The following is a 44,879-nucleotide window of genomic DNA, read 5'->3' as shown; positions in this document are numbered from 1 at the left end:
TGGTTTGCCGTTGCAGTTGGTAGCTGGTGGCACCGGTGGTGCTGTTCCAGCTGACGCTGTAGGCGCCATCCGGATCACCGGAAGGCGCATTGGGGGTTCCCGGTGTCGCCGGGGTGGTGACGGTGAAGGTATTGCTAAAGCGATTGCCCGAACAACTGGTGTAACTGCCGGTGGTACGGCAGGCACGCACCGCGTAACGATAAGTACCCACCACCAATCCGGTATCGGTGCGACTGGTTGCCCCATTGCTTTGAATCGTGGCCCAGCTGCCACTGTTAAATTGACGCTGCAGTTGGTAGTAACTCACCGAGCCACTGGCCGCCCCCCAGCTGAGGGAGACGGTACCACTGTAGTTGGTACCAGGGGTGGTGATGGAACTCGGGACGCCAGGAGTGATCGCCACCTGGGTGGTATCCACAGAGCTGTAGGCGGAACAACCCACGGAACTGCAGGCGCGCACCCGATAGCCATAGACCGCATTGCCCAAACCCGACTCGGAGCGGCTGGTAGCGCTGGTGTTTTGGATGGTGCTCCAGCTGCCGCCGTTGGTTTGCCGTTGCAACTGGTAACTGGTGGCACCGGTGGAGTTGTTCCAGCTTACTGAGTAGGTGCCGTCGTTGTCGTTGGTCGGCGCATTGGGTTGGCTGACCGCCGCCGGGGCGGTGACGGTGGCGTTGGACGAGTAACGCCAGCCGGAACAGTTGGTGTAGCTGCCGGTGGTGCGGCAGGCTCGGATCGCATACTGATGAGTGCCGGTGGCCAGGCCGCTGAAGGCTCGGCTGGTGGCAGTACCATCATAGGCATTACTCCAGCTGCCGCCGTTAAAGCGTTTGTCCACGTCATATTTGGTGACCGAGCCGGAGGACGCGCCCCAAGTCAGAGTGTGGCTGCCGTTGTAGCTGGTGCCGGGGCTGATGCTGGCGGTGCCGGGTACACCGGGGGCGATGGCCACCTGGGTGCTGTCGGTACCGCTGTAACCGGAACAGCTGCCGGCACTGTTGCAGGCACGCACGCGGTATTCCCACACGCCGTTACCCAGGCCCGACTCGGAACGACTGGTGGAACTGCTGTTGTGTACTGTGCTCCAGCTGCCACCGGCGGGGCGGCGTTGCAGTTGGTAGCTGGTGGCGTGGGTCATGGAGGACCAGGTAACGGTGTAAGCGCCGTTGCCGTCGTTAGTGGGAGCACTTAGGCTAGAGGGTGTAGAGGGGACAGGGTTATGAACGGTAACAGTGACGGTGCCTAAGTTTTCTTCCCACTCCTCCCAAGACTCATCATCATCAAAAGTTTCTTCAAAGTATCCAATAACCGTGTATGTGTAGGTGCCTGGGGCTTTGTTTGAGAAACTCCTTGAACCAGACACAAAACTCCCACAGCAATCGCCGATTGCTACGCCATTTTCACGTAACTCAAAATTGTTGAGTGAATCATCTGAGCCCGAGTAGCTCCAATTAACGGTGTATGAGCCCGTACTGGGGTTGGGTGTAGCACTGATGGCAGCCAGCGCCTGAGAACCAAATACCGACAAACTCAACAGCAAAAGCGCGTTTACTGCGAAGCGATTAAAACGGCAAAACCCCTTCAACGTGTTCATAACAACCTTCCCCGTGGTCATTAGCAAACCGCCCGCACAGAAGTAACTGAGCGGGCGGTCATCAAATTGGAATTAATCGGTGTGGTGCGAGAAACAGAAATCAAAAAGTCAGCCCGCGCCCACTGAGGGTACGGTGCGAAACACACAACAACGCGGCCACCATCCATGATGTACTGGCGGCTTAGCGCGCGGTGGTGTCGGTGTTGGTTAAGTGGCTAGTACCTTTAAACAAGGCACAAAAGACAAATTCAGTGTGACCTGACATCCCTACTACCCCCAATTCTTTTTGATCTTTGGTGGGTTAAACCTCAGTAACTGGTCGAACCCCGCATCCATACGCCTCGGTATCCGTTTGATCCGTGAGACGATATTTAAAAATGTAGGAGACGGAGAACCACTTTGCCAAATGTAAAAGTGGAGAAAAAATGAAGGTATGACTTTGACTCACACTAGCTGCTGGCTAATCAAAGCTGAACATAGTTACTCAACCGATTGTATGAATACTTATAAAAAGAAAATATATCGCTAACACAAGATTTTATTCTTCATTAGCCACCCCATGCGGCACATGCCCCGTAGCCACATACTCACTGGCAGAGTCGCAATGCTTCTGCTGATCATCAAAAAACACGTCGGCGCCGTAGGCCTTCAGAAAAGCACCTTTGTCCATACCACCGAGAAACAGGGATTCGTCCAGGCGGATGTTCCAGTGGCGCAAGGTGCGCACTACTCTTTCGTGGGCCGGAGCGGAGCGGGCTGTTACAAGTGCGGTGCGAATGGGGCTGTCGTCGCCGCTGAATTCGCTTTGCAGTTTTTGTAACGCTTGCAGAAAGTTCTTGAAGGGGCCGCCAGTCAGTGGGGTTTTTGCCAGCGCTCGCTCGCTGTCTGTAAATGCCGGCAGTCCTTGCTGTTTGTAAATTTTTTCCGCTTCGTCGGAGAAAATTACCGCATCACCATCAAAGGCAAAACGCAGTTCGTCATCGTTGTCATTGGCGCTGTTGGCAGACAGCAAGGTAGCTGCCGCTACACCATTTTTTAAGGCGTTGCGAACATCGTCGCCGTGTGTGGAGAGAAACAGGTGGCAACCGAATGCCGAGACGTAACGGTAAGGGCTTTCGCCTCCGCAGAAAGCGGCGCGGCTGATGTTAAGCCCATGGTGTTCTATAGAGTTAAAAATACGCAGTCCGGTGTCTGCAGAGTTGCGTGACAACAGGATAATTTCTACCCGTGGCTCACCACCGAGTTTTTCATTGATGCGCAGTAATTTTTTAACCAGGGGAAATGCCTCCCCCGGTTGCAGGATGTCGTCTTCGTGATCGATTTGGTAGCTAGAATAGGCTTTCAGCCCTTCGGCTTCATACACATGATGGCTGTCGGACAGGTCGAAAAGTACCCGCGTTGACAGGGCTATAACCAGCTTGTCGTCATTTTTATCTGCCATATCAATTACTCAAAAATCGCAAATACTGTATATAAATACAGATTAAATTTCAACCTCGCGTCTCACGATACCAACAAGCAATGACTACCAGCCCAAGCAGGGATACCAGCGCGGCCAGATTAAAAGTAAATTCTGCCCCCAGGTGCCACACCTGCCCCGCCACAATGGAACCCACCGCACCTCCCATTCCAAAACTGACGGCGGTGTACAACGCTTGCGCTTTACTTTGGTGTTCACTGCCAAACAGGCGGCGAACGCCCTCTACGGCGGCGGCATGAAAGACACCAAAGGTAAAGGCATGAAGTACCTGAGACAGTAACAACCAGGCCATTTGATCCGCCAGATGGCCGATCAACAGCCAGCGGATGGCAGCCAGTAACAGGCTGACCAACAACAACCCCTTGACGCCAAAGCGGGGTAACAGCCTGTGCATCAACAAAAACAGCAAAACCTCGGCAATAACCCCCAATGCCCACAGCCAACCAATGGTAAATTCGCTGTAGTTAAGCCCCTGTAGGTGAATACTGAAAAACCCATAGTAAGCACCGTGTCCCAGCTGCATCAGCAAACCACCCAGCAGAAACGCCACCGGGGATTTCTTAAGCACCAGCGGCCAAAACCCTTTGCTGACTGTTTTTGTTCGGGGTTTTTCGCTTGACGGAATGACCAGGCTGCTCGCCATTGTCAGTAGCAGTAACGCCATGGTGATGGCAGGCAGGTAAACAATATTTTCGTCGCCCAGCAACGCTCCGGCAAGCAACACCAGAACGATAAAGCCCACAGAACCCCACAATCTAATCAGGCTGTAGCGCTCCGGCTGACCACCGAGAAAACTCAGGGTGATCGCTTCCTGTTGCGGCAAAATGGCGTTCCAGAAAAAGCTGTAGGCAAACAGGATGGCCATTAATGGGAAAAAGCCCAGCTCCAGAAAATGGCCGGCAAAAAACAACGAGGCCAGCAGGCACCCCAGGCGCATCACCAACAAGCGTTTGCCGGAACGATCCGCCAACCAGGCCCACAGATTAGGCGCCACCACTTTGCAGGCGGTTACCGTGCCCAGCAACCAGCCGATTTGTTCAGGGCCAAAGCCCAACCACTGGAAATAGAGCGGCCAGTACGGTGCCAATACGCCCAGAATGGCGAAATAGAAAAAGTAAAACGAAGAAAGCCGCCAGTAAGGAACCGGCGGCTTTCGCAGTTGAGCATCCTGCATGTATGAGCCTACGGCTTGGCTGGAATCGGTGCTGTATTGACGTTAACACCTGTGTTCTGAGCACGATGGCGCAGCAGTTGATCCATCAATACCAGCGCCAACATGGCCTCACAAATGGGGGCTGCGCGAATACCCACGCAAGGGTCGTGGCGGCCAGTGGTCACCACTTCAATGGGGTTGCCATTGACGTCCACACTGCGGCCAGGAATACGCAAACTGGAAGTGGGCTTAAAGGCCACCTGCACGTTTATATCCTGACCAGAGGAGATACCGCCGAGAATGCCGCCAGCGTGGTTGGACAGAAATCCCTCTGGGGTTATTTCATCCCGATGCTCGGTGCCCTTTTGCGCCACCGACGCAAACCCGGCGCCAATCTCCACGCCTTTGGCAGCGTTAATGCTCATCATGGCGTGGGCGATATCTGCATCCAGACGATCGAACACAGGCTCCCCTAACCCCACGGGCACGTTGGTCGCTACCACGCCAATACGAGCACCCACAGAATTACCCTCTTTGATCAGCTGTTGCATGTAGTCTTCCAGCTCCGAGACCTTATTGGCGTCGGCACAGAAGAACGGGTTGTTATCCACTTCTGCCAAATCGACCGTATCAATCTCAATGGGGCCCAGCTGCGACAGGTAACCGCGAATGTTAATGCCACACTCTTGTTGCAAATATTTGCGAGCAATGGCGCCGGCAGCCACGCGCATGGCAGTTTCCCGTGCGGAAGATCGGCCACCGCCGCGATAGTCACGATGACCGTATTTGTGGTGGTACGTGTAATCCGCGTGGGCCGGGCGAAACTGGTCTTTGATTTTGCTGTAGTCCTTGGAACGCTGGTCCATATTCTCAATCAGCAAACCGATTGGCGTTCCCGTGGTTACCCCTTCAAATACGCCGGAAAGTATTTTTACCTGGTCGGTTTCCCGACGCTGGGTGGTATAACGAGACTGCCCCGGTTTGCGGCGCTCCAATTCCCCTTGAATATCCGCTTCGCTGAGTTCAAGCCCCGGAGGGCAACCATCTACAATACAGCCCAGTGCCGGGCCGTGGCTTTCGCCAAAGGTGGTGACGGTAAATAATTTGCCGTAGGTATTTCCGGACATTAGTTATTCCCAATAATTGTTAGTTGCTCTCGGTTGAGTACACAAACCCCATGGCCACCGCGCTCGAACTCGACCCATTCAAAACCCAGCTGCGGATAGGCGGCCTCCAACGCTGGCCAGGAGTTACCCACTTCCAACACCAGGTGACCACCATCGTTTAAATGATCAGCGGCCTGCGCTAACAGGCGGCGAGTAAAATCCAGGCCATCTTCACCAGAGGCCAGCGCCAGCGAGGGCTCGTGGTGAAACTCGCTGGGCATACTGCCAAAATCCACTTCATCCACATAGGGCGGATTACAAACGATCAGGTCGTAGCGCTCATCCGCCAAGCCCTGAAACAAATCCGACTGCAGCGCCCTTACCTGCCCGTCCATATGATGCAGGTGGATATTCTGCTGGGCCACATCCAGAGCATCGGCGGAAATATCACTGACATCCACCTGCGCATATTCAAAAGCATAAGCGCAGGCGATACCGATACAGCCGCTACCACAACACAAATCCAGAATTCGCTCTGGCGACTTTTGCAGCCAGGGGACGAACTGCGCTTCGATCAATTCAGCAATCGGAGAGCGCGGTATCAGCACCCGCTCATCCACCATAAACTCCAGGCCGCAAAACCAGGCCGAGCCGGTAATGTAAGGCGCCGGAATACGCTTGCTAATACGGCGCTCCAACAGCGCCAATACTCGCTGCTTTTCAGCACTTGTCAGGCGCGCATCCAATACCTGAGGACCACTATCGTTGGGCAGATACAGTCCGTGGAGCACCAGCGCAACGGATTCGTCCCAGGCATTGTCTGTGCCGTGCCCAAAAAACAGCGCCTCTTCGCCAAAGCGGCTCGCTCCCCAGCGGATAAAATCCCGCACGGTGTGCAGTTGCTCAGCGATGTGTGAGTGATCGTCCAACGGTGGTTCCAGGGGCTTTTTGCAAAGGCGCCATTCTACCTATATGACAGTAAAAATGCTTTAGGGACAATCCTAAAAATGCGCTATTTCCGCGATAGCAGCGTTGGCAGCGTACTCGAGTCCTCATGTATGTCTTATACACTCCGGGTCTGCGTGCGCTGCCGCCTTGCTCTCACGAAACTATCACTATTTTTAGAAGTGCCCCTTTACCTCAATTGCGCTTTCACGTACCTTAGCCGCCCCGTTTAACCATCTCGACATTGCCATGAAAGACGCATTTGCCAAGATTATCGAAAGCATTGGTGAAGACCTGAGCCGCCCCGGCTTGCAGGATACTCCCAAGCGGGCCGCCAAGGCGTTTGAATTCCTCACCCACGGTTACGAGCAAAGCCTGGAGGAAGTGGTCAACGACGCGCTTTTCCCCTGTGAAAGCCGTGAGATGGTGATCGTTAAGGATATCGAGCTGTACTCCTTATGCGAGCACCACCTGCTGCCCTTTATCGGCAAGTGCCACGTGGCTTACATTCCCGACGGCAAAGTGCTGGGCCTGTCCAAAGTAGCCCGCATTGTGGACATGTTTTCTCGTCGTCTGCAGATTCAGGAGAACCTCGCCACCCAGATTGCCAAGACCATCGAAGAAGTCACTGGCGCCCTGGGCGTGGGGGTTATTATCGAAGCACAACACATGTGCATGATGATGCGCGGCGTAGAGAAGCAGAACTCCCTGATGAAAACCTCGACAATGCTGGGAATTTTCCGGGACAATCAGATGACCCGCTCCGAATTCCTGTCGTTGCTGCGGTAGGCTCAGAACTGCAATTCCAGACCAACCCGCCAAAAGCGCTGCTGCGCAAGGGTTTGCAAACCTGTGCTACTGACGGCGGAAACCACTTCGCGGTCAAACAGGTTTTCCACCGCCAACGACAGAGTTAGCTTGTCGGCTAGCTCATATCCCGCCGCCACATTGGTGGTGAACACACCCGACAGTTTGCGCTGGTTCAGGTCGTCATCAAACTGACTGCCGCTGTAGCGCCCCTGTAAGGCCAGCCAACCCCAGGGGAAACTGTGCCGAACGGAACCAAAAGCAGAGTGCTGCGGTGTTTGCACTGGACGGAGACCAATCAATAAGGGGTTGGCGGCAAAACGACTAATACGACTGTCGGTATACAAGTACCTCACCACCACTTCACTGCTATCGCTCAGTTGGAATTCACCTTCCAGCTCGACGCCATCAATATCTATTCGATCAATATTGGCCCGCTGCCGCAGTACGCCACCAGTGGGCACAAATCCCCCCAGTGGAAAAAAGCCGGGGCCAAATCCGATGGTGATATTGCCAACACCATCGTCAAAGCGATTGCGGTAGTAAGTAGCCTTGCCGCGTACCCCATTGCCAAAGCTGGCAGAAACACCAAGTTCGGCGCCGTAAAGAGCCTCTGGCCGTAAATTGGGGTTGGCTTCGGTAATGTCGTTGACCACCCGAAACGGGCGATAGAACTCGTTAATGGTGGGCAAACGCCAGCTGCGATAAGCAGCGGCATTCAACGTCACCGCAGCCGTTAACGGGTATTGCAGACCTGCCCGGCCAGAAAACTCGCTGCCACTGCGGTTGGCAATACCGTCTTGCCGCAACACAGCGCCATCAGCCAAATCCAATTCCCTGCGCTGACCATTAAACGTGCGGTAACGATCCAGCCGGGTAGAGATACTAAAGGCGCCCCACTCCCCTTCGCTGTGAAAATCCGCAAATACACCGACGATGCGCTGTTCGCCACCGGCGATTCGCTGGCGGGTAAAGCCTTGCCCCAGGTTGCGAAAGCGCTCATTGGTTTCCCCTTGGCCGTAGCGCCCCTCAATGCCCACTTCAAAACCATCGAGCTGAACCCTGGCCAACAGACCACCGCCGGTACCCGGCACATCAAATTGATCGAGAACTGGGCGCTCAGTGGTTCTGCCATCCCGTGCACTGGCAAACACATTGGCGAAATCTGTGCTGCGGTAGTAACCCAGCAGCTCCCAATTGAGCTTATCTGGCGTTTGATGCAATACACGAAAAGAGCCTTCCAGGCTTTCCGTGGAGTTATTGGCGGTACTCAAACCATTCACACGCTGTTCATCGAAATAACGCACAGACCCAGCAACTCGGGTGGCATCGGATAACTGCAACCCTCCTCGCGCAGTGGCGCTTTGCACGTCACTGGCGGCGCGAATATCAATGGGCCCCCGTTGCTCCGGGGACAACAAGAAGGGCCCATCACTGTCAAAATGTCTGCCAGACAAGCTCAGGTAACCGTTTTGCCCAACTCGATCAATACCCGCAGACAATGAATAGCTGTCGAACGCCCCGTATTCAGTCGCCAGATGACCGCCGTTTTCCACCGGAACCGTTGAACTCAGGGCGACGGTACCGGCAAGCCCTTGAGGGCCAAAGGCACTGGCACTTCCACCCTTGAAAATATCTACCTGGGCGATGTTCCGCTGATTGAGGGACGACCAATAGACCCAACCGCCAAAAGGATTGTTAAGAGGCACACCGTCCAGAGTGACCAGCACCCTGCCCGCACCGTTTGCGCCCACGCCTCTGGCAGAAAGCCCTTGCGTAGTAGGATGTGCCGTCAGGCTGTTGGCGCGGCGAAACAACCCTATGCCAGGAACTTGCTTTAGCTGTTCATCCAACCGCAGAGAGGCGTTATGAGTGACATCGAGCGTCGTTTTCGCCTGCCCCACTGCACTGACAGGCAGGCGGTTGCCAGAAACCCTGATTTCTTCGATAACATCGCTTTTGCTTACTGCATCAGCAGCAGTTAACGCGGGGCAGCCGCTGACAAGCAGTGCCCCCAGACATAAACGGAAAAGGCTGGCCATTATTTTTTCGGTTTGACCCTCAACACTTTGCCGGACGAGCTGTCTGTTAGCAGATAGAGGTAGCCATCCGGGCCGGTGCGTACATCGCGAATGCGAGCGCCTAACTCCTTAAACAGTATTTCCTGATCAACCACCTTACCCTTATCCAGGGTCAAGCGGCGCACAGATTGTTCTTTCAGCGCTGCCACAAACAGATTGTTTTGCCACTGGGGAAACGCCGAACCTTTATATTGCGTCATGCCCGCTGGCGCAATGGAGGGCACCCAGTAAACCAGCGGCTGTTCCATATTGGGCAGTTCCGTGTGGGGAGAAATGATTGAGCCGTTGTAATCAATACCGTAGGTAATCGCCGGCCAACCGTAATTTTTGCCAGGCTTAACCAGGTTGAGTTCATCCCCACCTTTGGGGCCATGTTCGTGCATGTACACGGAATCCGAATCCGCGTCGTAGACAATGGCCTGGGGGTTGCGATGACCGTAGCTCCATATCTCCGGGCGCACGTCGGGCTTGCCAACATACGGATTGTCTTTGGGCACAGAGCCGTCGGGATTCAGGCGAATTGATTTGCCGTAGTGGTTATCCAGCTTTTGCGCCTGCTCGCGGTGATTACCGCCGTCGCCATTAGCTGCCAGCAAGGTGCCATCGGGCAGCCAGACCATACGGCCACCGTAGTGAATGGCCCTGTCGCGCCAGGGTTCAGCGCTAAAAATCACTTCCACATCCGTGAGCTTCATGCCAACCAGTTTGCCTTTGGCAATGCGCAAGGTTTTGCGTTTCCTGTCGCCGTGAGCATAGGAGAGATATACAACCCCGCTTTGCTCAAAATCCTCCGCAAGCAGTACATCCAGCATGCCACCCTGCCCCTGCACATGGGCTTTGGGTACACCGCTGATTGACTGGGACAGCAGCCTGCCATCGCGAATCATGCGCAACTGACCACCCCGCTCCGTGACCAACATATCGCCACCGGGCAAGAAGGCGATGGACCAGGGGTAGTTCAATTCTTCAGCGACCGTTTCCACCTGATACTGTGCCCAGGCAGCACTGGAAAAAAGCAGACAAAGTACAAACCTCACCAACAAAGTCATCTGTTTACCCTCTTTTTTAACTGGGGCCTGCTCACACTAATTGAATCATCACTGCTGGGAGCCATTTTTTTGCCCAGCAAGGCAGAAGGAGTGCCGTGTAGTCATTCTACATAAGCGACTGATAACGCAGCTGGGCGGAAAAATGGCCCCAGCCCTTCGGGTTGCGGCTAAAAAAGCGCCACTCGGTGTTGCTCGTCGATCATTTGGAATGACCAAACCACACTCCTCGCGCCTTGATTGGCGCTTTTTTAGTCACAACAGTGGCGATTCAATTAGTGTGAGCAGGCCCTAATAACCGATAGCACCAGCCACCGAAAGTTCCCGCAACAATCAAACCCAGTACACCCCAACCCCGAAAACCGGCAATCAGGGAAACCCCAAGCAGGTTGTTAAGCAAAGTATTTACTAGCCACAGCAGAATGCCACAACAAAGGGCAAACAACAGTGTACAAATACTATCGTTAAAGTGCTTTTTAATACTGCGAAAGACCAGCATGGACAGTAACAACGAAGGAACAATCAAAAGCCAATAAAGTGGCGCACTGCGCCAGATATCCGTAGCCGTTACTTGCAACCGTGTCGCCAATGGCACTGGCACGCCCATATCAACCAACCCGGCCAGTATAAATTGCGATGCAATAATACTGGCAACTATCTGTGTAACTGCCACAGCAGCCAAAAATGCCAGAAATGCCTTTACCCGGAAGGTCATCAGCAGAAATCCTTAGGTAGCATACAAACTCAACCTTTAGCGTGATTTGCCGGCAACGGCACTATTTAGTGTCTATGCTTGCTGGTGTTTCAACTAGAGGATTAAAACATGAAAATCTTTATAAAAAGAAAATATCTGTTCTGGCCATTAGTTGCTTTATTTCTGACGCCACTGGCTTTGCAAGCAGAAGATAAAAAACCGCCATCACTGGCAGAAAGCTGGGTAGTTACCGTTAAAGACGGTATGCAGGACGAATTTGAAAAAGCCTTTACTGACCATATGAAGGCACGCAAAAAAGCCGGCGACCCACGGGCCTGGCAAATATACGTGCCACACACTGGGGAATCATTGAACCACTATATAATTCGCTACTGCTGTTTTAACTGGGCAGATCGTGACGCCTACAGTGCCTGGGGTGAGAAAAGCAAAATTTCCGAGCACTGGAACAAAAATGTCGACCCTTACGTGGCTAACTATCAACACCAATACAGCCGCATCGACCACGAAAATGGCAACTGGAAAAACAGCGAAACAGGCTACAAGTTTGTCGGGGTGCAGAAGTTCAAACTGAAAGCCGACTCCAGAGCCAGCAAATCCGTAGCGGCCATCAGCAAAATGGCAAAAGACATGAAATGGGACAGAAGCTGGGGTTGGTCTTACTCAGTAACCGGGCCAGAAGTGTTGATGCTGGTATTCCCCTACGAAAACTTTGCCGCCATGGAACCGCCCAAAGTCAGCTTCCGCGAGGCAGCCATCAAGCACATGAAGTCGGAAGAAAAAGTCGACAAAATGTTTGATGATTTCGACAGTAACTTCAAGAGCAGCAGCTACACCATCTACATGCATCTGCCAGAGCTATCCATGGAACAGGAGAAAAAATAACTGGCTTCTTCATGATCACGGGGTGGATTACGTTGCTTTGCAACTAATCCACCCTACTCTCTGGCCAGCAACTTTATATCCAAAACTCCCACCAGCGTCTGTTCGCCTTTCTTATGCGTTGCTGTTCTTTATAGCGACGAATATTTTCGCTGATTTTTAATTCCTCTTCTGTCAGGCTTACTTGCTGTTTAATAATCTGGACTCGGCCAACCTCACTGGGTGGAGTTGAGGTTTCAATAATTATCTTATGTTTGTGAAAACCGAGCCCCCAATACAGCAAAACCCATACGCCCGCGCTTCTAACACCCTCAATAAAGCCATTCTTATATCCCTGAGGCTGAATTTTTTCACACAGGTATTCGAATAGAAAAATAAGAGCTACCGCAAAAACAAGTGATAACGGAAACCGCACCCAAAAAGTTAAACCATTGTTTTCCTGTATTGCTTTCTTGCTCATTTTTATTTCCTCCCTGAAAAGGTCTAATTCTTACTTCACCCCAATTGCCGCACCGCCGGGCCAGCGAGGATCGCAGTAGCCGTACCAACGGCCATTTTCAAACACGATAGTACTGGTACGCCCCGGCATCCAGCGGCCGGAGTTAAGGTGGTGGCCCTGACGCACCAACAGAAGCTGGGTATCGGGGCTGATGCCCTTTTCCAGGCGCAGACGATCCGGCAACCACTGATGGTGAATACGCGGTGCAATTGCCGCTTCCGCCACGCTCATATCAAAATCCACCGTATTGAGAATGGTCTGCAACACCACATTGATAATAGCGCTACCTCCGGGGCTGCCGGTAGCCATCCAGGGTTTGCCATCCTTGAACACCATGGTGGGTGTCATGGATGACAGCGGGCGCTTGCGCGGCTCGATGGCATTGGCCTCTCCACCCACCAAGCCATAGGCATTGGGTTGCCCCGGCTTGGCAGAGAAATCATCCATCTCGTTGTTGAGCAAAAAGCCTGTTCCCGGCACGGCGATGCCGCTGCCGTAGGAAAAGTTCAGGGTGTAGGTATTGCTCACCACATTGCCCTGCTTGTCCCACACGGTGTAATGGGTGGTTTGCGGGCTTTCCTCCACCTGCGGCAGGGACGGCGATACTTCCAGCGAAGGAGTCGCCCGTACCGGGTCGATGGTTTTGCGCAATTGCTCCGCGTAGTTTTTGTCGATCAGCTGATCCACCGGCACCTGGAAAAAATCCGGGTCGCCCAGGTATTTGCTGCGATCCGCATAAGCCCGACGCATGACTTCCGTCAGGGTGTGGATGTAATAGGCGCTGTTGTGGCCCATCTGCTGTACATCAAAGCCTTCCAGCATATTGAGCATCTGGATAAGGTGTACGCCGCCGGATGATGGCGGTGGCATGGATACCACCTGGTAGCCTCGATAGGTGCCGGTGACTGGCTGGCGTTCTACCACCTGGTACTGGGCCAGATCGTCCAAGGTAATCAGGCCATTTCCCCGCTCCATTTCCGCCACAATACGCTTGGCTACTTCGCCTTTGTAGAAGCCGTCAGCGCCTTTCTCAGCGATTTGCGTCAACGTCCAGGCAAGGTCTTTCTGCACTAACTTGTCGCCAGGCTGATAACCGCTGCCATCGGGTTTGAAGTAATAACTCGCCGCTGCCGGGTTTTCTTTCAGGCGCGCACCCCGGCGCTGCAGGGAAAACGCCAATGGGTAGCCGACGGTAAAACCTTTGTCAGCCAATTCAATGGCTGGCGCCAGCACCTTCTTCAGTGGCAGCGAACCGTATTTTTGCTGGGCATGAACCAGCCCTGCAACGGTGCCAGGCACTCCGGCGGACTGATGGCTGCCGCGAGCCCGCTCACCGTCTACACCACCCTCCTGATTCCAGAACATCTCCCGATGGGCCGCTGCCGGAGACAACTCCCGGTAATCCAGAGCAATGGTGCGGTTTTCTTCTGCCAAATGCAGCAACATAAAACCGCCGCCACCGATATTACCCGCCTGAGGAAAAGTAACCGCAAGCGCAAAGCCAGTGGCCACTGCCGCATCCACCGCGTTACCACCCTGGGCGAGGATGTCCGCTCCCACCTGGCTGGCGACCGCATCCCGCGCGATGACCATGCCCGCCTCACCAATTTCCGGATGCACTCTGGCACCGAGATCAAGAATTGGGGCTTCAGGTTCCGTTTCTGCCGCTTGCAAATGACAGCTGGCGATCAGTACGGCAAAAACACGAGCCAAATAGCGGCGCAACATGGGCGTAATCTCCTCTGATTGCGGGCATCATAGCAATAGTGAGCTGTACTGGGGAGTGCATTAGGGCCTGTTCACACTAATTGAATCGCCACTGTTGTGACTAAAAAAGCGCCAATCTAGGCGCGAGGAGAGTGGTTTGGTCATTCCCCTCTCCATAATGGGGAGTAGCGACGAGCAACACCGAGTGGCGCTTTTTTAGCGCAACCCAAAGGGCTGGGGCCATTTTCCCGCCCAGCTGCGTTATCAGTCGCTTATGTGGAATAACCACACGGCACTCCTTCTGCCTTGCTGGGCAAAAAAATGGCTCCCAGCAGTGATGTTTCAATCAGTGTGAACAGGCCCTAGCAACAACCGTTCAGCGGAAACTCGGCAGCTCATGGAAAAAGGCGCTAGCCTTTATAGTGCTCCTTTAAATGACATGCCTACCCCAGGCCACCGCCCTGGTGGCCGTAAATGCCCCATTCGACAGAGTGCGAGTGGGGCTTTTTTCAACCACTGGGCCGAAAGCCTACTCGCCAACTACTATGAACCAATCAGCATTTTCATAAGCTCCTCCGCGCCCACCGTCGCCTGGGCGCGAATAAGCTGTCGACTGGTATTGTCACCAAATTCATAGGTAACTGCCGGTGCACCATGGTGTTTGTAGATGTAGTTTTTGGAAACGTAGGTTTTGGGGTTGTATCCTGGCCTGCGGCGCAGCTTGTAATCGGGCATGCGGCCCTGAATATTGTCGAGCCATGTATTAATAAACTCGGCAGGGTTGCCCGGCAGATCGTCTGGCAACGTGTAAAAGATATCCCTTGTTGTGGAGTGAAAGTCCACAAAAAAACGGATGCGCTCTTTGTCAGTATTCTTGAAACGGGCAAGTTGTTTACCAATAGCGCTGGTTTCTGCCTGTTTAAACGGCCCCCAGTCACGATTAAGGTCTATGCCGTTGGTGTTTTTTCGCCAGTGACCCAAGGCAACCCCGTCTGGATTGAGATTAAACACAATCAGCAGGTTTATCTTTTCCCTGAACTGCTTCGCCACAGGAGTATCTGCCAGCAGTGTATTGACAAAGAACATCATGCCCAGTGCACCTGTTACCTCAGCTGGGTGCTGACGACCGACGATGACCAGATAATCACTGCTCTTTGATGTGTTACTTTCCAGCTTGTAAATGGGCCTGCCCTGCTCAGATTTACCTATCTCAGTTTTTGTAAGATAAGGTTTTTTCGCCAATACATTTTCCACGTGGGTATGGAAGTTGTTATCTAAAATTTCCTGACCAGCGACGTAGGTGGGCTCAGGGCCAACAGCCAGCCTCATACGAATCTGTTTGCCATCCTTCAATTCTTTGACAGACTTTTTAGGCAAGGGAGTCCACTGCCTTTTATCCGTACTGGTTTTTGGGTGATAGCGATGTGATTTTTCCGTGTAGGTGAGGCGCACGGTTATTCTTTGTTTTGTTTCAGAAACAACCCGAAACGCATACCACGGGCTGTTGTGGGCAGGCAGGGATTCTGGCTTGATAATGAGCTCGTAGTTTTTTTTGCCCAGTTTGCGGCAGCCATTCAGGCGCCCTGTTTCGAAGTTAGCGTCGAAGCTGACGCCATCAAACTCGCATGCCACATTAACTGATGTTGCCCGCTCATTGTTACTTTGCGCAAAACCAGCTATAGGTAATAGAAAAATAACAAATACAAGAAACCTGCCTGGATGCAGCATATAACCCTCCATCAAAGACAATAAAACTCGGGATAAAAACAGGGGGAGCAAAGCTCCCCCTACTTAAGTACAAGGCGAATTAGTTGAAACGCTTGCTAAGATCGAGATACAGGTAACGACCGCGGTTTGAATGCAGCGAGCTAAAATAACCAAACGCGTTATCCGCCAGAGGCGGCTCACGATCAGCGATATTACGCACGCCCAGCCTGACGCGAGTGCCATCCAAAGCGCCATCCTGGAAGCGGTAATCCAGGTTAACGTTGGTTCGCAGGAAGCTACCCACAGGGAACAGAGTGCCGTCGCTAAGGGTTGCAGAGGTATCTACAACATCATCGACATAACTTGTGAATATGCCGGCACCCCACTCATCTTTACGCCATCTCAAAGACACACTGCCACGCCAATCCGGGCGGCCATTTTCGCGACGCAAATCTCCCGCATTACCAACATTCAGCGTTACTGGCACGGCGGCCTCACCGGTAACAGGGCTGATAAGGCCAGACTCTTGAGCGGCAAGCAGTTGTGCAGAAATAGCATCGGGTTCTTGGGTGAACTCAATCAATCGTGCAGCGTTCAGCTTGAACGTAAAGTCACCCAGGTCTGTATCCAAAGAGTACTCCAGAGATACATCCGCACCTTCGATGCTTCTTGGTGAAAGGTTGGAGTACGAATCCAGAACTCGAATCACTTCACCGGGAGTACCGTCGGCTTCATCAGGCTGTCGAATCACATTGGGGTTAAAAGACCCCTGTGCGCGCAGAAGTGAGTCAAACAACAACTGATTTTGCCCGCCAAGGATACCGACGACACCTTCCTGTTCAATTTTCCACCAGTCCAAGGTAAATGTCAGATCATTGAGCGGGGTAAAAACGAAACCAACAGCGATGTTTTCATCATCTTCTGGTTGCAAGCTGGTACTGCCTGAACGAACCTCTTCTGTGCCTTGTCGTTCATCACGTACAACATCGGTACGAGTATTCACCCGAGAAACCCCCTGCTCTACAATCTGAGGAATGTTGGGGGCACGGAATCCTTCCGAATACGCAGTGCGAATTTTGAACCAATCAACCAGCTGCCAAGAAAGGGCAAATTTTGGCTTGGTTGTAGAGCCCACGTCGTCAAAGTCCTCGTAGCGAACCGCAATCTGTGCATCCAGACGCTGAATCAGCGGCAGGTCTGCCAGAATAGGCACCAGAAATTCTGCATAGGCAGAAATGACCCGGCGATCACCGCTGCTGTCAGGAGTACCACTGGAACCCACCACATCAGTGCCGATTTCAGTGCTGGCATCACCTTCTGTACGCTCAAAGGTAATGGTTCCATCGAGGCGATCATCACGATCATCGCGGTACGTCTCACGACGTACTTCCACACCTGTCGCCAGGCCTACATCGCCGGCAGGCAACGAAAACAAACTGGCGTTAGACAGTTTATAGTCCCACAAAGCCAGTGTTGTTCTGCTTTTACGCGTTACATCAATACGTATTGCATCAAGGGCTGCCTGCGAATTGACGTTTGAACCGGGGTTAATGGGGTTGGAGGGATCGGATAAGTCCCCGCCCAGGAAAGGGTTGTAGGCATCAGGGGTTGTTAAATTAATTTGATCGCGAAGCAGTGTCAGGCTGATGCGGTTTTTAGCCACATCTTCCACTTCAAACTCTGAGTAAACAATCGCAGATTCCCAGTCCCAATCGCCTCGCGAACCACGTATACCACCCAGCAGTCGATAACTGTCATTTTCCACTTCGATATTGCGCAAGCCTGTATCGATTGCCCGGAAGTCCCGAACCCGCAAACCAAGGCCTTCAGCAGGCGCATCGATACCTGCCAATCGATTTGGATTAGGGGTTACACCGTCGGCCAACGTTGTCGGCCCCAGCGGATTCCAGTATGCATTGGCATTAATATCAAATTCCTGGCTGCCCAATACCCCGGCCTGCTCACGAATACGCAACGTCTCGGCCTGGTAGTAAGAGGCTTCACCAAAAAATTCGTGGCCGCTTTCAAATTCATGATTCACAAAAGCGAAGATGTTGAGGCGTTCGACATCAGAGGTTAATGAACGAACTCTGTTGCGATCTGAGCGCAAATTCTCATCGCTACTGGTAGTAGACAGAATACCATTGTCAAGACACACGCCAGGGTTTTCGGGATTAAAGCCTTCCGTACCGGCGATACAACCGGAATTACCAAGAGGCTGCGTGTGGAAGCGACGAGATGATGTCGTCAAACTGCGGTTTACACCGTCTGGGCCAACAATATCTACATCAATTGGCGCCTGAAACTCACCAAACGGGGAATCTGTACTGGTCCCCCTGAAGTCTGTATCACCCTCAAATGGACTGCCCGTGCCTTCTAGCAGTGGCCGCAAGTCGCTGGAAGCAGAATACGGTCTTTCACTGGCTTGCAAGCCCTTACGGTCAAAGTAGCTGCCAGACAGAGTGACTTTTGTTCTGCCGTCGTTAAACTCAAGGCCCGTAATGCCGTTTAGAGATACCTCGTTAAGACCCGTCCCCTGGGAAGTGCCATAACGTACACTCAGTTGAGAACCATCGTAATCATCATCAAGCAAGTAGTTAATCACACCGGCTACGGCATCTGTACCGTAAATAGCCGCAGCACCATCACGCAACACTTCAACTCGCTGCAAACCACGAACCGGCAGTGTATTTGAGTTCACAGTGGTAACCGGCACAAAGTTTTCTGTTTGTGTACCTGGGTGCAATACCAAGCGACGACCATTGAGCAGTGTCAACGTATTACCTGTGCCCAAACCACGAAGGTTAATGGAGCCCACATCGCCACGAGCATCGTTTACACCACCCACTGAACGCTCGCTACTGAAGGCCACTTCACCTATCTGAGGAATGGAGCGCAGTAGTTCATCACCAGTGGATGCACCTGTCAGGGTTATATCTTCCTGACCGAGAACGGTAACCGGCAGTGCGCCTTCAATGTTGGCGCCCTTAATCTGGGAACCAACTGCCACAATTTCTTCATCAATGCCTGAGTCTTCAGACTTATCTTCTTCAGCATTCGCTGAAACAGCAAACAGTGAGCTGATTGCTGCGAGAACACCTAAACTCAACTTTTTCTTTTTAGGCATTTCTTTTCTCCCCTCTACGGTTTGATTCTGAGTAGCCAGTGAAATAGTCACTGTACCGTTTTCAGAGAGATTGCCCTTCAGCCCGGAGCCTTTGAGCAATACATCGAGCCCTTGCCCCAAGGTAAATCGACCCCTGACCTTGTTCGCTTGACACTGCTTGGCTTTTTCATAGGGAAAAAGTAATACAATGTCCGTTTGCTCGGCAAAAATATTCAGCGCTTCTGCCGCATTAAGTTCAGGAATATCGATCTCATAAAGTTTTTGGCCATCTGAATGACTGGCTGCATGGGCACAGGCACTCAACAGCAGGCACACCGCGCTTAAATATCTGACGCAGTGGTGCCAACGATTGCGTAAGGTTAGAAACCCGCAACCATTGCACAAAAACGTTAGCCAAAACTGCATGGCAACCCCTCGGGGATATAACAAATCAAGTTCAAAAAGCCGTAAAAATTCTTTTCAAATATTTCAATTACTCCTTGATGGAAGAGAGTTGAACCTTGTTCTCGCTAACTCGATGGACATTAACGCCAAAGCCTTGCTCCAGAATGTCGAACATTTTTTCCATCTCGTTAAACTTGAAGCGCCCACCGATGGGAATGCTGGCCACTTCCGGTTCACTGATTTCGATCGACATGGTGGTATAGCGGCTTACCTCCTGCATGGCTTCTTCCAAACTCTCCCCTGAGAATGTCAAGTAACCATTGCGCCAGGAATGCTTGCGAAACAGTTCGCTTGAAGGGATAGTCTTTTTGGTCACTTTAGCTTCACTATTGGGCTGCTGTGACGGCAACGCTATTGTTCCAGACTCCCCAGCACTGAGAACATTACCGCTGCCCACAACAGTCGGTTCGCGATCACCCGTCTTTCTTTTGGCGTCGCCTTTAACATCATCAGCGTCAGCCAGAGCCTGTTGCAATGGTGCAAATGCCACACTGCCTTCAGAAACCATCACACTCACATCGCTTTTCTGAACGTGAACCGAAAAAGCCGTGCCAATCGCTTGGATACGTCCGCCCCCTGCGTAGACACGAAACGGTCTGGCAGGATTCTTGGCTACGTCAAAGTAGGCTTCGCCTGTCAGCAAGTAGATATTGCGGTGACTTTCTGCATAGCTAACCTCAAGCTTGCTGTTGGTATTCAGCAGTATCGTTGAGCCATCTGGCAATGAGAGTGTTTTTTGCTCACCAATGCTTGTGCTGTAGATGCCATTGCCATCACCTAATTCCTTGTTGGGTAAAAAGTTCAGAAATAGCAATGCACAAATGCACAAAGCACAGGCTGCCATCGCCCCCCAGCGCACAGAGGGCCGCTTAAAAAAACCTTTTTCCTCGGCAGCAGGCTCTTCAGCAGAGGCATCGTATTGGCTAAGGGGCAACATCAGCTCGGTTAGTACATTGTCACTCCACAGTGCACACAAGCTTTCCAGCTCACTGCGATGTATCGGGCTGCGATGTAACCATTCCCCAAGCTCCTTCATCTCCTTTTTACTTAAAGGCTTGTCACCATCCATTTTTATCAACCACGCCGCCGCTTGCTCAGAAACGGCAGAATGGGCTTTTAAAGGCGATTTACTCATTTGCCCACCTCCTTGGTTGCAGCCAGGTGATGGCCGGAAGAATCTGTTTTCGTGTCAATCTGCATCTGTCTTGAATCTATGTGGTCTCTGCAACTTAGTACGCCTGATCTAAGGTGTTTTTCTACCGAGCTCAATGATATCGCCAGCCGCCGGGCAATCTCCTTATGGGGCAAGCCATGAACCTTTCTCATCAAATACACACGGCGGGTCTTTTCAGGAAGGTTTGCAATCGCCTCGCAATAAATGCCAAGGGTCTCTGCAGCTTCAACTTGGTCATCAGGTGTTTGGTTCTTGTCCAACTCCACCAATTGCTCGCAATCTTCCAGATATTTAGTCATCTGGCGGCTTTTCTTGTTGAGCTCATTCAGGGCCAGGTTTTTGGCGATGGTAAATAAAAAGGCCTTTGGATGTTCAATTGCACCACGGTCTTTTTCTGCGCAATAAGCCTTCAAATAGGCTTCTTGGGCAACGTCTTCAATATCGTGTTCAGACGTCAAGAATTTGGCCAGGAATTTCTTCAAGAACGGACTGTGTTCTATAAAAAAACTCGACATGGTAGAAAGACTTTTTCTGCTCAAGGTACCAGACCCTCTTTTTCTGGCATTCACCAATACGGTGACTCAATAGTCATTTGGGAGGTAAAACCACTTCCCCAAAATATAAAACAACTCAACCCGCAAAAACCGTAAATATCCACCCAAAAAACTTCCAGCCATTCAATCAATCAGCTCCTCTCCAGCCATTTCAAAAAAAACAGCAATAGAATCAACAAGGTAGATAACCTGCCTGTTTCTGCAACATCAGAAACAACAAACCCCGGCAAAAATGCCAGGGTTTGTCAGTACTTTAAACTGCCCAGAGGCAGTTTTTAGCCGGCTCTGGGAGTTACGGCAGCAGGTGGGCAACGGCGTCGCGCTCTTCCTTCAGCTCCTGCTCGGTGGCTTCCATACGGCCTCTGGAGAAGTCATTCACCTCCAGGCCCTGAACAATTTGCCAATCACCGTCTTTGCAGACGCAGGGGTAAGAGTAAATCAAGCCGGCGTCGATGCCGTAGGAACCGTCGCTGTAGATGCCCATGCTCACCCAGTCGCCATCAGCGGTGCCCAGTGCCCAGCTGCGAATATGGTCGATGGCTGCATTGGCCGCAGAGGCAGCAGAGGATGCACCACGGGCGTTGATAATGGCGGCGCCGCGCTGTTGTACGGTGGGAATAAAGTCGTTTTCGTACCAGTCCTGCTCAACCTGTTCCACAGCTACCTTGTCATTGACGATGGCAGTGTGCAGATCCGGGTATTGAGTGGCGGAGTGGTTGCCCCACACGGTCATCTTGGTGATGTCGCTGCTGTGTACACCCAGCTTATTGGCCAGTTGAGACATAGCGCGGTTGTGGTCCAGGCGCATCATGGCGGTAAAGTTGCGCGGGTCCAGATCCGGGGCGTTGCGCTGAGCAATCAGTGCGTTGGTGTTGGCGGGGTTGCCCACTACCAGCACTTTCACATCGCGAGACGCGTGGTCGTTCAGCGCCTTGCCCTGCACGGAGAAAATCGCCGCATTGGCTTCCAGCAAATCTTTGCGCTCCATACCGGGACCACGGGGGCGAGCGCCTACCAGCAGTGCGTAGTCAGCATCTTTGAAAGCCACGTTGGGATCATCGGTTTGCACCATGCCCTGCAACAGCGGGAAGGCACAATCTTCCAGCTCCATGGCAACACCCTTGAGGGCGTCCAGGGCCGGGGTAATTTCCAGCATTTGCAGAATAACGGGTTGGTCCTTGCCCAACATATCGCCAGCGGCGATACGAAACAGCAGGGAGTAACTGATTTGACCGGCTGCGCCAGTCACGGCAACGCGTACAGGTGCTTTCACGTGGACTCTCCGAATGTAGATAGATTGAGTATGTGTTATGTAATGGAAAAAACCGCCGGATTATACGGGATCGGCGGGTATATCTGAATGCCCATTAAGGGTTTGTATTGTCATCCTGAGCCGCGTCTAACTTTATTCTTGTCATCCTGAGGCCACGGAGTGGCCGTGAGGATCTCGCAGCTTTCAAATTTTGAGATCCTCACGTCGCTACGCTCCTCAGGATGACGAAATGGGGATAGCTCCTCAGGATGATGGAATGCCTGGATAACGAGATTCCAGAGCAGCGTACAGCTGATCTTTAAAGTCTGCGCTGCCGGTATCCAGCTCAGCCACCGCTTCTACCAGATGCTCATTGTCTTCACGGCCGTTCCAGACCTTGATATAACTGCCGTCCTTGTAGCCGTGATCCTGGCGGAAAAAGTTGAGCACGTTCTTGCCCACGTAGCGCACATAAAGTTCATCGAAGTTCATACCAACGCCAGCCATCAGGCAGGCAAAACCGGGTATATCAAAGCCCTTGGTTTCCAGGGTTGTTTGGGTAAAGGCTTCCAGATCAACGCGGAAATCACCGCCCTGCCCGCTTAATTCAGTCTCCACCTTGGCGGCAATTTGCTCGCTAGAATGGCCTTCCAGCAGCAGAATACTCAGGCCAAAATGCCAGATATCCACCAGTTCCAGCTTCACTTGGTCCACATCCGGCTGCTGGTGCTTCCACCACTTCCAGCCGTAGTGGTCCATCAGCTCACCGCACTCGATCCAGATGGCTCGGTACCATTCAAAGCCGCGCTCGCGCCAGTCGCTGTGAACCTTGCTGTTCATGCCGTCTTGCAGTTCCAGCATGGTGAGAATTTGTTGTTGCATAGATGCCTCTTGGTATTTATTTATGGAACTGTCATCCTGAGCCGCGCAGCGGCGTGAGGATCTCAGAGTTTGAAAGCTGTGAGATCCTCACGGCCACTGCGTGGCCTCAGGATGACGAGGTGCAAAATAACTTCTGGAAATTTTCACCAGTTTGACGAATCACCGCTTCTTCACTAACACCCTTAATCTCAGCAACACAGCGAGCTACCTCCACCACATAGCGCGGCTCGTTTTGCTTGCCCCGATACGGCACCGGCGCCAGCCAGGGGGAGTCGGTTTCCACCAGCATTCTTTCCAGTGGCAACGCCTTGACCACATCCCTCAGCTCTGTGGCATTGCGAAAGGTGATAATGCCGGAAAAAGAGATGTAATAGCCCATATCGATCGCGCTGCGGGCCATATCTTCTGTTTCTGTAAAGCAGTGCAATACACCGCCAGCCTTGCCACCGTATTGCTCAATGCATTGCAGGGTTTGCTGGCGCGCCTCGCGAGTGTGAACAATCACCGGCTTGCCAACATCACTGGCCGCTTGCAGATGGCGTTTAAAGCTCTCCAGCTGCCAGTCGGCGGTTTCGCTGCTGTAGTGGTTATCTAAACCAGTTTCACCAATGGCCACCACCTTGGGGTGCCGGGCAAGTTCAGTGAGTTCGCTCACCTGCGGCAATGGCGGCAAATCCTGCTGCAGTGGATGCACACCCACTGAAGTCACAATATCGTCGTGTTGTTCCGCCAGCTTCTGGATGGTTTGGGCTGAATCCAGATTCACCGCCACACTGAGAAACTGCTGTACACCGCAATTTCGAGCACTGGCCAATAGCTCATCCAGCCCACCGGCGTAGTGATCGCATTTGAGGTGATCGAGATGGCAGTGAGAATCGACAAGCATGGCGCCCAAGGAGAAACCGAAGTAAAGGGAAGAGTGTTACCAAGCAACTACATGGTGTGGGTGTGTTCAGCGCTCTGCAGAAGCCCCGCCAGATAGGCCTCGATTTTGCCCAGCAGCTCAATATTGGCTTCGTCTAATTGAATGCCAATGCCCTGCTTGCGCTGGCCACCCAGGCCTTTGGGAGATAGCCACACCACCTTGCCGGTGATGGGGATTTTTTCCGGCTCGTCCATCAATTGCAGTAACACGAACACCTCATCACCCAGCAAATACTCCTGCTTGCTGGGCACAAACAGGCCGCCGTTGGAGATAAAAGGCATATAGGAAGCGTACAGCTCTTCCTGGCTGGAAAGTTTGAGATTGAGAATGCCGTTGCGTACACCGCCGCCTAACGCGTCCATAGATGATACTTTCTTCTTACTATCTGCTTGTTATCATTGAAATTGGCCGTTTGCAGGGATAGTACGCCATGGGCCGATCAGTGGCAATGCGAATACCGATTTGCCAACCCCTTGTGAAGCGCTTAACGGGCTGTCATGACCTGCCAATCCATCAGTAACGACTCCCACAACAGCTGCAGGTTGGGATTACTGGCACTCTCTAATTCCCGCCGCGCCGCCGAAACACGATCCAGCAGTTGGAACCAGGTGCGGGTACTGGCTGCGCCGGGCTGACTGCGGATTGCATCTTGCACACGCAGCATTAACCAATCGAGGCGTTCCTGAGCGGGCTGACGGTAGCACTTTTCTGCTGCCACCACCGCCGACAGGCTGTGCTCTGTTAGTTGTTCCAACAGCTGGTAAAAATTCTCTCTCTGCTCCAGCAGGTCGCTTTCCACCAGCTTAAGTGCCTGCAAGGGGCGGCCACCGGCTTGCTGCAGCAGCCATTCCGGATTTTTGTCACCGCTGCTGACCCGCGCCAGCCAGTCGCGACTGGCGCCCTGATCCGGCACTGGGTAACTGAGCATCTGACAACGGCTGCGGATGGTTGCTGGCACCCGCGAAAGCTGGTGGCAAACCAGAATCAGCAAGGTATTATCTGTTGGCTCTTCAAGGGTTTTCAGCAGCGCATTGGCAGCATTGACGTTCATCGCCTCGGCGGGCTCGATCAGCGCCACCTTCCAGCCCCCCTGCTGGGCGGTTTTCGCCATAAAGTCGCAGAGCTTACGAATCTGATCGATTTTGATAGCCTTGCCTTCTTCTTCAGGGGTCACCCGCTTTAAATCCGGAAAGCTCTCGGCGGCAATCAGCTTGCAGCTTTTACAGGTTCCGCAGGCGTAGCCACCCACTGGCTCTCGGCAGATTATCCGCTGTGCCAAGGCACGAGCGAACTGGGATTTGCCCACCTCGGCGGGGCCAGTGAGCAACAAGGCATGGGGCAAGCGCAGCTGTTTATGCTGCTGGACAATGTCGTCCCACAACTCCCCTTGCCAGGGGTAAGGCATGGCGAGTGTTTGTGGGGTAGCATCAGTCATGGTTTGCCTCGGCGATAAACTGCTGTAGAGCCGTGTCGATCTGACCTTGAACCTGCTCCAGTGGCAATGAGGCATCCACCACCTGGCAGCGCTTGGGCTGCTGGCGGGCACGCTCCAGATAAGCATCGCGAACCCGTGTAAAGAACTGCTGGCGCTCCGCCTCAAAGCGATCCGGATCACTGCGTTTGCGAGCCCGCTGCAAACCCACATCAACCGGCAAGTCCAACAGCAAGGTCAAATCCGGGCGCAAATCCCCCTGAACCAACTGCTCCAACTGGGCGATGTGTTCAGTGCTCTGGCCACGACCACCGCCCTGGTAGGCATAAGTGGCGTCGGTAAAGCGGTCACACAGCACCCACTTGCCCGCCGCCAAGGCTGGCTCAATCACTTGGGCAATATGCTGGGAACGGGCGGCAAACATCAGTAACAATTCTGCGGTTTCATCCACCGCCTCATCTCTGTGGGTCAGCAGCAAATGGCGGATATCTTCCGCTAACGGCGTACCACCGGGCTCGCGGGTTGTGACAAAATCAATGCATTGGTCTGTCAGCCACTGCTGGATAAAGGCCATGTTGGTGGTTTTACCCACCCCTTCGGTACCTTCAAGGGTTATAAATTTGCCTCGCATTTGGCCCTCAAGCGATGATTGGAATATCAGGATGCAGGCAATGTGCCCGTCAGAAGGCGCGATTATAGGTTATCTGCTGATAGTCTGTCAGGAAGACCTGGATTAGTACTGATCTGCACTAGCCAGTTAGCCGTTGCCACTCTTTAGTGTGTTAGGCCACGCTCTTCGAACTTGCCCCACATTCATAACAGACACCCAATCTGATCAAGTAACTGAGTGCTAACTTTATAGTTCAAATAATTTTGCCACCCTCATCAGGTAGGGGCGTGGATGCAAAGTCAAAAAAAGGGCGTGACAGGTTGAAAAAACCTTGATAATTTCGGGGTCTTTTTTGCTCTTAGTGTCGCCACTCGGCTTTGAACAAACCGCAGCCAACTGTCTTTGGCTTAGAATAATTTCTATTGGCATTTCAGTCGCCTACCTTAAAAAACCATCTATTTCAAAGCCTGTCTGCGCCTCCACAAAACCTCCATTTTTCACCTGAAACTTTTTCAGTTGTTACCAAAAGTATCAAAAACCCCATTACGAAACGCTCGTTCTAATGCCTCCTTTCATCCCACGATTTTGATTGTCAGGTTTCGCTTTACCAACTACGTTGCAAGTGTAGCTTCGGCTACTTCATTTAAATTAACAGGAGAAATCCAACCATGAAAACTCAAGAAAATCCCATTTACTTGTGCACGGTGAATCACCGGCAAAGCCTATGTAGACGAACAAGCCCTAACGGATTCCGGCTGCCTCGAACTATTCCAGACTCAAGTTCAGTGAATATGGAGATTACATCTCTCGAAGACATTTACCCATTTAGCCCACCTACCCCAAGCTGGAGGACGCGATGTCGACAAAAACTAAAAGCTCTCGATCAAACCCTAAAAAGAAGTCACCTTTCGCCGTCTGCAATTATCGCTTAAAGGATGGAACCAAATGCGGAGAAGTCAATTGCAGTAAACACGGAAAAAGTGATCAACCTGAGGACAAGTGCGCTAAATGCGGAAATATTACTTGCCTACAGAGTTGCTCTGTAAATCCCTTTTCCCGGATTCACAGGTACGTAAAAGGACTTGGCGTTTGTAACGTACTCTACTCTACGGGAAGAATAATCAGGGATTGGTTTTAAGGTGAAAAAAATGATCAACAACATACAATACAACTTTTGGTACATGGCCCTCTATGGATAAACCTCTGAGTGAGCTCTACTTTGGGGTTTATCCATGCTTATTTTCTTCAGCGACTTCCCATTAACCAAGACTCATATCTGCTCTCTGGTTATACATAGCCCTCAGCACGGTATTTACTGCTATTGGCTATCACCTATCCCATAATTTTCTGTTGCCATCTTTCACTTGTCGAATTTCGCTCACCAAACACAGGTCAAGATGGTAAGAAACTGCTATAAGCTCAATTCTTCACCGGAAAATACTGGCAGAAGTTACCCTAACTAAAGGGTCCTTAAATCACAAATTGAAAAGCCTCTAAGACAATACTCACCCAAAAGCGTAAATCAGCTAGAATCGCACAAAGCCAACCATGCCGTATTATTATCATTGCGTTTGGCAGCAACGACTCCATATCCATTCATAAAGAGCCATTGAGCAGTAACCTGCAATGCCCTGGATAAATCCACGGGGACATTCACAGGTCGATTAATGGTAGATGAATCCGGAAAGATAAGTACTTTTTGGCTGTCTGATTCAGACTCTTCAAAATCACCCCAAACTTCGATATCTACTTCCTCTATCATGCTGCCTCCTAAATATCCTTAATCACATAAAGGGCAGCTCTGTCTATTACAGCACTGCTTCCTATGATTTTTTCGAATTCATCAATTTCTCCTTGGATTCGCTTTTTGTCATCGAGAATCCCTTTCAAAGTTGCCACATTGATTTCATTCCCATTGAAGGTAAATTTTCGGTTATCTTCCATTTTCTTGATATCAGCTATACGCCCTTGCAAAAAAGAAAGGTGATTTATTACACCTTGAAAGTCATTGGTGAACGTCGGAACAGTCACTGAATCTGACAGATTATCTGCTGGTGACTCTTGATAGTATTTATTGCCTGATATGTCCGGCAGCAGTTTGGAAAGGCTATCCAGCCTTTTAAGGTGCTCAGTAGCAACTTTGTCTTTTTGAGCATCCAAGGTTTGCAAATGGATATAAATCTCACCCAATATCAACTTTCTAGTCGTCGATTCGTCACTGCCCACTTTAGCAGTAGCCCAACCACCAAGCGCTGCAGCAGAGGCAGGAGGAGCAATTGTGGCTGCATCACCGGTAATGAAGGCACTCTGGATTATAGTTTTGCCGAATTTCAGAAAACCACCAGGCTCTCTTTCCAGGGAAAAATCATGAATAACACTTGCAGACTCTCCAGGATTAACATCAGCATTGCTATTGGAATTATCTTTGTCAGCTTCCCCTAATGCCGGAGTAACCACCACAGTTCGAGTTTTCACACCAATCACACCCTGGATAGGCTGCTGAGGATCTGTCTGTTTCGACTCTAACGCAATACTATTGCGCTCAGAATGATGGTAGGTTATGGCATTTGTGCAACCTGCGAGTGACAACGCTGCTGCGATAGAAGTGGCAATATAAGTAATTTTCTTCATCGTACTTCTCCTTTATTTCCCGTACACCTTCGTCCTCAGTGCGTTTACCGCATCCGGGTCTTCCGCCAATGTCTTGGCTGGATCCCCTCCTGCGACAAACTCCGTTATTTTCATATCATCCAAACCATCAATTTCGACGCTATTTATTGAAAAAAGCGACATAGCTTCCTCGCCTTTCCCCTTTTTAGGCACTACAGAATACACATCCCTGTCATAACCCAGAGAAAATTTTTGTGTACCTTCAGGGCCTATTCCGAATGTAAAACCTAAAGAAGCGTCCTGAACATAAATAAGATTCTTACTCGCACAACCAGCTATAGAACCAACTGCTGCAACCGTGCATAATATTTTAATCACTTTCATTGTTTACTCCTTTTTACGTCAGACCATATTATTGAACAGGCAGGATGCCTGAAAACCCCGCCTGTATTGTCGTAAAACATCGAGAAGTCACTTTCCATGGGGACGACAACCACACGTCTATGAGATATACCGATCGCCCCTGTCACTTCATACTTGGAAAAACTCAAGCCAGCCCCATAGGCTTTTGTGAATATTTGTACAGGATCATCGTGGTAGACCGTAGTCGCATTCGATTTTGGAGAGCTATCAACAGGTAATAAAGCAGCAGAAACACAGCTTTCGCCGTTCTGTTTAATAGCAGGGTAAATGAGCTCGCGATCATACACGCCAAAATAAATACCCAGCGACTCACGAGTTTCTATGTGAATTCCTTTCGAATGTGTGCGCACGACTTTCGCAAACGCAGTTTCGTTGGACTCTTCAAAACATAACTGGCGAACCGGAAGTCCTACACCATTTACAGAGCATCCAGCCAGGGGAATAAGCAGCAGACAGCAGCAGACAAAAGAAATTGCCTTTGAGAAAAACAAAGGAAAAGAAAGGATATCCCAGTACTGCCAGTTTAGGTTCAAATTAACATCCCTGTAATAGAAAGAGAAAAGTTTCAGGATTAACTGATAAAAGCGTAGTCCAATATATACCATCTTTCTACTTTGTAGAGGAATCCACTTAATTTAAGAAAAAATAGTTAGTTTCATATTCAATACATCACTATTTTTCCTTACGCGGCCGCCCTCTACCTCGCTGCTCTAAACGCAGTCCCAAACGCCTTTCAATTTCATCAACGAAGCGCTCGTTACCAGTGAGCTGATTACGCTGCACTCCCGAACGGATCAATTTCAACTCCTCTGGCGAGACATGATTTAACAAGTACGATCGATAGCGCCTTAATCGCTCGCTGGGTGAATCAGCCAATCCCAGATAACACACATCATAATCCAGCAAGCCCAGTGGTTTATTGCCGGATCGCTCACCATAACTACTCCAGCGGTAATCCTCTGGTAAGGACACCATACTGGCCACCACAGGATTTAATTCAATGTAGCGAATGCAAGACAACAGATAGTTGTCTCTCTGCACCGGGCTTGCTTTGAAGCGACCTTCCCATAAAGAACCGCTGCGTCTTTCCTGTTTGTTCGTATACGCCGCCTGGCGGCCCGCCAGGCGTTTCATCAATTCAGATAAAGTTTCTGTTTTTCCGGTCGGCTCAACAAGCAAATGAATGTGGTTTGTCATCAGGCACCAAGCGTAAACTCGTACGCCCAACTTGACCTTCCACTCTTTCAAATTTTCCAGATAAAACTGATAGTCTTCATCTGACAAAAAAACAGCCTGACGATTATGACCACGTTGAACAATATGATGGGGGCAATTCGGAACCAATATTCGCGCCTTCCGTGGCATTTTTACATTCTCCTACAAAAACTAGCGACAGGTTAGCAAGATTTGCTCAAAAAATAAATCCGTCCCCTTTTCGCTATTATTTAAGTCCCTTTTTCCTATTCTTCCTCAGGCTCCCTGCAAATATGCCAGCCTTCTTTTTCATACTTTTTACACTGCCAAGCTTCTGGAGTAGTTAAAATCGTGGATTTCTTGGGATTCTTACTATACACGAGAGAAAGGTAGGCATCCCCATAAACTCCTGCATCCATATAGTTCAACTCAATAGTTCCACTGCTTCTTTCAATTTTTAAAAATTTAATTCCACTGTCATGAATAGCTTTTTGTAATACATTGTGCCTATATTGAGAATATCCTAAAAGGCCATGATCTTTTCTGTCAGAAGAGATTACATCTACATCTCCATTCAAAGCATATTCTGAAATCAACTCTAGCTTATAAAAATTTTCTTCTATTAAAGATAACTTATGACTTTCACTTCCGGCAATAAAATCACACCCAGATAAAGTTGTACTAATTGCAATCAAGACTAACTGCACAGTAACCCTGTATGATTGGCAAAATATCATCTCTATTATCCCCCCATGTAAACCCATTTCTTGCAGCAGAAATGGTTTGCTTCGCAGTAGCCGTATATCCGACCCATGCACTCAAAGCGCCGCTCAATGTGCTCCCTACAGCACCACCTGAAAAATTTCCATTCCTTCGATTTTGAACGGCCGACTGATAACCTCCACCAAAGGTTAATGCAACATCAAGCCTTACGCCGTTTGCTGCATATGTAATTCCAGCATGAAGATTTCCAAATTCTGCCAATAAATTGGCATCATAGGTGCCCGCAGCTTTCAAATTAGCAATCAAGGAAGAGTTTCTTTTGTAATTCCATACACTCGCATCAGTTAATGCACTCTTAAGCTGATCTAAAGTCATTGAAGCTGCCAGTCTTATATTTGCGTCGATATTAATATTGCCTGCCTTCAGAATATCTCCATATAGCTGCTCGATGGCCTTTTTATTCCTAGCTCGGATAGCTCTCTTCTCAGATTCGCTCAACTCCGCGTTAAATAAATGTGCAATCGCAGCAGTCGTTGCCCCATTGGCAAACTTGCCTCCAGTCAGCTCAGAAATCGTTCCACCAACCATAGCAGCTACAGCTGTACGCCCTATAACAGCCTTGGCACTACCATCACTGTAATCAAAATTTGCATAAGTCGTAAACGCTTTAGTTAACCCAGCACTCACAAAACCATGGCCAAACTTACCTCCTTGTAATTCTGAGAACACCCCACCAGCGACTGCATGAGCAAATATTCGCTCTGTTGTTTCTAATCCCGAGGCCCCTATCTGCGCAAATACAAAAGATTGCGCATAACTTATTGCACCGGCTTTCACTCCATCAAGCAAACTACCTCCGTTCGCATAGGTAACTGCCTCACTGTATGCAGCCACTGCACTTGGCCCTCCGTAATACGCAATAACAACTGTCACAATTGCATTCAGGAGTGGCTTTCTGGAAACATATTGCAGCGCCGGCTGAATCACATTTTTTCCGATCCAGCTGCTCTGTATAAACCTTCTTGTTAGCTCAGACCCAATGAGGTGGCCAATGACTGCACCAACAAAATAACCGCTGGGGTCGGTGGCATTTAGGGGGTTATTCCAAACGTAAGCGTATCTATTGAGACTCTGGCTCATGAGTGGATCTTGTATAAACGGATCAGCCTGCAAGAACCGCGCAATCTTCGCATCGTAAATCCGCCCATTTAATGACCCCGACGCACTTGTCGTAGGCGAAGGCAGTTTTCCCCAGAGGCATCAAGGTGTTAAAGAGCAATTGCGCTAAGGCAATACGACCATACCCCAAAAAATCCCCAGACGCACTTTTTTCCTTAGCCGCTGTTTTTATAGGGGCGCGGCAGCGCCCCGTTAGCAGCTAAAAAGGACGGGGTTTTAGCGAAGGCGGCGAGGATGGGGCAGCGGCTTTTTGCTGCCACACCGCAGGTGCCCACGCGCGGCACTGGGTGGTGGATAGTGTGATTAGCTATTTCCGCGCGTCACGCAGAGGACGGGAAACGGAGCTTATAGAGAGTGCCTTTGCGGCTTGCCGCCCCCTTAAAGCCACAGCGGCATTTACACATAATGCAAATTATGCGGCGCAGCGGACAGTGACACGCAGTGCCTTGCCTGGTTTGCTGCCAGCTATTTGTGATGACCTGGAGGCAAGGCTCTGTGGGGCACTGCGCATAATTTCAGCATTATGTTAAGTGCCGCTGAGGCGGTGAAGCCCCACGCCTGGGGCGCGCCCTGCAAGGCGCTGGCGCCTGGAAGTGCGGGGGTTGGTAAATGGATAAATGCCGCTGGACGCATGTAGCCCTGGCAACCGCTTTGCCGTTTTTGCACAGCGGATGACAGGGCTTGATGTGGCCAGCAGCGGCCTTATCGTCTCTGCCATCCTTCCACTCGCTACTCACTCTCCCATCCCTCCACCTTCGCCGGATGGGTCGCTCGATGGATTTCCTTTAATTTCAGGATCGAGACCTGGGTATATATCTGCGTTGTCTCCAGTTTGCTGTGTCCCAGTATCTCCTGGATATATCTAATGTCAGCACCATTCTCCAACATATGCGTCGCCATCGCATGACGGAACAGATGACAGCTGCCGGTTTTATTGAGGTTGGCCCGGTCGATATAACTCTTTACCCGCCTCGATAAGCCCTCCATCGAGAACCGTTCACCGTACTGAGTCAGGAACAATGTCCAATCATCTTCTCCAGCCACCAGCTCCGGTCTGACGCCAACCATATACCGCTTCACCCAATCCAAGGCTCTATCACCAATCGGCACCACACGGTCTTTCTGGCCCTTGCCCTGCTCCACAAACACAATGCCTCGTGCCTGGTCGATACTTTGCACCATCAGATTCACTAACTCCATTCGGCGTATCCCAGTGGAGTACAACACCTCCAGGATCGCCCGGTCTCTCAAGCCATAGGGATCGTTAACGTCCGGTAGATCGAGGATGGTGTTTATTTCTTCCTCGGTCAGTATCGCTTTCGGCAGCCGCCGCTGTTTCTTGGGTAGCTGTAATTCACTGGCCGGGTTGTACAGGATATAACGCTCCCGCGTCAGCCATTTAAAAAAGCCTTTAACGGCACTGAGTCTCACACCCTGGGTATGGGTCGATATCGGATCGCCATTGCTGCGCCGGTAATACACCAGGTAGCGTTGATAACGACTCAGGATGGGATAAGTGATTTGCTTGGGCTGAGTCAGCCCTCGATCCGAACACCACTCGGTAAACAACCTCAAATTCGCCGTCCAAGTCTTGATCGTGGTTTCCGTATAACCCTGTGCCTGGCAACTGGCAAAGTAGCGTTTCAGGTGGCTGGTAAAGCTCTCCGGGTCGGTAGGCTCGTCAGCCATTAGTGGCCTGCCTGGGCAATTAATGGAGTGGCATTGTCAGTACGGTACGACCGGCTGTTATTTTTCTGGCTAGAAGTGCTTTTCCGGCTTTTCTGGCCACTTTCTGGCAAAGCCTCGCCAATACTGGGCTGTAGCAATTTATCGACACCTGACAACCCCCTGACCAGGGGCTGACCAGACCCTGACCGGATTACGTTTTGCCCTGACCGCTGATTGTCGTACTGGAGTTTTTTAACATCAATCAGGCCCATCATGTGTTGTTGGTTGTCTCCTTCCGAGTTGTCATACAGCAGTTCATAGTCATAACTCTGGCCTCGGCTACTCCGGTGAACCAACAGATATTCCAGCTCCACCAATCGAGCCATATGGATTTTTAACGCGGTGTCACTCCACTGCACCGACTCTCTCACATCCCGGCGACTAAAACGGTAATCACGCTGCTCGATACTGCCTGCCTGGGAAGCCTCTTTCACCATTCCCTGGATTAGCCGCAACAGCTTTCGGGTCTGTGCCGGCAGTTCATCCAAGGTGCGCCCCAGTACCTCATGAGCCAACCGATTCGCTGTTTCAATATCGCTTAATTGGACTTCCACATACTCCAGATCTTTGCCAGCGTGGTTAATGGTTTTCACCTCCCGCTGGTACTGGTGCAACAGCGCAATACTGTCGATCAGGGTCAGATACTTTTCGTGATCCCGGCGGGTACGGGTTTTATCGTCCAGGAAGGTGAGTTGATCGGCGTAAGGGTTAATCACTGCAAGTGGCCGCAACAACCGCTGTGCATTGCGGTGAAGGGTGACAAGCCGATCCTTCTCTAGCTTAGCCTGCAAACCTTCCAGCGTTCGCCGCCTGCGTTGCGCCTCATGGATAGCGCGGGTCTGCTCTCTCGATTCGTTGACCGTCAACACCAAACAACGATTTAACAACTCCTCGTCGATATCAATGGCGGTGGTGGTCAGGAACAACATCACTGGCCCTTCCACTCTGTACTCACGAGTTACCAGCTCCCCGGTGTCATCGTCCTTGCCGGTACTGGCAATGGTGATCTCCCCTTCCGATTGAAGGAGTTTGAGCGCATAGCTGGCATTACTCGCCCCTTCTTCCTCCGCAATCGCCAGTATCTTGTGTTTGAGATTGGTCTCGCCCATATAGAACAAGGATTGCCCCGTCATGGCCGAGTATTGCACCCGTTCGTCTTCCGGCATCAGATTCAACACCGCATCCATCAACGAGCTTTTACCGGCGGCACTGGTACTCTGGATTATCACCGCCAGCGGTTTATCCAGTTTCCGGCTGCCAGCAGCCAAGTAACCCACCAGCTTGTTTACTTCCTCGCCCACCACACCACAGCGGCTAAAGTCCGTGAGGATACGTTCCAGCAATTCAGGATCACGCAACAGCTCCAGGGCTTCGGCTTTCTCATCATCACTCAGCGAGCTAGACGATTGCTCCTCAACCGCACCGCCACCAATCAACTGTTCCTGCAATTCCTCCAGCTTTAATAACACCTTGCCCAGGTCGGATTTCAAAGTGCTTTCCTCAACACTTAACTCCAACGCCGCCACCTTGATAAATCCCTGCCGATGCCGCGCCGAGTACAGATCAAAGCTGTCCACATGAAGTCCCGACTCATTACTGGCCAGCACATTCACTTTCAGCACTTCGTAGTTTTTATTTTTCTCAAGGCCACGAACCCGATACTTGCGATCACCAAACACCAGGTTTATCTCTCTGTTCGATACGTCGGCATCAACAGACACTCCAGGAGCATCGGGAACAGCCGCCGCCGGTGGCAAGGGCTCGGATTCATCAACCGTTGATTCAGCGGCTAAAACAGGTTCCTCACCCTCCCCAAGCCATTCTGCTGACCGGATCACCACACCCAGGCTTTTGCTGGCGGGGGTCACTTCCAGCGCATAACTGTTGGCATCGGTGCCTTTGGGGAAGTTGAGCCGGTAACAGCCAAACCCTTCTTTTTGCAGTCGTTTGGCCAATTTCTCAGCCGCAGCATTGCCCGCCTCATCCCGGTCATAAGCAATCAATACACGCTCAATACCGCACTGTTTAAATAGCATCAGATGATCGTCAGTAAAACCTTGCGTCCCATAGCTGGCGGTCACATTCCGATACCCTGCACACCAGAACGTCATGGCATCAATCAGGGCTTCACACAAGATCACTTCTTTCTGATCGGCTAATCCATCAGCATTCCAAACACCCGCATGAGGGCCAGTCAAGTAAAGGTGTTTCGGTGTCCCCTTGCGCAGATCATCCCGGATTTTCCGGCCATACAGTTCCACCACATCGCCGCCAGGATTAAAGATGGGAACCGTAAAAGAGCCGTTAAAATGCTCGTGGCCAGATTCCCGATAAATACCCACCTCCTGCAAAGTACCCCGCAACGCATCCCCCGCCTTAGTGCGTTTGGGTGGCAACCGATATCCCAATGTCCGATTGGCATAACCCAGCTTAAAACGCTCAATCAACTCCGGATTATTCAGCCCACGGCTTTCCAGATACGCCAGCGCCTCCGGGCTTTCCTTCAATGCTTGGTGGTAATAATCCACCACCTGGTGCAACAGCTGTTGCGCCTCGGCATTTTCCGGCAACAATGGATCCAGCTTTTTAGTCACGGAGCGTTTTACCGGCTGAGTTGGAGCAGCTAAGACAGAAGCATCGGATTGCAAAATCTCCACCGCATGGCGGAAGCTCACGCCCTGGGTCTTTATCACCCAGTCAATCACCGAGCCAGCCGCACCACAGCCAAAGCAGTTAAACAAGTTGGTGGCTGGGCTGATTATCAGGCTCGCCGTCTTCTCCTCATGGAACGGGCAGCAGATCGCGTAATCCTTACCCTGCTTGACCGGCTCATAGCCCTGGCTTTCGATCAGGTTCAGTAATGACACCTCGTTTTTTAGCTTCTCGATCTGCTCTGCGGGGATTCGTGCCATAACGGGATTTCTCCAAAAACCTGTCAATACTCTAAGAGTAAAAATTAACTCTGTTGCATGGTACTACCATATAGAGTATTGTCAACGCTCACAAACCAATCAAACCAAACAGCGGGGATATAGTGATGGCGTTATTAACTCAGTGGACTGACGCCATGATGTCGCAGGAAAACACCTTTTACATCGCTATGGGCAAGCGGATTGCACAATTTCGTAAAGCCCAGAACATGACGCAAACCCAGTTAGCCGATGCCCTAGGCATTGCACAGCAAACAATGGCCCACTATGAAGGCGGCAAACTGCGTATCCCAGTAGGCCTGCTCTCTATGCTGGCAACGTTACTGGCCGTTTCGGTTGAGGAGATTATTGGTGAACCTACTACCGCTAAAGGGAAACGTGGGCCAACACCGCGCCTACAGCGGCAGATGGAGCTAATCGGCCAATTACCCCGCGCTAAACAGAAGTTTGTCATGGAGATGCTGGATACCGTCATACAACAGCAAGCATCTTGAGAGAAGCGCTGACCTGAAGGGCGGCAACCCAACAGGCCAGCTCACCACCACCGACTAGTAAGGAGTCAACAATGGCTGGAAGCAATAGTAATTCCACTACGGATAAAATTCATCTATCGCGAGCGCAGCTGGTTCAGCTCAATGATGAGTTTTACCAGGTCTTTGCCCTCAACGGATTTTTGTACGATGCCATCGAGGGCATCATGGCGGAGATGGTCAGCCGGTTTGAGTTGCCGCCGCACAGCCTGGTTGGGCTGGGGCAGGTGCTCTCCATTCTCAAACAGCGGCAGCAACGGCTAAGGGAGCGGCTGATACAGATGGGCGGCTAATCCCCTGCCAGCAACCGATCAAAAATAACGCCCCGGCAGATCAATGGCGGGGCTCTGGGTGGTGTTTTCTCAGTTATAAATCAGGGCGACTTTTCAAAAAATAAATCTGTCCCCTTTTCACGAGCTGGTGGGATTTTTCGGCTACAAATAAATTTAATTGAGACCCGTCCCCGATTGTTGCCGATTGTTGTCGTTATAAACCAGGGCAACTTTTCAAAAATAAATCTGCCCTTTCGCTCATATTTTTAGTGCTTTTAGAACAATATAAACACCCCATACTAGAATCATTCCTCCCCATACATAATGGTATTCACCAAAATCAAAAGCGGCTCGGAATTTTTCACTTATATAACCCCTATAAAAAATAACTCTGAGTCCATAAAATGAGACTGCTATACCCAAAACGATATAAAAAAATTTACTTATCTTATCGTCACTCAAGGCCAAGCTCCTTTCGATTATCCTCATTAAGAATAAACCCTAGTAGTTCACCAGGTTTAGCAGGCGGTGTTGGGAAAAGGTATCCATTTAGAACATCGATGCCAAACTGCTGAGCAACTGGACTTGATGCTACAGGCGCTACTGTTGAAAAAGTGACATAGGCTGCATTCGTCCCATAGACCTTCACAGCATTAGCCGCTTGAATTGCTTTTAACCTGCCTGCAATTGCAGCAGCCTCTACAGCATTCTTAGCTTTAACAGAATAGTGAATCACACGACCACTTGTCAGTAAGACTCCAGCCCCACCACTAATCGGAATCGTCGCCACTGATATAACGAATGTTGTGAGAAGAGCTTCTTCTTTTGGAGTTGCTGGGCGCCTATTTGGATTAAGAGTAACACCGTGACAACTGGCGACACACTCTCTTCCTCGCTCAAGCCTAAAACGATCTATTCCACCAAATTGAGCGATCTTCACCTCTCTTTCAGTAGCCAACCTTGCACCAATAGCTGCCAAAAATGCATCCTGTGATGCTCCATTAGCAAAGTTGCCCGATGTCCAAGGATTTACAGTTCCGTGATTGACTTTAATAACGCTATTTTTAACTCCTTCTGAACTTTTAGTACGGTTCAAAAATCCATCAAGAACAGATGCTACTTGCCTCAATAGTGGGTTCGGTCCACCCTTATCATTCGCGCTCTCATCCCCTTCTGACCCAAAATTTAAAATAATATTTGGATTCGATCCAGAGTTCGCATTAGAGCCCTTACTGTTGTTTCCAGTAAACACGAAAGCACTATATATCTCGAATGCCGCAGTAAATAGATTCCCTCCTGCATATGCATTGTAAGCAGCTTCCGCAGCTTGAACATATGGTCTAGCTGCCGAGAAGTACCAATTAGCAAACTGAACCCCCGCACCACATCCATAGCAAACAACTTCAATCACTACAGCGACTACCACAACGATAATATCTATTATCCGTGTAAGTGACTTATAGCCGCTAGGATCAATTGCATTAAGCGGGTTATTCCATGTGTACGAATAGCGGTTGAGGCTTTGGCTGTACTCAGGGTCTTGTATAAACGGATCCGCCTGCAAGAACCTGGCAATCTTCGCATCGTAAATCCGCCCATTTAATGACCCCGACGCACTTGTCGTAGGCGAAGGCAGTTTTCCCCAGAGGCATCAAGGTGTTAAAGAGCAATTGCGCTAAGGCAATACGACCATACCCCAAAAAATCCCCAGACGCACTTTTTTCCTTAGCCGCTGTTTTTATAGGGGCGCGGCAGCGCCCCGTTAGCAGCTAAAAAGGACGGGGTTTTAGCGAAGGCGGCGAGGATGGGGCAGCGGCTTTTTGCTGCCACACCGCAGGTGCCCACGCGCGGCACTGGGTGGTGGATAGTGTGATTAGCTATTTCCGCGCGTCACGCAGAGGACGGGAAACGGAGCTTATAGAGAGTGCCTTTGCGGCTTGCCGCCCCCTTAAAGCCACAGCGGCATTTACACATAATGCAAATTATGCGGCGCAGCGGACAGTGACACGCAGTGCCTTGCCTGGTTTGCTGCCAGCTATTTGTGATGACCTGGAGGCAAGGCTCTGTGGGGCACTGCGCATAATTTCAGCATTATGTTAAGTGCCGCTGAGGCGGTGAAGCCCCACGCCTGGGGCGCGCCCTGCAAGGCGCTGGCGCCTGGAAGTGCGGGGGTTGGTAAATGGATAAATGCCGCTGGACGCATGTAGCCCTGGCAACCGCTTTGCCGTTTTTGCACAGCGGATGACAGGGCTTGATGTGGCCAGCAGCGGCCTTATCGTCTCTGCCATCCTTCCACTCGCTACTCACTCTCCCATCCCTCCACCTTCGCCGGATGGGTCGCTCGATGGATTTCCTTTAATTTCAGGATCGAGACCTGGGTATATATCTGCGTTGTCTCCAGTTTGCTGTGTCCCAGTATCTCCTGGATATATCTAATGTCAGCACCATTCTCCAACATATGCGTCGCCATCGCATGACGGAACAGATGACAGCTGCCGGTTTTATTGAGGTTGGCCCGGTCGATATAACTCTTTACCCGCCTCGATAAGCCCTCCATCGAGAACCGTTCACCGTACTGAGTCAGGAACAATGTCCAATCATCTTCTCCAGCCACCAGCTCCGGTCTGACGCCAACCATATACCGCTTCACCCAATCCAAGGCTCTATCACCAATCGGCACCACACGGTCTTTCTGGCCCTTGCCCTGCTCCACAAACACAATGCCTCGTGCCTGGTCGATACTTTGCACCATCAGATTCACTAACTCCATTCGGCGTATCCCAGTGGAGTACAACACCTCCAGGATCGCCCGGTCTCTCAAGCCATAGGGATCGTTAACGTCCGGTAGATCGAGGATGGTGTTTATTTCTTCCTCGGTCAGTATCGCTTTCGGCAGCCGCCGCTGTTTCTTGGGTAGCTGTAATTCACTGGCCGGGTTGTACAGGATATAACGCTCCCGCGTCAGCCATTTAAAAAAGCCTTTAACGGCACTGAGTCTCACACCCTGGGTATGGGTCGATATCGGATCGCCATTGCTGCGCCGGTAATACACCAGGTAGCGTTGATAACGACTCAGGATGGGATAAGTGATTTGCTTGGGCTGAGTCAGCCCTCGATCCGAACACCACTCGGTAAACAACCTCAAATTCGCCGTCCAAGTCTTGATCGTGGTTTCCGTATAACCCTGTGCCTGGCAACTGGCAAAGTAGCGTTTCAGGTGGCTGGTAAAGCTCTCCGGGTCGGTAGGCTCGTCAGCCATTAGTGGCCTGCCTGGGCAATTAATGGAGTGGCATTGTCAGTACGGTACGACCGGCTGTTATTTTTCTGGCTAGAAGTGCTTTTCCGGCTTTTCTGGCCACTTTCTGGCAAAGCCTCGCCAATACTGGGCTGTAGCAATTTATCGACACCTGACAACCCCCTGACCAGGGGCTGACCAGACCCTGACCGGATTACGTTTTGCCCTGACCGCTGATTGTCGTACTGGAGTTTTTTAACATCAATCAGGCCCATCATGTGTTGTTGGTTGTCTCCTTCCGAGTTGTCATACAGCAGTTCATAGTCATAACTCTGGCCTCGGCTACTCCGGTGAACCAACAGATATTCCAGCTCCACCAATCGAGCCATATGGATTTTTAACGCGGTGTCACTCCACTGCACCGACTCTCTCACATCCCGGCGACTAAAACGGTAATCACGCTGCTCGATACTGCCTGCCTGGGAAGCCTCTTTCACCATTCCCTGGATTAGCCGCAACAGCTTTCGGGTCTGTGCCGGCAGTTCATCCAAGGTGCGCCCCAGTACCTCATGAGCCAACCGATTCGCTGTTTCAATATCGCTTAATTGGACTTCCACATACTCCAGATCTTTGCCAGCGTGGTTAATGGTTTTCACCTCCCGCTGGTACTGGTGCAACAGCGCAATACTGTCGATCAGGGTCAGATACTTTTCGTGATCCCGGCGGGTACGGGTTTTATCGTCCAGGAAGGTGAGTTGATCGGCGTAAGGGTTAATCACTGCAAGTGGCCGCAACAACCGCTGTGCATTGCGGTGAAGGGTGACAAGCCGATCCTTCTCTAGCTTAGCCTGCAAACCTTCCAGCGTTCGCCGCCTGCGTTGCGCCTCATGGATAGCGCGGGTCTGCTCTCTCGATTCGTTGACCGTCAACACCAAACAACGATTTAACAACTCCTCGTCGATATCAATGGCGGTGGTGGTCAGGAACAACATCACTGGCCCTTCCACTCTGTACTCACGAGTTACCAGCTCCCCGGTGTCATCGTCCTTGCCGGTACTGGCAATGGTGATCTCCCCTTCCGATTGAAGGAGTTTGAGCGCATAGCTGGCATTACTCGCCCCTTCTTCCTCCGCAATCGCCAGTATCTTGTGTTTGAGATTGGTCTCGCCCATATAGAACAAGGATTGCCCCGTCATGGCCGAGTATTGCACCCGTTCGTCTTCCGGCATCAGATTCAACACCGCATCCATCAACGAGCTTTTACCGGCGGCACTGGTACTCTGGATTATCACCGCCAGCGGTTTATCCAGTTTCCGGCTGCCAGCAGCCAAGTAACCCACCAGCTTGTTTACTTCCTCGCCCACCACACCACAGCGGCTAAAGTCCGTGAGGATACGTTCCAGCAATTCAGGATCACGCAACAGCTCCAGGGCTTCGGCTTTCTCATCATCACTCAGCGAGCTAGACGATTGCTCCTCAACCGCACCGCCACCAATCAACTGTTCCTGCAATTCCTCCAGCTTTAATAACACCTTGCCCAGGTCGGATTTCAAAGTGCTTTCCTCAACACTTAACTCCAACGCCGCCACCTTGATAAATCCCTGCCGATGCCGCGCCGAGTACAGATCAAAGCTGTCCACATGAAGTCCCGACTCATTACTGGCCAGCACATTCACTTTCAGCACTTCGTAGTTTTTATTTTTCTCAAGGCCACGAACCCGATACTTGCGATCACCAAACACCAGGTTTATCTCTCTGTTCGATACGTCGGCATCAACAGACACTCCAGGAGCATCGGGAACAGCCGCCGCCGGTGGCAAGGGCTCGGATTCATCAACCGTTGATTCAGCGGCTAAAACAGGTTCCTCACCCTCCCCAAGCCATTCTGCTGACCGGATCACCACACCCAGGCTTTTGCTGGCGGGGGTCACTTCCAGCGCATAACTGTTGGCATCGGTGCCTTTGGGGAAGTTGAGCCGGTAACAGCCAAACCCTTCTTTTTGCAGTCGTTTGGCCAATTTCTCAGCCGCAGCATTGCCCGCCTCATCCCGGTCATAAGCAATCAATACACGCTCAATACCGCACTGTTTAAATAGCATCAGATGATCGTCAGTAAAACCTTGCGTCCCATAGCTGGCGGTCACATTCCGATACCCTGCACACCAGAACGTCATGGCATCAATCAGGGCTTCACACAAGATCACTTCTTTCTGATCGGCTAATCCATCAGCATTCCAAACACCCGCATGAGGGCCAGTCAAGTAAAGGTGTTTCGGTGTCCCCTTGCGCAGATCATCCCGGATTTTCCGGCCATACAGTTCCACCACATCGCCGCCAGGATTAAAGATGGGAACCGTAAAAGAGCCGTTAAAATGCTCGTGGCCAGATTCCCGATAAATACCCACCTCCTGCAAAGTACCCCGCAACGCATCCCCCGCCTTAGTGCGTTTGGGTGGCAACCGATATCCCAATGTCCGATTGGCATAACCCAGCTTAAAACGCTCAATCAACTCCGGATTATTCAGCCCACGGCTTTCCAGATACGCCAGCGCCTCCGGGCTTTCCTTCAATGCTTGGTGGTAATAATCCACCACCTGGTGCAACAGCTGTTGCGCCTCGGCATTTTCCGGCAACAATGGATCCAGCTTTTTAGTCACGGAGCGTTTTACCGGCTGAGTTGGAGCAGCTAAGACAGAAGCATCGGATTGCAAAATCTCCACCGCATGGCGGAAGCTCACGCCCTGGGTCTTTATCACCCAGTCAATCACCGAGCCAGCCGCACCACAGCCAAAGCAGTTAAACAAGTTGGTGGCTGGGCTGATTATCAGGCTCGCCGTCTTCTCCTCATGGAACGGGCAGCAGATCGCGTAATCCTTACCCTGCTTGACCGGCTCATAGCCCTGGCTTTCGATCAGGTTCAGTAATGACACCTCGTTTTTTAGCTTCTCGATCTGCTCTGCGGGGATTCGTGCCATAACGGGATTTCTCCAAAAACCTGTCAATACTCTAAGAGTAAAAATTAACTCTGTTGCATGGTACTACCATATAGAGTATTGTCAACGCTCACAAACCAATCAAACCAAACAGCGGGGATATAGTGATGGCGTTATTAACTCAGTGGACTGACGCCATGATGTCGCAGGAAAACACCTTTTACATCGCTATGGGCAAGCGGATTGCACAATTTCGTAAAGCCCAGAACATGACGCAAACCCAGTTAGCCGATGCCCTAGGCATTGCACAGCAAACAATGGCCCACTATGAAGGCGGCAAACTGCGTATCCCAGTAGGCCTGCTCTCTATGCTGGCAACGTTACTGGCCGTTTCGGTTGAGGAGATTATTGGTGAACCTACTACCGCTAAAGGGAAACGTGGGCCAACACCGCGCCTACAGCGGCAGATGGAGCTAATCGGCCAATTACCCCGCGCTAAACAGAAGTTTGTCATGGAGATGCTGGATACCGTCATACAACAGCAAGCATCTTGAGAGAAGCGCTGACCTGAAGGGCGGCAACCCAACAGGCCAGCTCACCACCACCGACTAGTAAGGAGTCAACAATGGCTGGAAGCAATAGTAATTCCACTACGGATAAAATTCATCTATCGCGAGCGCAGCTGGTTCAGCTCAATGATGAGTTTTACCAGGTCTTTGCCCTCAACGGATTTTTGTACGATGCCATCGAGGGCATCATGGCGGAGATGGTCAGCCGGTTTGAGTTGCCGCCGCACAGCCTGGTTGGGCTGGGGCAGGTGCTCTCCATTCTCAAACAGCGGCAGCAACGGCTAAGGGAGCGGCTGATACAGATGGGCGGCTAATCCCCTGCCAGCAACCGATCAAAAATAACGCCCCGGCAGATCAATGGCGGGGCTCTGGGTGGTGTTTTCTCAGTTATAAATCAGGGCGACTTTTCAAAAAATAAATCTGTCCCCTTTTCA

Annotated in this window: 40 protein-coding genes and 1 pseudogene; 6 read left to right on the top strand and 35 right to left on the bottom strand. The window is 51.2% G+C overall.

The window, feature by feature from the left end:
• From QSV34_RS13095 to prmB, 5 genes are all read right to left on the bottom strand, one after another.
• On the bottom strand, positions 1-1,594 hold a 1,594-nt coding region (locus QSV34_RS13095), incomplete at its 3' end, for a phage tail protein (RefSeq protein WP_289155405.1).
• Between the two features lie 538 nt (positions 1,595-2,132).
• Positions 2,133-3,035, bottom strand: coding sequence for a 5'-nucleotidase (locus QSV34_RS13090; RefSeq protein WP_289155403.1), 903 nt, complete (start codon positions 3,033-3,035; stop codon positions 2,133-2,135).
• A gap of 49 nt (positions 3,036-3,084) precedes the next feature.
• Positions 3,085-4,248: an MFS transporter gene (locus tag QSV34_RS13085; RefSeq protein ID WP_289155401.1), complete on the bottom strand. Its 1,164-nt coding sequence runs from the start codon at positions 4,246-4,248 to the stop codon at positions 3,085-3,087.
• Between the two features lie 8 nt (positions 4,249-4,256).
• Positions 4,257-5,354 carry a chorismate synthase gene (aroC, locus tag QSV34_RS13080; RefSeq protein WP_289155399.1) on the bottom strand — a complete coding sequence of 366 codons (1,098 nt, stop codon included), beginning with the start codon at positions 5,352-5,354 and terminating at the stop codon, positions 4,257-4,259.
• A complete protein-coding gene (prmB, locus tag QSV34_RS13075; RefSeq protein WP_289155398.1) occupies positions 5,354-6,262 on the bottom strand; it encodes a 50S ribosomal protein L3 N(5)-glutamine methyltransferase in 909 nt (302 codons plus the stop codon). The genes aroC and prmB overlap by 1 nt, the downstream gene beginning before the upstream one ends.
• A 265-nt stretch (positions 6,263-6,527) precedes the next feature.
• On the opposite strand from prmB, the gene folE reads away from it, so the two are divergent.
• Positions 6,528-7,067 carry a GTP cyclohydrolase I FolE gene (folE, locus tag QSV34_RS13070; RefSeq protein WP_289155397.1) on the top strand — a complete coding sequence of 180 codons (540 nt, stop codon included), beginning with the start codon at positions 6,528-6,530 and terminating at the stop codon, positions 7,065-7,067.
• A gap of 2 nt (positions 7,068-7,069) precedes the next feature.
• On the opposite strand, the gene QSV34_RS13065 is transcribed toward folE, so the two are convergent.
• The 3 genes from QSV34_RS13065 to QSV34_RS13055 all read right to left on the bottom strand — a co-directional run bounded on the left by QSV34_RS13065 (position 7,070) and on the right by QSV34_RS13055 (position 10,927).
• Positions 7,070-9,127 carry a TonB-dependent receptor gene (locus tag QSV34_RS13065; protein WP_289155395.1) on the bottom strand — a complete coding sequence of 686 codons (2,058 nt, stop codon included), beginning with the start codon at positions 9,125-9,127 and terminating at the stop codon, positions 7,070-7,072.
• Positions 9,127-10,215, bottom strand: a complete 1,089-nt coding sequence (locus tag QSV34_RS13060) for a PQQ-dependent sugar dehydrogenase (protein WP_289155393.1) — start codon at positions 10,213-10,215, stop codon at positions 9,127-9,129. The genes QSV34_RS13065 and QSV34_RS13060 overlap by 1 nt, the downstream gene beginning before the upstream one ends.
• Before the next feature lie 268 nt (positions 10,216-10,483).
• Entirely contained in the window at positions 10,484-10,927 is a 444-nt protein-coding gene (locus QSV34_RS13055) for a hypothetical protein (protein WP_289155391.1), read from the bottom strand.
• A 108-nt stretch (positions 10,928-11,035) separates the two neighbouring features.
• Between QSV34_RS13055 and QSV34_RS13050 the strand changes: the two genes are divergently transcribed.
• A complete protein-coding gene (locus QSV34_RS13050; RefSeq protein WP_289155389.1) occupies positions 11,036-11,809 on the top strand; it encodes a hypothetical protein in 774 nt (257 codons plus the stop codon).
• Positions 11,810-11,882: 73 nt separating this feature from the next.
• Here the strand turns inward: QSV34_RS13050 and QSV34_RS13045 are convergent, their stop codons facing one another.
• The 22 genes from QSV34_RS13045 to QSV34_RS12940 all read right to left on the bottom strand — a co-directional run bounded on the left by QSV34_RS13045 (position 11,883) and on the right by QSV34_RS12940 (position 36,888).
• The gene (locus QSV34_RS13045; protein ID WP_289155387.1) at positions 11,883-12,266 is read right to left on the bottom strand and encodes a hypothetical protein; all 384 of its coding nucleotides are present in this window, start codon (positions 12,264-12,266) and stop codon (positions 11,883-11,885) included.
• Between the two features lie 30 nt (positions 12,267-12,296).
• Positions 12,297-14,033, bottom strand: coding sequence for a gamma-glutamyltransferase (gene ggt / locus QSV34_RS13040; RefSeq protein ID WP_289155385.1), 1,737 nt, complete (start codon positions 14,031-14,033; stop codon positions 12,297-12,299).
• A 522-nt stretch (positions 14,034-14,555) separates the two neighbouring features.
• Positions 14,556-15,791, bottom strand: coding sequence for a M14 family metallopeptidase (locus tag QSV34_RS13035; protein ID WP_289155383.1), 1,236 nt, complete (start codon positions 15,789-15,791; stop codon positions 14,556-14,558).
• A 28-nt stretch (positions 15,792-15,819) separates the two neighbouring features.
• Entirely contained in the window at positions 15,820-19,251 is a 3,432-nt protein-coding gene (locus tag QSV34_RS13030) for a TonB-dependent receptor (RefSeq protein ID WP_289155382.1), read from the bottom strand.
• 67 nt (positions 19,252-19,318) lie between these two features.
• Positions 19,319-20,425, bottom strand: coding sequence for a FecR family protein (locus tag QSV34_RS13025; RefSeq protein WP_289155380.1), 1,107 nt, complete (start codon positions 20,423-20,425; stop codon positions 19,319-19,321).
• Positions 20,422-21,003, bottom strand: coding sequence for an RNA polymerase sigma factor (locus QSV34_RS13020; RefSeq protein ID WP_289155378.1), 582 nt, complete (start codon positions 21,001-21,003; stop codon positions 20,422-20,424). The genes QSV34_RS13025 and QSV34_RS13020 overlap by 4 nt, the downstream gene beginning before the upstream one ends.
• A gap of 307 nt (positions 21,004-21,310) precedes the next feature.
• A complete protein-coding gene (locus tag QSV34_RS13015; RefSeq protein WP_289155376.1) occupies positions 21,311-22,291 on the bottom strand; it encodes a malate dehydrogenase in 981 nt (326 codons plus the stop codon).
• Between the two features lie 243 nt (positions 22,292-22,534).
• Entirely contained in the window at positions 22,535-23,152 is a 618-nt protein-coding gene (locus QSV34_RS13010; protein WP_289155374.1) for a dUTP diphosphatase, read from the bottom strand.
• A gap of 106 nt (positions 23,153-23,258) precedes the next feature.
• The gene (locus QSV34_RS13005; RefSeq protein WP_289155373.1) at positions 23,259-24,038 is read right to left on the bottom strand and encodes a TatD family hydrolase; all 780 of its coding nucleotides are present in this window, start codon (positions 24,036-24,038) and stop codon (positions 23,259-23,261) included.
• 47 nt (positions 24,039-24,085) lie between these two features.
• On the bottom strand, positions 24,086-24,439 hold the full coding sequence (locus QSV34_RS13000; RefSeq protein WP_289155371.1) for a PilZ domain-containing protein: 354 nt from the start codon (positions 24,437-24,439) through the stop codon (positions 24,086-24,088).
• 122 nt (positions 24,440-24,561) lie between these two features.
• Positions 24,562-25,512: a DNA polymerase III subunit delta' gene (locus tag QSV34_RS12995; protein WP_289155369.1), complete on the bottom strand. Its 951-nt coding sequence runs from the start codon at positions 25,510-25,512 to the stop codon at positions 24,562-24,564.
• On the bottom strand, positions 25,505-26,140 hold the full coding sequence (tmk, locus tag QSV34_RS12990; protein WP_289155367.1) for a dTMP kinase: 636 nt from the start codon (positions 26,138-26,140) through the stop codon (positions 25,505-25,507). The genes QSV34_RS12995 and tmk overlap by 8 nt, the downstream gene beginning before the upstream one ends.
• Positions 26,141-26,365: 225 nt before the next feature.
• Positions 26,366-26,548 (bottom strand): hypothetical protein, encoded by a 183-nt coding sequence (locus tag QSV34_RS12985; RefSeq protein ID WP_289155365.1) that lies wholly within the window; start codon positions 26,546-26,548, stop codon positions 26,366-26,368.
• Positions 26,549-27,641: 1,093 nt separating this feature from the next.
• Positions 27,642-27,881 carry a hypothetical protein gene (locus tag QSV34_RS12980; protein WP_289155363.1) on the bottom strand — a complete coding sequence of 80 codons (240 nt, stop codon included), beginning with the start codon at positions 27,879-27,881 and terminating at the stop codon, positions 27,642-27,644.
• 8 nt (positions 27,882-27,889) lie between these two features.
• Positions 27,890-28,750, bottom strand: coding sequence for a hypothetical protein (locus QSV34_RS12975; RefSeq protein ID WP_289155361.1), 861 nt, complete (start codon positions 28,748-28,750; stop codon positions 27,890-27,892).
• Positions 28,751-28,762: 12 nt separating this feature from the next.
• Positions 28,763-29,113, bottom strand: a complete 351-nt coding sequence (locus QSV34_RS12970; protein ID WP_289155360.1) for a hypothetical protein — start codon at positions 29,111-29,113, stop codon at positions 28,763-28,765.
• Positions 29,110-29,685, bottom strand: coding sequence for a hypothetical protein (locus QSV34_RS12965; RefSeq protein WP_289155358.1), 576 nt, complete (start codon positions 29,683-29,685; stop codon positions 29,110-29,112). Before QSV34_RS12965 ends, QSV34_RS12970 begins: the two co-directional genes overlap by 4 nt.
• A gap of 139 nt (positions 29,686-29,824) precedes the next feature.
• Positions 29,825-30,517: a transposase gene (locus QSV34_RS12960; protein WP_289155356.1), complete on the bottom strand. Its 693-nt coding sequence runs from the start codon at positions 30,515-30,517 to the stop codon at positions 29,825-29,827.
• A 95-nt stretch (positions 30,518-30,612) separates the two neighbouring features.
• Positions 30,613-31,041 (bottom strand): hypothetical protein, encoded by a 429-nt coding sequence (locus QSV34_RS12955; RefSeq protein WP_289155355.1) that lies wholly within the window; start codon positions 31,039-31,041, stop codon positions 30,613-30,615.
• Positions 31,028-32,269, bottom strand: coding sequence for an RHS repeat-associated core domain-containing protein (locus QSV34_RS12950; protein WP_289155406.1), 1,242 nt, complete (start codon positions 32,267-32,269; stop codon positions 31,028-31,030). The genes QSV34_RS12955 and QSV34_RS12950 overlap by 14 nt, the downstream gene beginning before the upstream one ends.
• Positions 32,270-32,977: 708 nt before the next feature.
• A complete protein-coding gene (xerC, locus tag QSV34_RS12945) occupies positions 32,978-33,937 on the bottom strand; it encodes a site-specific tyrosine recombinase XerC (protein WP_289155350.1) in 960 nt (319 codons plus the stop codon).
• Positions 33,937-36,888, bottom strand: a complete 2,952-nt coding sequence (locus QSV34_RS12940) for a CHC2 zinc finger domain-containing protein (protein WP_289155348.1) — start codon at positions 36,886-36,888, stop codon at positions 33,937-33,939. Before QSV34_RS12940 ends, xerC (QSV34_RS12945) begins: the two co-directional genes overlap by 1 nt.
• A 125-nt stretch (positions 36,889-37,013) precedes the next feature.
• On the opposite strand from QSV34_RS12940, the gene QSV34_RS12935 reads away from it, so the two are divergent.
• Positions 37,014-37,400, top strand: coding sequence for a helix-turn-helix domain-containing protein (locus QSV34_RS12935; RefSeq protein WP_289155346.1), 387 nt, complete (start codon positions 37,014-37,016; stop codon positions 37,398-37,400).
• Between the two features lie 71 nt (positions 37,401-37,471).
• On the top strand, positions 37,472-37,729 hold the full coding sequence (locus tag QSV34_RS12930; protein WP_289155345.1) for a hypothetical protein: 258 nt from the start codon (positions 37,472-37,474) through the stop codon (positions 37,727-37,729).
• A gap of 237 nt (positions 37,730-37,966) precedes the next feature.
• On the opposite strand, the gene QSV34_RS12925 is transcribed toward QSV34_RS12930, so the two are convergent.
• From QSV34_RS12925 to QSV34_RS12910, 5 genes and pseudogenes are all read right to left on the bottom strand, one after another.
• The gene (locus QSV34_RS12925; protein ID WP_289155354.1) at positions 37,967-38,170 is read right to left on the bottom strand and encodes a hypothetical protein; all 204 of its coding nucleotides are present in this window, start codon (positions 38,168-38,170) and stop codon (positions 37,967-37,969) included.
• Positions 38,163-39,119, bottom strand: a complete 957-nt coding sequence (locus tag QSV34_RS12920) for a hypothetical protein (protein WP_289155352.1) — start codon at positions 39,117-39,119, stop codon at positions 38,163-38,165. Before QSV34_RS12920 ends, QSV34_RS12925 begins: the two co-directional genes overlap by 8 nt.
• A 63-nt stretch (positions 39,120-39,182) precedes the next feature.
• Positions 39,183-39,299 (bottom strand): annotated as a pseudogene (locus tag QSV34_RS15205) (RHS repeat-associated core domain-containing protein); the annotation flags it as partial.
• A gap of 708 nt (positions 39,300-40,007) precedes the next feature.
• Positions 40,008-40,967, bottom strand: a complete 960-nt coding sequence (gene xerC, locus QSV34_RS12915) for a site-specific tyrosine recombinase XerC (protein WP_289155350.1) — start codon at positions 40,965-40,967, stop codon at positions 40,008-40,010.
• Entirely contained in the window at positions 40,967-43,918 is a 2,952-nt protein-coding gene (locus QSV34_RS12910) for a CHC2 zinc finger domain-containing protein (protein ID WP_289155348.1), read from the bottom strand. Before QSV34_RS12910 ends, xerC (QSV34_RS12915) begins: the two co-directional genes overlap by 1 nt.
• 125 nt (positions 43,919-44,043) lie before the next feature.
• Here QSV34_RS12910 and QSV34_RS12905 point away from each other — a divergent pair, with 125 nt between their 5' ends.
• A complete protein-coding gene (locus QSV34_RS12905; protein WP_289155346.1) occupies positions 44,044-44,430 on the top strand; it encodes a helix-turn-helix domain-containing protein in 387 nt (128 codons plus the stop codon).
• Positions 44,431-44,501: 71 nt separating this feature from the next.
• Positions 44,502-44,759, top strand: a complete 258-nt coding sequence (locus QSV34_RS12900) for a hypothetical protein (protein WP_289155345.1) — start codon at positions 44,502-44,504, stop codon at positions 44,757-44,759.
• Positions 44,760-44,879: the final 120 nt, after the last annotated feature.

Source organism: Porticoccus sp. W117, from assembly GCF_030341905.1.
GTDB lineage: Bacteria > Pseudomonadota > Gammaproteobacteria > Pseudomonadales > Porticoccaceae > SCSIO-12696.
This window is presented reverse-complemented; position numbering and strand designations above follow the sequence as displayed.

Coding starts and splice junctions, on each gene's coding strand:
- QSV34_RS13030 (WP_289155382.1), bottom strand. CDS start 19,251: ATGCAGTTTTGGCTAACGTTTTTGTGCAATGGTTGCGGGTTTCTAACC.
- QSV34_RS12975 (WP_289155361.1), bottom strand. CDS start 28,750: ATGAAGAAAATTACTTATATTGCCACTTCTATCGCAGCAGCGTTGTCA.
- QSV34_RS12930 (WP_289155345.1), top strand. CDS start 37,472: ATGGCTGGAAGCAATAGTAATTCCACTACGGATAAAATTCATCTATCG.
- QSV34_RS13065 (WP_289155395.1), bottom strand. CDS start 9,127: ATGGCCAGCCTTTTCCGTTTATGTCTGGGGGCACTGCTTGTCAGCGGC.
- QSV34_RS12900 (WP_289155345.1), top strand. CDS start 44,502: ATGGCTGGAAGCAATAGTAATTCCACTACGGATAAAATTCATCTATCG.
- QSV34_RS13045 (WP_289155387.1), bottom strand. CDS start 12,266: ATGAGCAAGAAAGCAATACAGGAAAACAATGGTTTAACTTTTTGGGTG.
- QSV34_RS12970 (WP_289155360.1), bottom strand. CDS start 29,113: ATGAAAGTGATTAAAATATTATGCACGGTTGCAGCAGTTGGTTCTATA.
- QSV34_RS13055 (WP_289155391.1), bottom strand. CDS start 10,927: ATGACCTTCCGGGTAAAGGCATTTCTGGCATTTTTGGCTGCTGTGGCA.
- QSV34_RS12980 (WP_289155363.1), bottom strand. CDS start 27,881: ATGATAGAGGAAGTAGATATCGAAGTTTGGGGTGATTTTGAAGAGTCT.
- folE (WP_289155397.1), top strand. CDS start 6,528: ATGAAAGACGCATTTGCCAAGATTATCGAAAGCATTGGTGAAGACCTG.
- QSV34_RS13025 (WP_289155380.1), bottom strand. CDS start 20,425: ATGAGTAAATCGCCTTTAAAAGCCCATTCTGCCGTTTCTGAGCAAGCG.
- QSV34_RS13010 (WP_289155374.1), bottom strand. CDS start 23,152: ATGCAACAACAAATTCTCACCATGCTGGAACTGCAAGACGGCATGAAC.
- QSV34_RS13090 (WP_289155403.1), bottom strand. CDS start 3,035: ATGGCAGATAAAAATGACGACAAGCTGGTTATAGCCCTGTCAACGCGG.
- tmk (WP_289155367.1), bottom strand. CDS start 26,140: ATGCGAGGCAAATTTATAACCCTTGAAGGTACCGAAGGGGTGGGTAAA.
- QSV34_RS12995 (WP_289155369.1), bottom strand. CDS start 25,512: ATGACTGATGCTACCCCACAAACACTCGCCATGCCTTACCCCTGGCAA.
- QSV34_RS12905 (WP_289155346.1), top strand. CDS start 44,044: ATGGCGTTATTAACTCAGTGGACTGACGCCATGATGTCGCAGGAAAAC.
- QSV34_RS13050 (WP_289155389.1), top strand. CDS start 11,036: ATGAAAATCTTTATAAAAAGAAAATATCTGTTCTGGCCATTAGTTGCT.
- QSV34_RS12940 (WP_289155348.1), bottom strand. CDS start 36,888: ATGGCACGAATCCCCGCAGAGCAGATCGAGAAGCTAAAAAACGAGGTG.
- QSV34_RS12960 (WP_289155356.1), bottom strand. CDS start 30,517: ATGCCACGGAAGGCGCGAATATTGGTTCCGAATTGCCCCCATCATATT.
- QSV34_RS13005 (WP_289155373.1), bottom strand. CDS start 24,038: ATGCTTGTCGATTCTCACTGCCATCTCGATCACCTCAAATGCGATCAC.
- xerC (WP_289155350.1), bottom strand. CDS start 40,967: ATGGCTGACGAGCCTACCGACCCGGAGAGCTTTACCAGCCACCTGAAA.
- ggt (WP_289155385.1), bottom strand. CDS start 14,033: ATGTTGCGCCGCTATTTGGCTCGTGTTTTTGCCGTACTGATCGCCAGC.
- QSV34_RS13085 (WP_289155401.1), bottom strand. CDS start 4,248: ATGCAGGATGCTCAACTGCGAAAGCCGCCGGTTCCTTACTGGCGGCTT.
- xerC (WP_289155350.1), bottom strand. CDS start 33,937: ATGGCTGACGAGCCTACCGACCCGGAGAGCTTTACCAGCCACCTGAAA.
- QSV34_RS12935 (WP_289155346.1), top strand. CDS start 37,014: ATGGCGTTATTAACTCAGTGGACTGACGCCATGATGTCGCAGGAAAAC.
- QSV34_RS13060 (WP_289155393.1), bottom strand. CDS start 10,215: ATGACTTTGTTGGTGAGGTTTGTACTTTGTCTGCTTTTTTCCAGTGCT.
- QSV34_RS12985 (WP_289155365.1), bottom strand. CDS start 26,548: ATGCCAATAGAAATTATTCTAAGCCAAAGACAGTTGGCTGCGGTTTGT.
- QSV34_RS13000 (WP_289155371.1), bottom strand. CDS start 24,439: ATGGACGCGTTAGGCGGCGGTGTACGCAACGGCATTCTCAATCTCAAA.
- QSV34_RS12910 (WP_289155348.1), bottom strand. CDS start 43,918: ATGGCACGAATCCCCGCAGAGCAGATCGAGAAGCTAAAAAACGAGGTG.
- aroC (WP_289155399.1), bottom strand. CDS start 5,354: ATGTCCGGAAATACCTACGGCAAATTATTTACCGTCACCACCTTTGGC.